Raw genomic sequence first — 57,671 nt, forward strand, 5'->3', positions numbered from 1 at the left:
TCGCCAGTTGATGGCGCAGGCGGCCTGGGCGCGCGAACTCGATCCGGATCGCCTGAGCTTCATGCACGCCGTGCGCGTGATCAAGCGCAAGATGCCGCAAGCTGCGGCCGTTTCCCCCTGAGCGTTTGCCTGCCTGGCGCGAGGCCCTGCTGGCCGAGATCGCGCGCGGGCGCTGCGTGAGCAGTCGTGGGCGCCTGAACCCGCGCGGCGTCAAGCGCAAGATGAGCAACTTCAATGTTCGGCATCGCGGCGCAGCGCTCCATTTGCGGCATCAGCCAGTGCCGGTGCTTCGTATCTGAACAGTATTTGGCCTAGCCGGCTCTCCTGGCCCTTTGCACATCGCAGTGGGGCTGTATGCGGTGAACGACCGCGCTGCGCTGTCGCTGATCGAATCGAAGACCGGCGACCTCTACGAGACCTTTACTAGCAACGTCCCCAGCGAAACGCTTGCGGACAATGAGGTGGTTGTCGGCCTGTGGCGCCTGCCAATGTCCACAGTGGTGGCATTGCTCGATTCGGATTGCTTCGAACCGGTTCGCACGCTTGCCGTAGGCAACGCCCGTGGTGCCGTCTGGCGCATCACTTCAATTGATCTCCTACAGGCAATCCACGACGCGAAAACGGCGGTGCTTGCATAAGCCATCCCTTCCAACCCTCTCGGGGCATGTCCCCGAAGGGGCATGCTCCGTATCGGAGCCATCCATGTACGTTATTCACATCGGCCAGCGTGCCGAGCATCGCACGACGCTCGCCGGCGTGCTGCAGTACCTGAACGACGATCGCGACGGCAAGGCCGTGCCGCGCGTCGAAGACATCGCAGTGCGCCACGTGGAACGCGGCGCGATCCCTGTCGAACGACTTACCGGCGGCAATTTTGCCGTGCGGCCGGTCGGTACCCGTCGAGCGATCCTTTCCATGATCCTCGATGAGGTCGATCGCTTCATCGTTCGTGTGGGGGGCAAGACCCTGCGTCCGCACGAGATGAGCCGGGCCGCGTGGGGCGCCGTGGTGGCCGCCGGCCGCCTGGCGTATTTTCCTGCTGAAGCCATCGACATGTCCCAGGACGATACAGGACCGTTGTTCCAGACAGCGGATCTATTCGAAGAGCAGGGGTCTTTCGACATTGCCGACTACATTTGCGGGGAGTTCATCCGCCGGTTCGGCTATGGCACCAATGGGCCGTTGTATCACCCGACTGCGCCTCCCAACTGCCGTCACGAAGTCCATGTGGCCTACGCGCTGATGCGTGGCGAGAAGGTGCGCGAATGCATCATTAATACCTATCGCGAAAATCCTCACCATGCCCGCTCTGAGTTCTGGATGCGCCCGTTGATCGAAGTGCCGGCGCTGCGCGGGGCCTTGTCGCCCAGCGTGCTGCAGGCGCTCTGCCAGACAATGCGTGGCGAGAAGCTGGAGATCACGACGTACAACGTCGGAAAGCTGATCGCCGCGCTACGGGATGTGCCGAGCGACGGGCACTATGTGCACGTCGATGATGCGCTGTTTGCGGCCGGCATCCTGCTGCCGCGGACCATGCCAACGCCCAAGCCTCTGGAGGGAGAGAACGCCCAGCCAGCAACGAAGCTGGCGGCGCGAATCCGCACCCTGGTTTGCCAGCGGCAATATCAGGCATCGGTGGATAGGGCCGCAGAAGAGCGCGAAGCCTTCAGTATCAGCCAGCGCGAGTTTGACCGGCGGACACGGGCGGCTGCAATCGGACGTGACACGTATGGCTACGAGTGGCCCAATCGGGTAGCTCTGGCCGTCATGGAGCGCAACGTCGCGGCTGTACTGCAGATCTTCGATGGTCCCAAAGACTGGAACACCGAATCCAAGCGCGCACTGCGCGAGGAGTACGGCGTCGACGTCTTGCAATGCACGGCTGCCGAACGGCGCCGGCGGTTGTTCGAGTTGTGCGGATTCTCTGACGCCGAGCAGGCGGAGTGGGAGGCCCAGGAAGCCACCGCCAAGGCGCGCAAGCGTGCAGATAGCGCGGTGGCCGAAGCGAAGTCGCGCGCCGAGGGCACGACCTACCGAATCGAAACCGGTCAGGCCATGAACGGACGCGAGTATGTCGACTTCTGCATCAATGCAGGCTTCTCGAAGCTCGTCGACGAGAGGCGGGGCAGCGTGAGGCGCTACTGGATTCACGATCCCGTGAAGCGCATCTCGCGGCCGCTGCGCGCCAAGGACGGTACGTTGGACTATGCGCGTGCACGCCTGACGCAAAGCTTCCCTGAGGCGATTGCTTGATTCGCTCCCCCCTCGGCCATCACGGCTGGGGGGGAGTTTTATCAAATCAGCTATTCAAATGTCGAGCTTTCGACGGCTGCACCATAGCGCTTTCACGATACCTTACCGACAGAGCTCTGTTTGCACTGAAAGACGTTCAGTCCAAACCGAGTTTTACCCGCGTCTTCGACGCATCGACCCAAACGCCGGCATGCCGGCCATCTCTTGAAACCGCCCGCAGGGACCGCTCCCTGATGGGACGGCTCCGTGGGCATCACCACGATTCCGATGTACCTCACCTTGCTGTAGCCACGCGGCGCGTTGTCATTCATCGCCGCCGGCGGTTGATGGCGAGCGTCTCTCTGGCGACCGTGCTTCCAGCCCGGCCGTCGTCTTTTCTCCCTGTTCTATCCCTTTATTCCATTTGCGAACGAAAGCGCTCGCTCTCGTTCGCGTTATTCCATTCCAAGGAGCAATCCCATGTCCCATCTCGTTCAAACCATGGCTTACGTCGGCGCAACCCCCTGGCACGGCCTGGGCAACAGGCTGGCCGAGCATCAGCCGCTCGAAGTCTGGGCCGAAGCCGCAGGCATGAACTGGCGCATCGAGGAGACCGACGTGATGTTCCGCGTTGGCACGCATGACCTCGATCCGATCAAGTCGTTCCCTGAGCAGAAGGTGCTGTACCGCTCGGATAGCAAGAAGCCGCTATCGACCGTCTCGAAGAAGTACCAGGTCGTCCAGCCGGCCGAGATCCTAGAATTTTATCGGGACCTTGTTCAGATGGGCGGCTACCAGCTGGAAACGGCTGGGGTACTGAAAGAGGGCCGCAAGCTCTGGGCGCTCGCGCGCACGGGACAGTCGACCACACTCAAGGGCGGTGACGAGGTCCGCGGCTACCTGCTGCTGGCCACGGCCTGCGACGGCACGCTGGCCACCACGGCACAGTTCACCTCGGTACGCGTGGTGTGCAACAACACGCTGCAGATCGCGCTGGGCCGCAACCGCGGCGCCGTCAAGGTCCCGCACCGTAGCCAGTTCGATCCGCGCGCGGTGAAGGAAGAGCTCGGCATTGCCATCTCGTCGTGGGATGGCTTCATGGCCAACATGCACCAACTGGCGGACCGCAAGGTAAGCCAGGCCGAGACCGAGCGGTTCTTCCAACGTCTCTTCACCTACTCGACTGCCAAGCCCTCGGACAATCCCAAGATGAACGAGCGCGGCCTCAAGGCAGTGCTCAATCTTTTCGAAGGTAACGGCCGTGGTGCAACGCTTGAATCGGCCGCAGGCACCGCCTGGGGACTCGTGAACAGCGTGACGGAGTATGTCGATCACCAGCAGCGTGCACGCAATCCGGGTAACCGTCTGGATTCGGCGTGGTTCGGCGCCGGCGCAATTCTCAAGCAGCGCGCTTGGGATGCGGCTCTCGAACTTGCAACTGACGCGGCCTGAGACCACCGGTCTGGAGCCTCCTTTCCACTAAACCTGCCTCAAGCGATCCGCTCCAATGCCGTTGTCTGGTACTGGAGTGGTCGTTTCAGGTCTGAAGCCCCGGCTAAACCCCGGGGCTTTTTTCTTTTGCTCGTTGCAATGGTCTCTATCGATTTCTATTCTCGTTACCCGCGATGGCTATTTCGCGGAGTGGACGCAGATGCCGCGAAGCTCCGCGGCAAGTCTGCATGCCGGAGTACGACCGGGACTAGTGCGCAGCGAGTCCTGGAGCGACTCATGCAACAACAGCCCACTGACGTGGCGCGTTTTAGCAAGGAGCAGTTCACCGCCTTGTTTATGAAGTGGCAGAGCGAAACCCGCGACCAGCACACGAGCCTCAGCTACGACAGCTGGATGGATATCCGATTTTTGCAAGGTCCGTCCGCTACCGCCGCATTTAGGCATGGCTCACTTGTTTTCGACCTGATACATGGACTTCTGTATGAGGCTCGAGGCAAGGAACGCGAACAGAGGATATTCCGTGTTCAGTTGGCTGAAGGCTTTCCCTACGTCTCCTTCAGGGATCCTGCGAATGCCATAGACTTTCCCTGGGTCACGTTTCCCGGGGTCTTCACGCAAGCAGAGCTGATGAGCCTGCGGCGCGTCTACTAGCAAAAAGGCCCGGCAAATTGCCGGGCCTTTTGTCTTTGAAAGAGTGGCCTCACACCGTAGCTTTCGTAGTTTTTAAGAGGAACATGTTCCTCTCTCCGCTTCAAGCCACTGTGCTCGCTTCTTCATCTTGCTCAACGTGGATCGTGTCGGACCCCTCCGTATGGGGGGGGATGTAGCCCACCGCTTGCACACGCGAGATGGAGCTACCTTCGAGCGAGACGTTCTCCCCGAGCCGAATCGTCCCGGCGTAGAAGATCTTTCCTTTGACCCGTCCGTTGATCACGAGCGAAGTCCGTCCGACCACATCGCCTTCAACGGTGCCATCAATCACAACATGGTCGCCGTCGACGTTGCCGTGCACGACGCCACCACGACCGATGTGTAGCAGCCCGTGACTGGCACTCACGTTGCCTGTGACAAGGGCCAGGCAGGTGAAGCCGTGATCGGCGGTGATGTCGCCGTGAATGCTCATCCCGGCGCGCAGGACACTAAAGATTGGAGAAGTAGTCATCGTCTCTAGAACATCTTGATGTCGTGGGTCGGCGCAGCTTGCTGAGCAGTGGAACGTGTAGCTTGCGCGGGCGCGGCTGCGGCGGACTTCGCTGGGGCAGCTGCCAAGGGAGCCGACGTGATCGGTCTTGCCGACGTAACGGCCGACGCGGGCGCCTTGGCCGGTTCCTGCTTCGGCAGCGAAATCTTTGCGCTGTCAGCAGACACGGCAGAGGCGGCGGGCACCGTGGCGAGGGCAGTCGGTGTCACCTCAGGCCTTTCGGTCCGCGCTGGCCATTCGTGGCCCACCGCAACGGGAGCAGCCGGTTCGGATGCGGCCGGCAGGGCATTAGCTGCCGCGACCGTCGGGACTGCTTCGTTGGTTTGCGCGTGCGCTTCGCGCTTGCCGAGTGAGCTGCCAATGAGGAACATCGCTGCGGCACCCACTACAAAGACTACGGACCACAGTACGCGAGGGTTCCGGTTCCACTTCTCTCCAAAGGCGTGAGAGATAGGCTCAGCTGGGGCAGCGACAGGGCCTCCGAGGCTGAGTGGTGCGCCTCCCGTCAGCACGCTGGGCGGAGAAATGTCGATGGTCAGGGCAGGTTGGGCGTAGTGAGCATGCAGTTGCTCGATTTCACGCATGTCCATGGGTTTAGCTCCGCGGGGAATTGAGAAGAGTGCCGTCCTGGTTGAACCGGTCAGTGTCCGGGATGCAGATCTGGTGAATGGCATTGATCCGCTTGCCGGCAATCTGCGTTGTAGTCTCGCGCTGGCTACCGGTGATAGAGCCGCAGTTAAGGCTATAGAGCGTGTCGGCGAAGATCTTGTCGTACTGCATCAGCAGGCGCAGTAGGCGCCCGGCGAACGAATGGCTTACCTGGACTTCCTTTTCCTCGTAGAAGAGGGGAATTTCGATCTTCTCGGTATCAGCGATCCACTCCAGTGCGCTGGAGAACCAGGTCTCTGCCTCGCGGAAGGCTTCGTCGAGCGCCTTGACCTTGCCGCCTCGTGCGACGACGAACTTCGAGGAACAAAAGTAAAAATGTGCGTCCAGAAAGTCGCGTGCGAACTTCGAGCAGTAGGCGTGGTGGGTTGCAGATGCCGTTGCCGGTGTTAGTCGACTTAGGCGTTCCTCGCTGTTCAGGCGCTCGATGGGCCTGAGCCCGGTACCGGGCTTCTTGGGTGGGTCCTGTTCGGCCATTTGTCCATGTTTTGGAATGCTCTCTCACTCGGAATTGTCGGACAAGAACGGACACGCAGTGACTTCGAAAGATATGCAAAATTGCCGAGCATTCGTCAGTTTTGAAAGAAAGTCCTGTGCCACAATGCTTTCACACCTAGCGTCACTGACGCATCGATCCTGACTCCCTAGCGAGTCCATCTGTTGAATCAAGTCGTGCTTCCGTGCACGCGCCGACTGGTTGGCTACCAGTGTGGATACTTCTTGTGCTAAGTGTTTTCGCCAAACACTTCCCCTCATCAGCTCGTAATACGCGTTCTCGCTGTGCCTCTTCATGAGCGCACGCTGAACACCGTTCGAGCCTGGGACCATGTGGAGCTCTCTCAAAGGCCCCTCCTAGGCAGAACGGCAGACGTCGAGCCGATCCGTGAACCTGCGGCCGAACCTGTGGGTTCGCGAAAAGGGTTGTTGTGCAGCGTGACCATGCTGCACGAGGGCGACTTTACGTCCTCAACATAGAGTAGCGCGCAATCGTGCGCCGCTCCCTCGATGCCACGCCCCCGGAAGGGGCGTGGCGTTGCAGGTTCCTGCCTAACAAAGCTCGCTGCCGGCGCAAACCGGGGCGGGCTTTTTTTGTTTCTGGTGAGAGACCTCGATTCCAGGAGCAACTCATGCACCACCAGAACGCCGAGATTTCCGCCGCGATTGCGGCAACGCTGGATCTGCGCCGTCCGCAGTACAAGGACATGCCGCAGGCCTGGCGTACTTTGTGCGAGGCGGCTCACGTCGCCAGTCTTCCGGAAGCCGCGCGAGTGGCCTTCCTCAATTCAGTAACGACCCAGCGCGGGGCAGACATAGCCTTGCGCCTTCGGGAGCATGCTGCGTCCATCCGGGCCAACGTCGTTCGTTTCCTTGATAGGAGAAAGAGCGAATGCATGCACCCATCACATACAGCGAGCCCGGCGGACGCCGAAGCCTGCTAGAAGAGCGGCCCATGCGGCCGCCTGTCATAGGTAAGATCCGCCCGGGCATTAAGGTCCTGACCAACGCCGCGCGAGGCAATCCTAAGGCCGTTGCGCTCCACGACGCGCTGCTCGCGCAGGGAAAGTCGTTCGAGCATATCGGGACGGAAATCCATCGCGTGACCGGCATCAAGAACGCGCTCTATCCCAAGAACGTGCCGTGGTTCACCTGTCGAGGCTCGGATTTTGCAAATCCAGCAGTGGCTGACCACATCGTTCAACGCTACGGCGAGGATCGCCGTGATGGCAATGGACACCGGCTGTGGCGTTTTCCAGTGATCTTCGCGTTCGACGATTGGCTGAGCAATATGCCCCACCAACTGGTCGCATGGACGCAGAGCGGTCGGCAATACTTTTCCGAGTATGGTCCCGACGGCAAGCGCTACTGCAAGATGTATGCACCGCCTGAGCGCAACGCGCGGGCCGACCGCGCCAAGCGGACGTGGGGCGGGCGTACAGTAATCCTGCGCCAGGATGACGATATTCCGGACGGCCTCTGCGATCCCCAGTACTGCCCGCAGTACCAGAACGGCGGTTGTAACCTTTCGGCGAGCTTCTACTTCGCCGTGCCCAACATCTCGGGCCTTGGTCTCATCGAGATGCCTACGACGTCGATCTATGTCCTGCAGAAGGCACACGCCGCGATGCAGACCATTGCGTTGACCCGCGGCAGGCTTGTGGGCGTCAAGTTCTGGATGTCAAAGCAGGAGATGGAGATCAGCCGCATCGACGACGGTGGCAAGGCAGTGCGCCAGATGCAGTGGCTGATCACGCTCGATGCAGACATCGATATCGCTGCGCTGCTCGATGGTTCGGACCGTCGCCCGCCGGCATTGGAGATGGCAGAACAGGCTGTCTCCATGCTGGAAGGCGAAAGGGACATGTCGCCGCCAGAGCACGGCCAGTCCGATGACTCTACCGTTGAAGCTGAGCAGCCCGGACCATCGGCAACTGGCGGTGGTCAGGCCGATGCCTCGGCGCCCGCGTCCAGTACAGAGGCGGGTAACCAGGACCTGGAGAGAGAATATCTCGATCTTGTGCAGCGTCTTGGGCTCAACAGCGAGGATGGCAGCCGCCAGCTGAAGGCTTTCGCAACGGCGGCCTTCGGGCGCGGTTGGTCCAAGCGCGATCAGGATGTGCGACGGTTCTTGGATGAACTGCGCACCGCCCTCGGTAACCCTATGGCTTTCCGTGAGCAAGTGGCAGCCATTGCCGCCGACGTCGCCACGTAACATCGCCAGCCTTGTGCCGGCAGTTGAGGGAAGCCCACGGGCTTCCCTTTCTTCTTTCTTGCCGCATGCCGGCACATTCCCTTGGAGGTTCCACAATGCTCAACGATGGCGGAAGCCTGCTTGCTGCGCATTTCTCTGATTTGCACTATTCCCCCGGCCATTTGGCCGAATCGGATCGATGCTTTGGTTTTGCGGTAGAGGACGCGATCGCAAGTCGCTGCCATGTTGCCGTGGTGTCGGGCGATTCGACGGATCACCGGCTCGATGCCCACACGCCGGCGCTCTCCGCGCTGGCACGACGGATCCACCAGTTGTCGGCCCGCATGCCGGTGTTGATGTTGCAGGGAACGTTCAGTCACGAACCGCCCGGCACGCTGGATCTGTTTCGACTGATTGGAGCAAGTTGCCCCGTGTACGTCGCAGAGCGGATTCACCAGGTCGCGCTGATTGGCGAGTCGTTCTTTCCTAGCGATGGCGCGATTTTCAGCCAGCCGGAAATGGACAGTCTGCTGACGCAGCACGGTCCGCCGGACGTCGTATTCACCTGCGTGCCCACGGTCAACAAGGCCGTGTTGGCGGCTGCGGCCGGCGTGGCAAGCGCTGCGACGGCGATTGGCGATCACCTGGCTGACTATCTGGCCGCTGCAGGCGCCGTGAATCGTCAATGGCGGGCACGGGGAGTCCGTACGATCGGTGTCTCGCACGGCACAGTCAACGGTTGCCAGACGGAGCACGGCGTGCCGATGGCCGGACTCGACCACGAGTTCTCTATTGGTGCACTGTTCAATGCCGACTGCGACGCGTTCATGCTCGGCCACATTCATCGCGCCCAGCAATGGGAGCGTGAGGGCAGGGTGGTTGCCTATCCGGGGTCCATCGGAAGGTTCCACTACGGCGAGATCGGCGCGAAGGGCTATCTGCAATGGCGGGTTTCACCGGGCGAGGCTACAGCTTCTCAGGTGAGAACGCCGGCGAGTGAGACTGTCTGCATCGACTTTGACGGGCCGCCTGACATGGCAAAGCTTGCCGAGATAGCCGCCGACGCTGCCAACAAGTGCGTGCGGGTGCGCTGGACGGTCAACGAGGAGCATCGCCAACTTGTGGATCGCGAGGCCATTCAGGCGCTCTTCGGTGCCAGTGCTGAGGTCAAGCTGGAAGCACGTGTCCTGCCGGCTGTTCGCAGTCGCGCCGAAGGCATCAGCCGGGCGGCAACTTTGTCCGAGAAGCTGGGGCGGTGGTGTGAACTGACCGGCGTCGACGCTAATCCGTTGCTGGACAGTCTGTCGATGCTCGAAAACCTCGAAGCACAAGCGATTGCCGATCAAGTGCTAGCTGGCCTTGCTGAGATCCCCATCCCTGCTACGCAGGAGGTGCACGCTGTAGAAGCTGCTGCGCTGCCCTTCGTTGCGAAACTGGGGGAGTTGGAACTGGATGAAACTGTTCCCGTACCTGAGTCGATACCTGCCGTGCCGGCAACGAAATTGGCAGCACCCATCGCGTCTACGGCCACGCCAATGAACTGGCTGACAGACGACCTTTTTTCGTAGCGATACGCCAATCCCTAGAACATGCAGAGCCATGTTCCGACAGCCTTCGTGGCTGTCGAAAACTGGTTTTACCCGCGTCCCTGACGCATCGACCCCGCAGTATCCATTTCTTTTCTATCTACCCAGACGGGTGCTTCCCGTCCGGGGCGCACTCTGTCCTACGCCTGGAGTGCCACATGATTCTCTACCACGCCGGTCCTGACTGGCTCTTTGTTGAAGAGACCTTTATCAACCGCTCGGAGATGGCAAAGCGCCTTTGCGAGCAACATGATTTTACGCAGTGCATGATGTATGAGCCGTTCGGCCCCGGCCGCGGCGCCGTGATCGCCAAGCGCGACCACATGCTGGTGATGGCCTTGGGCGAGGCGGGTGGAAACACCTTCTTTGCCGTTGCGCCGTCCAAAGAGCTGCAGGACTTGATCTGGTCATTCTCGAACGGTCTGGCCTCTCAGTGGAGCGAACTGGAATTGCGAGCCCTCACCGGCCAGCAGGACTGGGACGCCGTGATGAAGCTTGCTGGCGTGCAGTTTTCCGCCGCACGCCGCTCAGTTGAGCGGGCGATTGCCGGTAAGCCGGAGCACGATGCACCTTCGCTGCCTGATATTCCGCAATGGGACGAAAGCGTCATGGAAGTGCCGTCCGACTATCTCCATTCCTTCAACGGCTCGGAGGTTTCCGAATGCGCCCACTGAAGCTGACGCTGTCGGGATTCCACGGAATCCGCGACGGCATGCATAGGGATAGCGTCACCGTCGACCTGTCGGCGGTGCCAGGCGGTCTGATCGCCCTTGTCGGTCCCAACGGGGCGGGCAAGACAACGATCATGGACAACCTGCATCCGTTTCCGATCATGCCGAGCCACGCGAGCAAGATGTCGGCCGACGCATTCTCGTACTGGGACCATCTCTGTGCCCCGCGCGCGGAGAAGGATCTGGAATGGGAGCACGGCGGCAGGACATACCGCTCCGCGTTCGCGTTCCGTAACCCTGGTAAGAGCCGCAAGGCCGAGTACTACTTGTTTGAGAAGAGCGCCGATGGCGACTGGAAGCCGATTCAACTGGCTGACGGCACGCTGTCGGATGGCAAGGCGGACACCTACAACCGGTGTCTCGAAGCCGTTCTTGGGTCGCCCGAAGCGTTCTTTACCAGTGTGTTTTCTGCCCAGAACCGGCGGCCACTCGCCAGCTATCAGCCAGGCGAGATCAAGAAGCTGCTCGCCGAGCTGCTCGGGATCGATCACTTGCGAGACCTATCTGCGAAAGCAGGCGAGGTTTCCAAGCTGCTCACCCGCTCGCTGGACACCCTGCAGCGCGACATGCTGACCCTCACGGGGAAGCGTGAGCGGGCGGCCGTGGTGGCTCGCGATATCTGGCAGATGGGCGAAAGCCTAGATGCCGAGCGCCATGCACGTGACGAGGAGACAGCGAAGGGCGCCAAGCTGCTGCAGGAGCGCGCGACGCTTGCTGCAAAGCAAGTTGCTAATGCCGGTACCGAAGCGCGGTTGCGGGAACTGAGCCAGCGCAAGGGTGATTTGGACCAGCGTGCGGCCTCGCTGACCAACGATGAACAGGCGGCCGCCGGACGTGCTGCTGCACGTCGGCGCGATCTAGATCGGCAAGCGGCAGGCCATCGTGCGGTATTGGCGGAGGCCTCGGCCATTGAGGCGGCTGCTGGCGAAAGGGATGCAGCGCAACTGGCCACTGGCCAGCGGCAGGCAGAAATCGCCAGTCAGCGCGTAGTCGTGGAGAAGCTCGATGCTCTGCAGGTCCAGCACGCGGCGCTTAGTTCCGAGCTCACGGGCCTGGAGCAGCAAGGTGTTGCGGGCGCGAAGCTTGTTGAGTCGTTGAAGCTGCAAGCTGACGTCATCGAGACCGTTCCCTGCCGTGATGATCCGATGCACGCCACCTGTCCATTGCTGGCGCAAGCTCGCAATGCCAAGACAAACCTTGGAGAACAGGTTGTATCGGTGAAAGCACTGCGTGAAAGCTATCGCAAGAAGCTTGATCAGGTGCAATCGATGCAAACTGGGGTTGCGGAGTGTGCTACGGCGCGCGCTGAACTTGCTGCACTGCAGGCACGGCTTGATAGCGATCAGCAACGGCTGCAGCGACTCACGGCGTTGGCCGCCAAGAAGCCCTTGCTAGACGCTGCGCGCGAAGGACTGGCGCAGACTGAACGCGATCTGGCGGCATTGAGCGAGGAGGATGCATCACGCACTGAGCGCCACAAGCGCGATATCGCGGACGTGCAATCCCAACTCGAAGCGGTGCGTCGGGAACTGGCGACGCTGGCCACGGAGGACGTGACCGGCATGCTGGCCCAGATGGATCGCCAGATTGCAGTCAGCCGGGAGGCTGTCGCTGCGATTGCAGGCCGGATCGAGGCGTTGATTCGGCAGGAGAGCATGTTGGTGGCCGAGCGGGAGCGTCTGGATGTTGAGCTTGCCGGCTTGCCGGCAATCGAGGCGAAGGCGCAGGCGCTGTCCGACCAGATTGCGCAATGGAAGCTGCTTGCGAAAGGCCTGGGCAACGATGGCGTGATCGCGTTGTCCATCGACGACGCGGGCCCGGCCATTACCCAGATCGTCAATGACTTGCTCCTGGCCTGCTATGGACCGCGATTCACCATCGCGATTCAGACGCAGACAGCGCTGGCCAGCGGCGAGATGCGCGAGGGCTTTTCCATCAACGTGATCGATGCCGATAACGACACCACGAAGGAGTTCGGTGTGATGTCGGGTGGGCAAAAGGTCTGGATCAACGAGTGCCTGACGCGCGGAATCGCCCTCTATCGGGCGCAGGATGCGCAGCAGCCTTTCCAGACGCTGTTCACCGATGAGGCGGACGGTCCGTTGGATCCGGAGCGCAAGCGCGCCTTCATGAAGATGAAGCGCGAGGTGCTGCGGGTCGGCGGTTATCAGCGGGAGTACTTCATCTCGCAGACACCCGACCTGGTCGACGACGCCGACGGCGTCATCGATGTCGTTGCGCTGGCGTTGCAGTAGCGCCCGGCGCCATTCACTAACCATATGCCCGTTTCCCGAAAGGGAGCGGGCATTTTTCTTGGATCTAGGTATATGCCCTTAACAGTTGTCCTACAAGTATGCGATACAGCAGTCCCGCGTGGAACCACGGCCGATCGTGCTGCGCGCATCCTTCGGCTCCTTGCAGATGAAGTTGTTAGCCAGATTCCTCAGTTGGAAGACGGCACCAGCGTGCGCGTATCGAAGCAGAACGGGCTGGTCCTTGGCGTTGCAACTTACACCGTTGACTGATGTCCTGAGGATTGTCTACCTCTGACGGAGGGATACGGTCCTCGCAGATTCTTCCGATAGTTGAGGCACGTGTTGCCTCCCAGCTCCTACTCTTCCGTATGCCAAAGGTATTCGTCACGGCCGAAGAGGCCGAAAAGCTGCTGCCGCGTCGGCGGCGAATTCACACCTTCATCCGCATCTTCGGATGGCAGGGCGACAATGTTGAACGTGATGCGCTGCTCGAGGTGTTCAAGGCTGCGAAAAACGTTGAGGTTTCGCAGGAAGCCGCCTGCTTCGATCACTACCTCGCGGTGAAGATCGACGGCATGGTGACGTACATCGAAACCAATCTGAAGGCGCTGGCCAAATTCGGCCTGTTGCCGCCGGCACGCAAAGCTGCCTAACTTCGTTCACCGGGTCTTGGACCCGTCTATTCATTGAGCCCGCCCACCTCCAAAGGTGTTGGCGGGCTTTCCTTTTTTGGGAACCTCATCATGACAATCTCATGTGCATCGTTCACGCCGGCGCAGGATGCGTGTATTGCTCGCGCTGTTGAGCAGGGTAAAAACGAAATTAAGGTGTGCGTCGCGGCCGGGCAGGTCCCGCCCACGACAGCGACGTTTGCTGAGCTGGAGCCTCACCTGCATACGCGGTGTCTCGGTGGTCTTTGCAACAAAGATGGAGAATTCTTGCAACTGTTTCCGCGCAACTCGGAATCGAGCACCGCAACGTTCAACCAGGCAGCGGAAGTTGTGCGACGTGCGCTTGGCGAATGGATGTCCAGCAGTATCGAACGTAACGCGCTACTCGTAACCGAATTGGTGGAACTAGCTATGAACGCTGCTTGCGCGGCTGTCCAGGACAAATTGGGCATCGAGCATGGTGATGCAGCGGGTCAGTTCTTCTCTGGCCAACAGGGAGAACTTGTGCAGTCAGCGCTTGCACGCTACGTGCTCTTCGAGATCGCGTTGATGTCGGAAGTAAGCCGATAGGCGGCGCCGGCGCGCCGGCCATCGTGGCTGTAACCCAGCTTTCTTTTAACCCCTACGGGCCCGCCCGTAGGGGCGGCCCCGTTCTATTGGGCCATCATGGAAACTATTTCTTTGTTCCCGCAGGGCGCGTTCGAACCCATTGAGCGCAAGATCGACAAGGCTATCGCGACCATCTCATCTTTGCTCCAACAGCGACATCCCATTGTCGTGGCGTTTAGCGGTGGGAAGGACAGCAGCGTTGTGGCTGCGCTGGTACTGCACGCAGCCATGCTTCATCGTGCTTCGGGAGGCAAACCGATCATCGTTGCGACGACGGGCGATACGCTTGTCGAATCACCTGAGGTTGCTCAGCACTACCGTGCCGAATTGCGCCGCATGCTTCAGTTTGGAAAGCGCCACGGTTTCAAGGTGATCGCGAAGGTTGTCCAACCATCAATGGCCTCGACCTTTCAGTTAAAGGTGTTATCCGGCCGCGGACTTCCGAGTTTCCCCGGCACCCATGGTGATTGTTCGACTGATTTGAAAATTACTCCGCAACGGTCCTTTCGGCGGAAGCTGTTCAGGCAGTTAGCAGAAAAGGGCCTGCCGGTACCCGTGACGTGCTTGGGCACCAGGTATGTCGAAAGCGCGAGACGGGCTGGAGCTATGCGCTCGCGCGGCGAGTCCGATCAAGTGGCCATGACGATTAAGGACGGGGATTTGGTGTTGAGCCCGATTTCGCGGTGGTCCGATGATGACGTCTGGGAAGCTGTCGGGCTATACGGCGGTGGAGCTTTGCCCGGGTTCTCGGATTTTGAGGATATGCGCCGCATCTATGCGCATTCGGTCGGTACAGGCTGCGCTGTTGTGGCAGACGCGATTCTTGAGGGCGTTGCACGAAAGCAGGGTAAGTGTGGCGCGCGCCTGGGTTGCCATGTTTGTCAAATGGCTGAAGACAAGAGCCTCGCCAACATGATCGAGTTCGACGAACGCTATGCGTATGCACGTGGTTTGCAACGCCTGAATCGTTTTATTCGGTGTGGCGAAACAATAAAGTCCGATAAATTTGACTAAGAAAGTCGTAGATGGAAAGCTTCCTATCGACCGTAGAGCCTTCCTCCGTAAGGTTCTACGACTTTCTTGTCAGCCGGCCAGTCACTTTCGTCGACGATCCGTTTTCTAGTTTCACTGCAAGTCTGCACCGCCTTCGGCACCAATAGGCCGGCCATATGACTCCGGTGCTGGCCTGATCTGGAAGGAACCCACAACGCCCACGCCCCTTGGCTTCAGCCTCGGGGCGTTGTCATATGCGCACCTCGCAATGAGAATTCTTAAGTATGGCGACTGATCGGCCTCAACGAGGCAAACCGCACGCTGCGGTGTCTCACAAGCTGGGCGAGAAGGGTTCGCTTGCAGTCGGACTCAGAGTCTGCGGCCATCGAAAAGTGTGCGGAATGTTAGCGACAGCTTCCGAACCGACGCGACGCCAATCATATCGGTGTGATCGATGCGACGGTCGCTTCTCCTGGGCCACATCCTGACTACGCTGCCCCGATCATCTGCGCCGCTGCCGAGTGTGGCCGAGAGGCTGCGTTTGTTATCTACGTGGAGCCGACGCTTGAATGTCACGGGGTAGACAGGCCCGAGCGGCAGAAAATGGCCGGACCCGGCCGTCGGTCCACCTTCGCAGGCTGGCTAGGCTCGATCGGCGGCTCGCGACCCATCACCGACCTCCGCCCAAGCGTCCTTGATTGACTGTTCATGCTCAGTGAGCGGTCCATAGAGGATCTGTGCGACGGTGAATATTTGGAGAAGCAGTGGGCTTCTTTGTCCACGGCCTCCGAGTATGGGCATTGGTTTATCGGCTATCGAGGGACGCCTGGCTCGTCATGCTTGTCAAATGCCGGGTTGGCGGCATCTTTAGAATGCATGGATGCTGCGTGATCGGCCTTCTGTTGCTTGACCGTCTGCTCGCTGGGCGGGTACTCGCCGTTCTTCTTGGTGTATGTGCCGTCGTGCTTGGATTTTGCAAGCTCCTTCTTGACCTCTGCACGGCTGCGACTCTGTGAGGAATCGCTGCCGCCTTGCGCAAAGGCGGGCAGCGCAATGCTGGCCGATAGAACGATGGCAAATGCGAGACCTTTCATTTGACTGACTCCTGCCCCGGCTGATGCCGAATATACGCCTTTAAGGGATTGAACCGGCAATCTGATCTGAGATGGCGGTCGATTCCTTTATAGCGATCCAAGGCTTCTGACTCGTTGAATGTTGATTACAAGTTGGTAATGTTGACAACGAGCGGTTGTCGAATCTACTGGAGCCAAAGGTTCAACGTGACAGCTTGAACGGCATAGCAGTCAATGTGTCATGTAGTCGCCATATTGCTGCTTCATCCTCTCGTCTCCAATCAGGGAGGAAGTCACAATGAGAAGAATTGCGGCAGTTGTGCCGGCTGTGATGTCGATCGCCCTCGCAGCATGCGGCGGTGATGGTTCGAACAACGGAGGGTCCCCCGTTACGCCCACGTCGCCACCCCAGGCGGCGGCTCCGACCAAAAACGTGGTCTTTTTCCTGGGCGACGGCATGGGTCTGACCACGCTCACCGCTGCGCGCATCTACAAGGTTGGCGAGGATGGCGATCTGACGATCGACACGATGCCGGAGAGCGGATTTGTCCGCACGTACTCGAACGATGCGCAGGTGACCGACAGCGCGCCGTCGATGGCAGCGTACATGACCGGCGTGAAAATGAACAACGAGGTCATCTCGATGACCCCGGAAACTCGCGCCACCGATGGCAGCGGCAAGGCCTACGTGTCGGGTGCCGACACCACCTGCCCGTCCAGCGGCAATGGCGCTGCCGTGCCGACGCTGCTGGAACAGATGAAGGCTGCCGGCTACGGCACAGGCGTGGTCACGACCACACGCATCACGCACGCCACGCCGGCAGCCACGTACGCGCACATCTGCCATCGCGACGGCGAGAATGCCATCGCCGCGCAACTGGTGCCGTCGAACGCAGGCTTCAATGGCGCATTGGGCGACGGTGTCGACGTGATCTTCGGCGGTGGCCGCCAGCATTTCCTGGCAACCACTGCGGGTGGCAAGCGTACCGATGGCCGCGACCTGGTCAGCGAGCTGAAGACCGCTGGCTACACCTATGCCGCCAGCAAGACCGACTTCGACAAGATCACGGCCAGCAATTCGAAGGTGGTCGGCCTCTTCAATTCCAGTCACATGGAATACGACCTCGACCGCGATCCGGCCAAGGAGCCGAGCCTGGCCGAGATGACCGGCAAGGCCATCGACGTGCTGGCCGCAAAAAAGAAGGGCTTCTTCCTGATGGTGGAAGGCGGCCGTATCGACCACGCGTTGCATGAAACCACGGCCCGCAAGGCGCTGCAGGATACGGCCGCATTCGACGACGCGCTCAAGGCCGCCATCGACAAGCTCAATGTGATCGACCCGGGCTTGAAGAACACGCTGATCGTCGTTACCGCCGACCACGACCATACGCTGGTGCTGAATGGTTACGCCAAGCGTACGGGCAAGACCAGCGATAGCAATCCGGGCGTGCTCGGTCTGGTGAAGGACTACGTCACCGGTTCCCTGAAACTCGATAGCGGCGGCAATCCGTTCTCGATCATCGGCTTCGGCAACGGCGAGAACCGTCCTGCCACGCGCACGGCGCTGACCGACGTGATGGTCTACGAAAAGACCTATCACCAGGAGGCCGTGATCCCGATGCCTGTGGGCGGCGAAACGCACGGCGGTACTGACGTGTTCATTGGTGCGATGGGCAATGGCGCCACCAACTTCTCGGGTGTGATGGACAACACCGAAGTCTTTGGCCTGATCAAGAAGTCGATCGGACTCTGAGCCCCAGCAACCAGAACGGAATACCGACCATGAAAATCACGACCCGTATCGGTCTGCTGGCCGCCGCTGCCGCCAGCGCATGCCTGTCCCTGCCGGCGCACGCCGCGGGCGAGGCCAAGAACGTTATCTTCTTCCTGGGCGACGGCATGGGCCCCGCCACGGTCACCGCATCGCGCATCTACAAGTACGGTGAATCGGGCCGGCTGACGATGGAATCGCTGCGCCGCACCGCCCGCATCAAGACGTTCTCGAACGACGCGCAGACTACCGACAGCGCACCGTCGATGGCGGCCTACATGACCGGCGTGAAGATGAACAACGAGGTCATCTCGATGTCGGCCAACACGGTGGCCACCGCCCCGAGCGCCGACGTCAACGGCAACCGCACGATCAATAACTGCGCCCCGACTAACGGCACGTCCGTACCAACGCTGTTGGAGTTGGCCAAGGCCAAGGGCAAGGCCACCGGCGCGATCACCACGACGGAACTGACGCACGCCACGCCCGCCGCCACGTACTCCCATATCTGCCACCGCGATGCGCAATACCATATCGCGGCCCAGGCTGTGCCGGGTGGCGTGGGCTTCAACACCGCGCTTGGCGATGGTGTGGATGTGCTGATGGGCGGCGGCCGCAACCACTGGACGCCGTACGACGCCACCACCAATACGCGTGGCCGTTTCGATGGCCGCAATCTGTTGACGGAAATGGCGGCAAAGGGCTACACCGTTGCGGCGACCCGTGACGAGATGGCGCAGGCCAACGGGACCAAGCTGATCGGCCTGTTTAGTTCGACAAGCCATCTCGAGTACGAAATCGACCGTGTGGCGGGCCGGGGTCAGGGTGCCACGCAGCCTAGCCTGTCAGATATGACGGCCAAGGCCATCGAACTGCTGTCGAAGAATAGCAACGGCTACTTCCTGATGGTGGAAGGCGGACGTATCGACCACGCGCTGCACGGCACCAATGCCAAGCGTGCGCTGGAAGACACCATTGCCTTCGATGACGCCATCAAGCGTGCGCTGTCGCTGGTGGACCTGTCGAACACGATCATTGTGGTCACGGCTGACCATGACCACACGATGACCATCAACGGCTACTCTCACCGTGGCAACCCGATCCTGGCCACTGCCACGGATTACAAGACGAAGCAGACCGCCAAGGCGGCCGACGGCATGCCGTACACGACGCTGGTGTTCGGCAACGGCGGTACGCCGCGCAAGGCTACACGCGACGACCCGTCGCTGGTGGACACGACCGCCGACGGTTACCTGCAGGAAGTGGGTGTGAACCTGGGTACCCCGGGTTCGGAAACGCACGGTGGCGGCGACGTCATGTTGTTCTCGACCGGGCCTGGCAGTGCGCCACTGAAAGGCACGCTCGATAACACCAAGGTATTTGGTGTTGTGAAGTCGGCGGCCGGTCTGTAAGCCGGGTCTTGTCGCCCAGAATGCGCGCGCATTGGTTACCGGTGCGCGCGCATCGTCGTTGCAATGTCTCTATCGTTCCCGTCATACCCATGAAGCATTTCATTCAGACCTTCCTGTTGGCGTCGCTCGCGGCGGGCGCCACGTCCATCGCTGGTGCTGCCGGTGCCGCCAGCACGGCCGACACGGCGCCGCTGGCCCTGCGCGTACAGCATGAGTTGTCGGTGCTCGGCAACGACGGTGTCAAGCGTGATATCGCCTTCAACGAGCAGGTCTACCGAAGTGGCGATGCTGTCTGGATCGAGCGCGAGATTCCCGCGGCTGTCCAGCATAAGCATCATGCCGGCGAGAAAGTGGAGAACGGCCACAAGCACCTTGACACCGCCACGGCGGCCCGCTGGATCGCGCGCCAGCCCGACGGAAAGCTGCTGGTACGGCTCGTCAGCGACGAGAAGCGCCGCACGTTCGAAGTCGGCCAGGGGGACTACGGCAATGTCGGATTTGATGGATCGTGGCCTGCGGCGCGCCATCTGCTCGATCCGGCCTTGCTCAAGACCATGAAGGCCGAAGGCCCGGTGCGCGATGGCGTGCAGGTCTATAGCGCACGCCGCGGCAACGACCGGCTGACGGTGCAATGGGACGTGGCGAACCAGTATCCGCGTGTGGTGCAGTCACGCAGCATGGACGGCACCCAGAGCAAGATGACGCGGGTCAGCCGCGTGACACTGCCCGCCTCGGCGCCATGGGAGCGCGCCCGCAAGTATTCGCAGGGCGAGTATTCCGACCTGCTGGACTGATACTCCGGGGCAGTCGACGGTACGACCCTTCGTGACTGGGGCCAGGGCTTTGGCATCCCGCTCTACGCCCGGAACCGCAAAAGCGTCGCGGTCTCGTAAGCGAAGAGCTTCGATCCCTTGTGAGCGGCATATAGCAAGGGATCTTTTTTTGGGATCACCGATTTCCTGTGATGACTATCTGGGGCCGGCGCTACGCACGAGTGCGGCCGCCCAAGTACCTCGCAAAATCGACCGCGAGGCTTCATGCATAGTCTCTGCTAACGAAATCCTCAAGCATCAACACCTCCGTGGGGATGCTCAGGTACGTGTAGGTTACCCTCGCCTTGTCATAAAGGCGCTTGTCATTGGTGACGAACTGCTCGCAGCCGCTGGCATAAATGCTGTGGGCCACGTCATGCTCGAGAGAGCGTGACTGTCTGATTTGCTCAGGCAAATATGACGTCTCTTCCAAGAAGCCCATGGTGAGTTCGATTGCGCGCTGGAGCACGGGGAAATGGTAGGAAATCGTGGGCCAGTAGATGTCGTTGACGCCATGGGCCCTGCATATCAGCGGCAGATCACTTCGAAGAAGCAGTTCTAACCGGAGGTTCTCTCGGTCCTCCGGACTGGCCAGGAACTCGCTTGGTTGGTTGGACATCTGGTTTGCCAGATCTCCGCCAACGTTGGTCTTCTTTACGAAATCCCGCGTATACCAATCGTTCTTCTCGACAACCGGCTCTTTGCGATAGTGCCGCATGACCCGAAGAAAGCACTCGAGAGGCTGTTCTTCTTTCGTAACCATCGGGCCTAACGTCGTCGGAGACAATTGCACGTTCCGGCTAATTCGAGAAACATCGTCTATTTTGCAGAAAGCGGCCGCTAACCGATCGAGCGGGGGAGTATCCGAAGGTCTTGCGAGCCACGAGGCAATCTCTTCCATGTGCGTCGGGCTGTAAGGAAATTTATGTCGATCGGACAGCGCGCCCATTTTGGCGTGCAGAGCCGGGTTCGTGCCCTCGTGAAGGTGCGCAAAGAGGCTGTAATCCAGGTAAATTCTCATGCAATGGAGTTTGCGTACTGTTAGGCGGGCACATACGTTTGGGAAATGCTGGCCGAACCTGAAGTTGGCGCATTCGCGCTGCACGTGGCTTGGGAGCAGTGGGAGTCTTACTTCTTCGACATTTGAAGGATTCTGAGCACGATGAGTGCGAAGGCAGTCGCGACGATGGCCGTCACCGCATGGCCCATGCCGGCGGCCACGCCGATCGCGGCAGCAATCCAGATGCTCGCGGCAGTTGTGAGCCCCCTGACGTGTGTCTCATTGTCCGGCTTCAGGATCGCCCCTGCACAAAGGAATCCGATGCCTGACGTGAGACCCTGAAGCACGCGGCTCATGTCGGCAAGCTGCACGCCCGCCTGGAGGGGAACCACGACAAAAACGCATGCCCCCAGCGCGACGAGCATGTGAGTGCGCACGCCTGCGGATTTTCCCGAGCTCTCCCGCTCGTACCCCAGCAAGCCCCCCAAAACGATAGAGACGGTCATTCGAACGACGGCACGTACTGCCTCGGCAGCATTAGCGAGATCGGAGAATTCCGAGCTCAATGTGCGGATGATGTCGTTCATTGCGGAGCGTCTCTGGGTGTGTCCTGAAAATGGCCAAGACAGTCTATGTCCCAGAAGATGACTGTCAGATTGCCGAGCTATGACACAACCAGATTCGCTGGCCTGGGGGGCAAGATTAACAACGTATTACATTTCGGCAATAAAGCCTGACAACGGAAGGGCAACCTTAGAATGCCGGCCATTAGTGCTCGTTTTCGCGCCAGTGTGTCCACTCGAAGTGCGCGACATTCTCCTCCAGCCCCCGAACCGCATGACCGATTCTTCTATCTCCCCGTCCCACCCCGCTGGTCTCTCGAGGGCGCTGGACAATTTCCTGACACGCCACCGCATTGGCGTTTGGCGGGTTGTCGTAACGTTTGTCCTGGCAAGCCTGCTCTTTGGCCATTCCCGGTGGGACGGTACCTGGGTGTCGCCGCTGCTGCTGACGCTGGGGATGTTGGGGGTGAGCCTGGCCACGGTCGGGCGGCTCTGGTGCGCGTTGTACATTTCCGGGCGCAAGAACAATACCTTGGTGACCTCGGGCCCTTATTCACTGTGTCGCCATCCGCTCTATGTCTGCAACTTGCTAGGCATTCTCGGACTAGGGGCGATGACCGAGTCGCTGGCGGTTACCGCAGTCCTGGCGCTCGCATTTGCGCTCATGTACCCGGCAGTGATTCGGACTGAAGACCGCTTTCTGGCTTCCGCCTTCCCGGAATTCGCCGAATACGCACGCCGTACACCAGCGTTCTTTCCCCGTCTGTCGCTGTATAGGGGGGAGTCGACATGGACGGTCCATGTGTCTTCCTTTCAACGCAATATTGCGGACTCGGTCTGGTTTCTCGGCCTGTCGGTGGTCGTGGAGTCGTTTGATCTGTTCCATGACGCCGGCGTCCTCCGGGCGGTCGTGACGCTTGCCTGATGCGGGCAACTCCGCATACACGTACAGCCATGCACTACGCTCACGTCTCCGATTCTGTCGTCGAGAGCATGCTCGTGATGCTGGTCGGCCTGATCGTCCTGTATGTGGGGTTCGCTGTCTATTTGCGGTGGAAGCATGGGCCCGCCCCCAAGCGTAAGACTGATGAGGGGCGAAAGCGGCACCCCAAAACGAGCAGGCGAAAGCGATAATCGTAATCTGCTCTTAATGCTGGTGATCGAGGATTCATGTAAACTTCGGCGACGGCCCAGCCGTTAGTACTTCAACCCCAAGCCCCCCGCACAGTCTCCCAAGGAATGCGACGTTTCGTTCTGATCTTCGTGCTGCTCATTTTGCCGTTCCAGTTTTCCTGGGCGGCAGCGGCACGCTATTGTCAGCACGAGAAAGCCACGGCCACTTGGCACCTTGGGCACCACGAGCATCGTCATCAGCAGCCGGAAGGTAAAACGGATGCCGAGAAAAAGCCATTCGTGGATACAGACTGCGGGGTGTGCCATCTGGTCTCCCTCCCGTTTGTGTATGGACAGACGCAGGACGTCTTGATAGCTAATCGGGTCGAAGTGACCGATACGCAGCATGCGTCCGAGTTCTCGTCTCTGAATGCCAGGGCTCCCGACCGTCCTCAGTGGCAGCGTCTCGCTTGATCGGCGAGACGACGACTCTTTTTCTCCTATCGTTTCTCGCCGAATTCTCCTGGTCAAATACCTTGGTGCAATTCGATGCGAAGACTATTTCTGCCGCTCGGGCTGGCGGTAGCATTTCTCAGCCCAAACTTTGCCGTAGCGCAATCTGACACCGGCACGTCCATGGTGCCCGTCTTCCCAAGGGAAGCGGCGGGACCGTTGACCCTCGAGGCCGCGTTGTCGCTGGCGGCAGGAAGCAATTTCAACCTGTCCGCCGCCGCCAAGGAACTCGATTCCACAGAAGGTGGGATCATGCAGGCCCGGGTTATTCCGAACCCGGAACTCCAGACGCTGGTCGAGGACACGCGGAAATCCACCCGTACATCCACCGCCCAGATGAATATCCCGATCGAACTGGGCGGCAAGCGCTCGGCTCGTATCAATGCCGCGGAAAGGACGCGCGAACTGGCGCAGGCAACGCTGGCTGGCGTTCGCGGCGACATTCGGGCGCAGGTAATCGAGAGCTTTTTTTCCGTCTTGATCGCACAGGAACGCGTCAAGCTGGCAACTGGCTCCGCGGATATCGCTGCGCGGGGCGCGCAAGCCGCTTCACGCCGCGTCGCGGCCGGCAAGATCTCCCCGGTTGACGAAACTAAGGCACGTGTCGAACAGGCCAACGCCGAACTTGAATTGGCCGAAGCAACGGCGAGCCTGCAGTCCGCCCGTCAGGCGTTGACGGCGTTGTGGGGCAATGCATCGCCGCAGTTTGCCGAAGCACAGGGCAATCTGGACGCGCTGCCATCCAGGCCGGCGCCTGAACTCCTTCAGAAGGAGCTGGAAAACTCACCGCTGGTGGCCGCAAGCCGCGCTGAACTTGACCGCCGCCAGGCATTGGTGGGCGTTGAGCGCAGCCGCCAGTATCCGGATCTGACAGTCAGTCTGGGTGCCAAGCGCGATACGGAAGCCAACCGCAACATGGCGGTGATCGGTGTGGCGATCCCGTTGCCGATTTTTGACCGGAATCAGGGCAACTTGTATTCGGCCATCCGCCAGGCGGACAAGGCGCAGGATGAATATCTGGCCAATCGCATCAGCCTGACCCGAAATCTCCTGATGGCATCGAACCAGCTGTCGGTATCGCGCGCCTCGGCACAAACGCTGAAGCAGACCGTCTTGCCAGGCGCCGAGCAAGCCTTCAACGCGGCGACCATTGGCTTCGAGGCCGGCAAGTTCAATTATCTGGACGTCCTGGATGCCCAGCGCACGCTGTTCCAGGCACGCATCCGCTATCTCGGCGTGCTTGGACAAACCTATCAGGCGGCGACCACGATCGATCGCATTCTGGGACGTTAAGACGGGATTCATAAAACATGGCTATTTCGAACAAACAAAAGGCTGCCATTGCGGCCATCGTACTGGTGGGCTGTGTCGCGACTGGTGGCGTTCTGCTGAGCGGACGCTCTGCGCCGGAAGAGCAGGGTGGGCACTCGGAATCCAAGGGGCATGGCGACACCGAGCACCATGGCAAGCAGGCGGCGCAAGTCGACCACAAGGATGACAAGTCACACGGCGACGGCGAGCATCACGAGGTCAAGAAGGGCCCCAATGGTGGCGCGCTCTTTTCGCGTGATGGCTATGACGTGGAAATTGGCACGGCCGAATCCAAGGGCGAGGCCCGTATTCGGCTCTGGGTTAGCAAGTCTGGAAAGGCGGTGGCAAATGGCGTGGCAGCGACAGGTCAGCTCGTGCGGGCTACGGGCGAGTCTCAAGCGCTCAAGTTCATGTTGTCTGGCGACGCGCTGGAAAGCCAACAGCCAGTTGCCGAGCCCCATGTCTTTGATGTGACCGCAAATGTGACCTTGCCCGGTTCGTCTTCGCCACTCGCCGTGCGGCTCTCGAAAGAGGAAGGCAAGATTGAGTTGACAGCGGACCAACTGGCCAAGACAGGGGTGGTGGTTCAAACCGCGGCCTCGGCAAAGGTCCAGGCTGGCGTCCAGTTCCCCGGCGAAATCCGTTTCAACGAAGACAAGACAGCCCACGTGGTGCCGCGACTGGCTGGCGTCGTAGAGAGCGTTCCGGCCAATATTGGGCAACAGGTTAAGAAGGGACAGGTTCTCGCGGTCATCGCGAGCACCGGGCTTTCTGACCAGCGCAGCGAACTACTCGCGGCACAGAAGCGTCTGGATCTGGCGCGTGTCACTTATGACCGCGAGAAGAAGCTCTGGGAACAGAAGATCTCTGCGGAGCAAGATTATCTGAGCGCCCGCAACGCGCTGCAGGAAGCGCAGATTAGTGTCCAGAACGCGCAGCAGAAACTGACCGCCATTGGCGCCAGCAGCAGCTCGACGGCACTCAATCGCTACGAGCTGCGCGCACCATTCGACGGCATGATCGTCGAAAAGCATATCTCGCTTGGGGAAGCGGTGGCGGACAATGCCAACGTGTTCACGCTGTCGGATCTGTCGTCTGTCTGGGCCGAGTTCGTGGTGTCCGCCAAGGATGTCGAGCGGGTGCGTATCGGCGAAAAGGCGTCCATCAATTCGGCATCGTCCGACGTAAAGGCCGATGGCACCGTTTCATACGTGGGTTCACTGCTGGGCGAGCAGACGCGGACGGCGAAGGCTCGCGTAACATTGACCAATCCACAGATGGCGTGGCGACCGGGTCTCTTCGTCACGGTCGACGTATTCGGAGCGGATGTCGAGGTGCCCGTTGCGGTGAAGACCGAGGCCGTCCAGGACGTCAATGGCGAGAGCGTAGTCTTTGTCGCGGTGCAAGGTGGATTCGTGCCGCAGCCGGTGAAGGTCGGCCGGACGAACGGTAAGGTCGTCGAGATTGTCGAGGGCCTGAAGCCGGGTGCCCGTTACGCCGCCGCCAACAGTTTTGTTCTGAAGGCAGAACTTGGTAAATCCAGCGCCGAACACGGCCATTGATACGGGGGAAACAGCAATGTTTGAACGTATCATTAGCTTCGCCATCCAGCAGCGATGGCTGGTCCTGCTCGCCGTGCTCGGAATGGCCGGGTTAGGGATTTTCAGCTACAACCGACTACCGATCGACGCGGTCCCTGACATTACCAACGTCCAGGTTCAGGTCAATACATCCGCACCGGGATATTCGCCGCTGGAAACCGAACAGCGTGTCACGTATCCGATCGAGGTCGTGATGGCCGGCCTGCCGGGACTCGAACAGACGCGTTCGCTGTCCCGCTATGGCCTGTCGCAGGTAACGGTCATCTTCAAGGATGGCACGGACATCTATTTCGCGCGCCAACTCGTCAACCAGCGCATCCAGGAAGCCAAGGACAATCTGCCTGAAGGCGTCGTGCCGGCGATGGGGCCTATTTCGACCGGCCTGGGGGAGATCTACCTATGGACCGTGGAAGCCGAGGAGGGTGCTCGCAAAGCTGACGGGACTGCCTATACGCCGACAGATCTGCGCGAAATCCAGGATTGGGTGGTTCGGCCGCAACTGCGCAATGTGCCTGGTGTCACCGAGATCAATACCATCGGTGGGTTCAACAAGCAGTACCTTGTCGCGCCAAGTCTTGAACGGCTTGCCTCGTACGGGCTGACCCTGACCGACGTCGTCAATGCGCTGAACAAGAACAACGACAATGTGGGTGCGGGCTATATCGAACGCCGGGGTGAGCAGTACCTGGTTCGTGCACCGGGTCAGGTCGCGTCCGAAGATGACATCCGCAACATTATTGTCGGCACGGCGCAGGGGCAGCCGATCCGCATTCGCGACATCGGGGATGTGGAGATCGGCAAGGAACTGCGTACCGGTGCGGCAACCGAGAATGGCAAGGAAGTCGTGCTGGGCACGGTATTCATGCTCATCGGCGAAAACAGCCGGGCTGTATCAAAAGCGGTCGATGAAAAGGTCGCTTCCATTAACCGTACGATGCCGGAAGGTGTGAAGATCGTAACGGTATACGACCGGACACGTCTGGTCGACAAGGCCATTGCGACCGTCAAGAAGAACCTTCTTGAAGGCGCGGTGCTCGTCATCGTAATTCTGTTCCTTTTCCTGGGTAACATCCGCGCGGCGCTGATTACCGCGACGATCATTCCGCTGGCGATGTTGTTCACCTTCACGGGGATGGTGAACTACAAGATCAGTGCGAACCTGATGAGCTTGGGCGCGCTCGACTTCGGCATCATCATCGATGGCGCGGTGGTGATTGTCGAAAACTGTGTGAGGCGACTGGCGCATGCGCAGGAACACCATGGCCGGCCATTGACGCGCTCCGAGCGGTTCCATGAGGTGTTTGCCGCAGCGAAGGAGGCGCGTCGCCCACTGATCTTCGGTCAGCTCATCATTATGATCGTCTACCTGCCGATCTTTGCGCTGACGGGGGTGGAAGGCAAGATGTTCCACCCGATGGCGTTCACGGTCGTCCAGGCGCTGCTGGGCGCGATGATTCTGTCCGTGACGTTCGTTCCGGCTGCGGTCGCCTTGTTCATCGGCGAACGGGTGGCCGAGAAAGAAAATCGTCTCATGCTCTGGGCGAAGCGTCGCTACGAGCCGCTGCTGGAAAAGTCGCTCGCGAACACGGCCGTTGTATTGACGTTTGCCGCGGTGTCAATTGTTCTGTGCGTGGCCATTGCGGCCCGCCTGGGCAGCGAGTTCATCCCCAATCTGAACGAAGGCGACATTGCCATCCAGGCGCTGCGCATTCCTGGCACGAGCCTGTCGCAGTCCGTGGAGATGCAGAAGACGATCGAGACGACCCTCAAGGCAAAATTCCCCGAAATCGAGCGCGTGTTTGCGCGGACAGGTACGGCGGAGATTGCATCCGATCCGATGCCGCCGAATATTTCGGATGGCTACATCATGCTCAAGCCTGAGAAGGATTGGCCAGAGCCGAAGAAAACACATGCCGAACTGCTGTCCGCCATCCAGGAGGAAGCCGGCAAGATCCCCGGGAACAACTACGAGTTCTCCCAACCGATCCAGCTGCGGTTCAACGAGCTGATCTCCGGGGTCCGCTCGGACGTCGCAGTCAAGATCTTCGGCGATGACAACAACGTGCTCAGCGAGACGGCGAAGAAGGTATCGGCCGTGCTGCAGGGCATCCCCGGCGCGCAGGAGGTGAAGGTAGAACAGACCACCGGCTTGCCGATGCTGACGGTCAAGATCGATCGGGAAAAGGCGGCGCGATACGGGCTTAACATGAGCGACGTGCAAGACGCGGTGGCAACGGGCGTCGGAGGCCGTGATTCCGGAACCTTCTTCCAGGGCGATCGTCGTTTCGATATCGTGGTCCGCCTGCCCGAAGCTGTGCGCGGCGAGGTCGAGGCTCTGCGCCGATTGCCGATTCCGTTGCCAAAAGGAGTGGACGCGAGAACGACGTTTATCCCATTGAGCGAGGTGGCGACGCTGGAAATGGCGCCCGGCCCGAACCAGATCTCGCGCGAGAACGGCAAGCGCCGCATCGTGATCAGTGCCAACGTTCGTGGACGTGATATTGGTTCATTCGTGCCCGAGGCGGAAGCGGCTATCCAAAGCCAGGTCAAGATCCCGGCTGGCTACTGGATGACATGGGGTGGCACCTTTGAGCAACTGCAGTCCGCCACCACCCGCCTGCAGGTGGTAGTGCCGGTGGCGCTGTTGCTGGTCTTCGTACTGTTGTTTGCGATGTTCAACAACATCAAGGATGGCTTGCTAGTCTTCACGGGCATTCCCTTTGCGCTGACTGGCGGGATTCTTGCCCTGTGGATACGCGGCATTCCGATGTCCATTACTGCAGCGGTGGGCTTCATCGCGCTGTGCGGGGTGGCGGTGCTCAATGGTCTGGTGATGCTGTCGTTTATCCGATCGCTGCGCGAAGAAGGGCATTCCCTCGACAGCGCGGTCCGAGTTGGCGCCCTGACGCGACTGCGTCCGGTGCTGATGACGGCCCTGGTGGCATCCCTGGGTTTCGTGCCGATGGCCATCGCCACCGGTACGGGCGCTGAGGTGCAACGTCCCCTCGCAACGGTGGTAATCGGTGGCATCTTGTCGTCCACGGCGCTGACCCTACTGGTGTTGCCGGTGCTCTATCGACTTGCTCACCGCAAGGATGAGGACGCGGAAGATACTCGCGAGCCAGTCACTCAGACGCATCAACCGGATCAAGGCCGCCAGCCTGCATGACGTAAATCCTTGGGCGGTCATCGTACCGCCCAATTTTTATAGGAGTTTCTATGGGCGCAGGTCACTCACACGACCATCCCGGTGGCAACGAGCGATCGCTCAAGATCGCCCTTGCGCTGACCGGTACGTTCCTGATTGCCGAAGTGGTCGGTGGTGTCATGACGAAGAGCCTGGCGTTGATCTCCGACGCCGCGCACATGCTCACGGACACCGTCGCACTGGCCATCGCACTGGCTGCTATTGCGATCGCCAAGCGACCCGCGGACAAGAAGCGGACATTTGGCTACTACCGTTTTGAGATTCTTGCCGCGGCCTTTAACGCATTGCTGCTGTTCGGTGTGGCTATCTACATCCTGTACGAAGCCTACCTGCGGCTGAAATCGCCACCTCAGATTGAGTCAACCGGCATGTTCGTCGTGGCTGTGCTGGGCCTGATCATCAATCTCATCAGCATGCGCATGCTGTCCTCCGGGCAAAGCAGCAGCCTGAACGTGAAGGGTGCTTATCTGGAAGTCTGGAGCGATCTGCTCGGGTCGGTTGGCGTCATCGCCGGTGCGATCATCATCCGCTTCACGGGCTGGGCGTGGGTCGACTCCGCCATTGCGGTGCTGATCGGCCTCTGGGTACTGCCTCGCACGTGGATCCTGCTGAAGTCGAGCCTGAATGTGCTGCTCGAAGGCGTACCCGATGACGTGGATCTGGCAGAGGTTGAGAAGCAAATTCTGGCGACGCCCGGGGTAAAAAGCTTCCATGACCTCCACATCTGGGCACTTACCAGCGGCAAGGCGAGCTTGACGGTTCATGTCGTGAATGACACGGCCGTCAACCCGGAAATGGAAGTGCTACCGGAATTGAAGCAGATGCTGGCTGACAAATTCGATATCACGCACGTGACCATTCAGTTCGAACTGGCACCATGCGAACAAGCGGATGCAGCTCAGCATTTCAATGCATCGCCAGCACTGGTCGGATCGAAGTCGCTTGCTGCAGGAGGAAACTAAGGTGCGGGTACTTGTTGTAGAAGACGAACCGCGTACTGCGGAGTATTTGCAGAAGGGATTGTCGGAGTCGGGTTTCGTGGTCGACATCGCGAACAATGGTGGCGATGGGCTCCACATGGCGGAAGAGACCGACTACGACGTCATCATCCTGGACGTCATGCTGCCAGGTATGGACGGGTGGACGGTCATCAAGTCCATTCGATCCAAGTCCGAGACACCCGTACTGTTTCTGACGGCGCTGGATGATGTGGCGGATCGTGTCAGAGGCTTCGAGTTGGGGGCAGACGATTACCTGGTCAAGCCCTTCGCCTTTGCCGAGCTCCTTGCCCGTATCCGGCGTTGCTTGCGCCAAAGCACCTCGAAGGAGTCCGAGCGATTGCGCATTGCCGATCTGGACATCGACGTGCTTGGAAGGCGGGTATTCCGGGGAACTACCCGCATTGAATTGACGAATCAGGAGTTCTCGCTGTTGCACCTGCTCATGCGCCGGAGAGGGGAGGTGCTGTCGCGAACCACGATCGCGTCCCAGGTCTGGGACGTCAACTTCGACACGGATACCAATGTCGTTGACGTCGCGATCCGGCGCCTGAGATCCAAGGTGGATGATCCCTTCGATCAAAAGCTGATCCATACCGTACGGGGAATGGGCTATGTCCTCGACCCAGAGCGCGGCCGGTGACGGAATGAGGCCCGGGACTTCGATAACCCCGCTGTCACTGACGAGGCGGCTTGGGCTCTTCTTTGCATTGGTACTGTCTATCGCGCTGGCCAGCATGGGCGCCTTTGCTTACTACTCGCTCGCCGCGCAACTCGAGGCCAGAGACGATGAGGTTGTAAAGGGAAAACTCGAACAGGTCGAGCATTTCTTGCGCGAGGTGGACGGGGTGCAGGGCGTCCCGGCGGCGCAGCATCGCTTCGATGATCTGGTGCGAGGTTACTCGGACCTCATCGTTCGCGTCACGGCGCTGGATGGCCGGCTTTTGTTTCGCACGGGCAACGATGCATTGCTGGAAGGCACTGACCAAGCGGCGGTCACGGGAAAGTCATCGCTCATGTTCCAGTCCGCCGATGCGGTGTTGGGGCGAGACGGTACGCGGGCGACGGTGTTCGTGGCGAAGTCTGGCGAGGACAGGAAGCAGGTGACTGCGCGATTCCGGACGACGCTCGTGCTTGGTACCACCGTCGGTGTGATATTGACGGCCCTGGTGGGGGCGGCCATTACGCGCCGTGAGCTGGAGCCGGCGCACGTACTTATCAAGCAGATCAACCGGATCAGTGTGGAACGGCTGAGCTACCGGGTGGACATGCCACCCAAGCCCACCGAAGTGCGTGATATCGCCTCTGCGTTCAATGCGATGCTGCAACGCCTCGAGGATGGTTATCAGAAGCTGTCGCGGTTCTCCGCCGATCTTGCCCATGATTTGCGCACGCCGCTTAACAACCTCATTGGACATGCCGAGGTCGCCTTGTCACGAGACCGCACCGGGCCCGAGTATGTCGCCTTGGTGGAGGAAAGCCTGGTCGAATACCAGCGACTTGCGAGGATGATCGATGCGATGTTGTTCCTCGCGCGAGCTGACAGTGCCAATGTGGCGCTCGAGTTGACGGAACTCCAGTTGAATGCAGAACTTCGCAAGTTGTCCGCCTACTTTTCGGTGCTTGCAGAGGAGCGAAGCGTCGTAATCAGGGTAAGCGGGGATGCCACCCTGGTCGCTGATGCCATTCTGTTCCAGCGTGCGATCAACAATGTTCTGTCAAATGCGGTCCGTCATGCGTGGCCGAATTCGATGATAGATCTGGTGGTGCGCCGCGAAGCGGCACATTGTTGCATCGACATCACGAACGTTGGAGACCCAATCCCGGAGCGGGAACTTTCCCTCATCTTTGATCGGTTCTTCCGTGGGGATAGGGCGAGATCCAACTCGTCACAGTCCACGGGGCTGGGCCTGGCCATCGTCCTGTCGATCATGGAGCTCCATGGCGGCGACGCGTCAGCCGTGAGCGGCTTGGATGGGAAGACACGCTTTACATTGCGCTTCCCGCTCAACGGTGCTGAAGCCTCAGCGCGGGTTTCGGTGGGTAGGCCGAGTCAGGACCGACCAGTCGTTGGGTAGAGTGGTGCAATGAGCCCGATTGCCTATTTGTAATCGCCGGGCAAGGCTGCAGCATGCGTACAATTTATACACTCGTTTTCATAGATCAACGAAGTCTCTAGAAAGGAGATGACTATGAAAACGAAGAAACACGCCTTGCTGTTTGCGGCGTTGCTGTTGGGTGGGATGTCGGCTTCGTATGCTTTGGAAATGACCGGGTTGAAACCGGGCGTGCCTGCGTCGACGGCGACGGCGCAGGCGATGGCGAAGCGTCACGCGACCTTGTATGGCGATCCAGCCGGCCAATCTCAGGCCAGTCGCATTATCGACGTGAAGCCAGGGATGCGGTATGTCAACGTGGACTCTGGCGAGACGGTGGCATTTCGGGCCGGCGAGAAGATCGTCGCATGGACCTTCGCCCAGATGGTCAGGGATTCGAGTGTGGATCTTGGCTTGTTGATGCCGGATCTGCCAGGTAGCGCTGGCGTGCGCGTCTATATTGATAGAAGCGACCTCTTCACAGGCGGCTGAACGTTGCTGAACCGATGAACTGCAGGCCCCGCGCAATGCGGGGCTTTTTTCATCATCATTGGCGTTGGCTCTGCCGCTTAGCAATACACGAGGCGACGGGAAGTTGTGGCACGCGCAACCGTATCGTAAACGGCACTAGATTGACGCCGATGGACGGAAAAAAAGCTTGCCCTCCAGGGAGGGCAAGCTTCGGAAGCTTTCGCCATCGGGATAAAGCGAAAGAGCACCAAGAGCCAGGCAACTGACGGGTGCCTGGCTCCCCCACAGAGGTCGGTCTGAGTGTCAGGGATGGCTATGCGTCAAATTCCGCGTGCGCCATCGGTGAACACATCACGCGGCCCGATACGAGAGCCGTCAGTAAATACGTCACGTTGGCCGAGGCGTGCTCCGTCGGTGAACACGTCGCGCTTGTCGATGCGTGCACCGCCAGAGTAAATGTCGTTGACTGCCGCACGTCCGCCATCGGTGTACGGATCGCGAGGGCGGTGGATCTGGCCGTCTGGCGTTGCGGCGACGGCGGATCCGGCGGCGGCAATCGTGAGGGCAGCAGCAATCAGGGCAGTGTGAATCGTCTTCATGGAATCTCTCCAAGTCAATGTTTGTGAGTCTTTAATCGCTCACCGTGTTCACAGTCTAGCTACCGGACCTGCTCCACTGAATTACCCGCGTATTACGATCCTGTCATAAAAAAATGCCTCCCGGTTGGGAGGCAAAAACTCTCTTGAATTAACAAGAAAGTGTCGATTCTTTTGGGGACGATCAGAACTTGTGGCGTACGCCTACGATGACGCCGGTCTGATCCTTGCCGGGAACAACGTTGGTCGGGCTGCCAGTCGTCGAGTTGAAGCCGTTCATGCCCAGCTGCGAATTGCCGCGGTTCAGTGCGTAACCGACGTTCATATACACGTCGGTACGCTTCGAGAACGCGTAGTCTGCCGAAGCAACGAACAGGAGCGGGTCTGCGCTCGAGTTGCGGCTGTCCGTGTAGTAGGCCGCGCCGGTCAGCGTCAGTGCGGGCGTCAGGCCATAGCGCAGGCCGGCCCAGTACAGGTTCGAACCGTTCGTCGGCAGCGTACCAACGTTGCCGTTGTACCAACGATAGCCAATGAACGCCTTGGCCGGGCCAAATGCGTAACTGGCGCCAATCAGCGCGCGGCGGTCCTTGCGGTCGGCCGTTGCGACGGAGGTACCCTGGAATTCATCGTACACCGCGCCAACTGCGAGGGCGCCGGTTTCGTACATGAGCGACACGCCCATGTTGCGATCGACCTTGTAGTTCCCTGGCACTTCGCCGCCGCCGGTGCGACTGAAGCTGTAAAGACCACTGACTGTCAGGCCGCTGAACGTGCCGCGGTACTTGACCGCGTTGTCAGCACGGCCCGCCAGGACGTCATCCATCTTGAAGAGCGAGTAACGCGGCGCGAAGCCCATCGGGTCGAGCTGCAGCGTGGTGTCATACAACGGCGTAGTTTGGCGACCCAGCGTCAGCGCACCATACTTGCTGCTCAGGCCCACGAAGGCACCACGATCGAAAAGACGCGAGCTGTTGTTTTGCGCGCCGGTGTCGAAGGAAATGCCGCTTTCCAGCTCGAAGATGGCCTTCAGGCCCCCGCCGAGATCTTCGACGCCACGCATGCCCCAGCGCGACGTCGACATGTTGCCGGAGGTCATGCGAACCTGGCTCGAGCCACCCGGCGAAGCTGAGGGGACGTTGCTCAGATATTCGATACCAGCGTCGGCCACACCATACAGCGTGACGCTTGACTGAGCGAATGCGGTTGTAGCGAACAGACCGAGTGATGCGACGGCAATGCGACTAATCTTCATGGATTCTCCTCATTAAGACCCGAAATTAATTTCGTGGGGGCGAGTATAGAAATCGGCAGATGACGGTCAGATTGCGACGCAATTACGTGGGGTCACTTCGTCGCGTGGGGGCGACAGGGATGGAATGTGACGGGGATGTTTGGATTGACAACGCTTTTCAGGAAATGCGTCAACGTAGGTCCGCAAGAACATTGCGGGTTGGTAATGGGAAACTCACGAAAAGAGGCCGCTTCTCTCGAGACACGATTGACAGTCCCTGCAATACGCTGCGGGCTTCGAATCAGGTGGAGAGTGAAGATGGACACGCCATACGTTGCAAAGTGGGCCCGTAGCGAAGACAGCGTTCACGAGCAGGCACTGCGACTTCGCACGCGACGGTTCGAGCTGCTGTCTGCAAATATTGCAAATGCGGATACGCCGAACTACAAGGCGCGCGATATCGACTTCAGCGCCGAGTTGGAGAGAGTGATGGGCAGTGGTCAGAATTTTGCAGGCATGACCATGACTTCGCCGCGGCATATCGAAGCAAGCAAGCCCGCGCTGGAGGAGGATCTGATGTATCGCGTGCCACTTCAGTCGAGCATGGACGGAAACACCGTGGAGATGGACGTCGAACGCGTGGCGTTCGCAGAGAACGCGCTGCGGATGCGGTTCTCCATTCAGAAGACTGCCGACGAGTACAAGGACATGCTCAAGCTCTACCAGGACATGCGGCCCTAGCGGGAAAACCGCCACTACTTACAAGGCGGCTTGGGCGTGGCGACAGCACTGGAGGCGTCTTTGGAAGACGGCTCCGGTGTGCTCGCAGAAGATTCTTGCTTCGACGGGTGTTTGGCTGTGCGATGACGCGGGTTGGCCGCCCAGGAAAGCTGTAGGTCGCGAGAGGCGTATCCGGGGTCCGAATGATCAGCTCCGACAGGAAGCCACTGCGCCGGCTCCGGCCTGAGCCCGCCACCGGCTGCTGGAGCTGGCAAAGCGTAGGCCAGCAATACTGAGCATGCGACGGCGCTAATCATCGGTAGGTTCCTGGGCGGCTCACGCGAGGATCGTCTCTCCCGCACGATAGTACGCTCAGATTGCGGGCACATTACCAATGCATTACGGCGGGGCATTTGGGCGCTGACTCATTGAGCTTTGTTGTTGCAATGCGGGGCACACTAGTTGCTAATACTGTGCAACGGCGTGAATGCCGATTCAGACTGACTGGAGCCTGCGACAATGACCGAAAAGCTGCGCCTGGACATTCCTGTCTTGCTTCCCGGCCTCCCCGATTCCTCCGATCCCTGTGTTGAACGGTTGCTGTCCGAACTGAGAGGGAAAGAGGGCGTCGAGGCGGCGCATATAAAAACTGCAAACGTTGATAGCGATTCGCAGATATGTGTCCACTACGATCCCGCGGCGATTTCCCTTGCCCGCATCCGGGAGCTGGTGACAAGCACGGGCGCGGCGATTTCGTCACGGTTTGGCCATGTGCTTTGGCAAGTGAAGGGCGTTGGGCACGAACGACGAGCGCGAACCGTAGCTAGCCAACTACGGGCCTTGCCCGGTGTCATCGAGGCCGAAGTCAGCGCCTCCGGCATAGCGCGCGTCGAATTCGACAACGATCGGATCTCCGCGGCAGGGATCGAGCAGGCCCTGGCGCAACGCGGGCTCGCGCCGGTTGAGATCGGTGCCCGGAAGAGCGGTCATGCCGACCATGAACACCGCGAGGGCGTCAAGGATCATGCGCAGGGGGAAGGCAAGGGGCATGAGGCCCACGCGCACGGCAGCGTGTTTGGGCCGAATACTGAGCTAATCTTCTCCCTGATTTGTGGGGCCTTGCTTGGGCTCGGATTTGCCGTGGGTAAGCTGTTCGGCAGCCTGCCAGCATGGATTCCGGTTGCCTTCTTTGTCGGCGCGTATTTTTTTGGTGGTTTCTATACCGTTCGGGAAGCGATAGAGAACCTCCGGCTAAAGAAGTTCGAAATCGACACACTGATGCTGGTAGCCGCCGCAGGGGCGGCGGCGTTAGGCGCCTGGGCGGAAGGCGCGCTACTTCTCTTTTTGTTCAGTCTCGGCCACGGGCTCGAACACTACGCCATGGGGCGCGCCAAGCGGGCGATCGAAGCGTTGGCGGCGCTCGCACCGGCTACAGCAAGTGTGCGGCGTGAAGGCGAGGTACGAGAGGTCCCCGTCGAGGAATTGCAGGTGGGGGATGTGGTGGTGGTTCGGCCGAACGAACGCCTCCCCGCCGATGGCTTTCTGGTAAAGGGGGCTTCCGCAGTCAATCAAGCGCCGGTTACTGGCGAAAGCATCCCGGTCGACAAGCAGCCCGTGGATGACGCCGCCGCAGCCAGAAGGAAGCCCGATGCCGTAGGGGCCGTGTCCCGCGTGTTCGCCGGAACCATCAATGGCGCCGGCGCCATTGAAGTGGAAGTGACGCGCCTTTCCACGGACAGCGCCCTGGCGAAAGTCGTCAAGATGGTCAACGAGGCCGAAGCGCAAAAGTCACCGAGCCAGCGGTTCACCGAGAAGTTCGAACGGATCTTTGTTCCTGCAGTGCTTGTGCTGGCGGTATTGCTGCTGTTTGCAGGGCTAGTGATCAATGAGCCGTTCAGTGCGACCTTCTACCGCGCCATGGCGGTGCTGGTTGCCGCCAGCCCATGCGCGCTCGCCATCGCGACACCGAGCGCGGTGCTGTCGGGGGTAGCGCGCGCCGCGCGAGGGGGTGTGCTGATCAAGGGCGGGGCGCCGCTCGAAAACCTGGGTTCACTGAAAGCCATTGCATTCGATAAGACGGGGACGCTGACGGAGGGGCGCCCCCGTATTACCGATGTGATGGTCGCCGAAGGAGTAGCTGAAGCGGAATTGTTGAGCGTAGCGGTCGCCGTGGAGTCGCTCAGCGACCACCCGTTGGCTGCGGCCATTGCCCGCGATGGCCGCAAGCGCCTGGAAGGCAGTTCCATCCCGGAAGCGTCTCATCTCCAAAGCTTGACCGGACGCGGGGTCACGGCGACGTTGGGCGGTAAGACCGTCTGGATTGGCAAGCCTGACATGTTCGGCGCCGACGGGATTGCACCGCTTAGCGAATCGATGGCGAGCGCAGTGCAGACGCTGCGCAGCACTGGCCGCACGACAATGATCGTCAGGCAGGGAGATCGGGACCTCGGCGCCATTGGGCTGATGGACACGCCGCGCGCCTCGGCGCGCGCTGCCCTCGAGGCACTGCGCAGGCTGGGTATCACACGCATGATCATGATCTCCGGCGATCACCAGCGCGCAGCCGAAGCCGTTGCCAAGGACGTAGGTATCGATGAAGCCTGGGGCGATCTGATGCCTGAGGACAAGGTCAAAGCCATCCAGACGTTGCGCGCGGAAGCCAAAGTGGCCATGGTCGGCGACGGCGTCAACGACGCGCCGGCAATGGCCAACGCCACGGTGGGCATCGCAATGGGTGCGGCAGGTTCAGATGTGGCATTGGAAACGGCGGATGTTGCGCTGATGGCCGACGACCTCCAACACCTGCCTTTTGTGGTCGGTTTAAGCCGACATACGCGGGCCATCATCCTTCAGAACGTGTATATCAGCCTCGGCGTCGTGGCGTTCCTTCTGCCAGCCACGATCCTCGGCCTCGGTATCGGGCCCGCCGTGGCCATGCATGAGGGGTCGACGCTGATCGTGGTGTTCAATGCGCTTCGACTGCTAACCTATCGCGACAAATCCCCATGACGGGCCCCGGCCGCAATGATGACGATGCCAGATGCGGCGGCAGCTATGGCCGCCGACTCATTTGGCGGCATTGCCGCAACTTCCACAGAACTTTGCGTCGCGTGGGAGTAAGGTGCCGCATCGACTGCACGGCGCCGGAGCCAGTGAACTGCCGCATTGCTGGCAGAAGCGCGCGCCCTGGGCGCTCACCGTGCCGCAGTTGGGGCAGTGGACGCCGGCGGGGCTTTGTGGTGGCGAAGGATTCCCATAGCCGTAGCTGCCGCCACCACCATGATGACCTCCTCGACGACCGTGCTCACTTCCGCCGCCGTGATGACCGCCGCCGTGACGGCCCATGAGCCTTTCCAAGAAACCCATCATTCCTCCTAAGTGGATGGATCGTCGCTGCGGCCCCGTGGTGTCGGGTGCTGCGACGACTTGCGCTGCTACGCGTCAGCCAATGCCTGTAGTAAATAGTCTGTAGTGACTACAGGGTCAATGGTCGGTGGATGCGAAGAACGGAATAAGTTGAATACGAGGCTCTTTCTTTCGAAAACGTCATGATCCCGATAGTTGCTCGCCATGTCGTGAGAGCGCATGGAAGGCGGGCTGTCTATCGGCTTGGCGCAAGGGTTTCCGTGAGGATGGCATCCCGCTGAGGAGCCTCGGGGAGGCCAGGAGCTTTGCCTTCCGGGCATCCGGGTGCGTGAAAGATTGCTGCAGGCGGGGTGCCACCCCGTGTCGCTGCGGCCACCTGCCCCGGCTCGGCGGTGGGGGTGCCGGGGCCGATCGGCGCCGTATAGCTTGCCACCAGATACACGGGCCGCCGCTTGACTTCATTGAACAGACGCCCAACATATTCCCCGAGCACGCCTAGGAAAACCAGTTGCAGGCCGCCCAGCAGAAGCAGGACGGTCATCATGGATGGGTAGCCGTGTACGGGGTCGCCGTAGAGCAGCGTCTTGCCAACGATGAAGGCGGCCATGCCAAAGGCGGGAACGGCAACAAGCAGGCCGATCGAGGTCGCAAACTTGAGCGGCACGGTGGAAAAGGCAGTGATGCCATCCACGGCAAAACGCAACAGCTTGCGGTAGTTGAACTTGGTCTTCCCGGATGCCCGCGCGTCACGCCGATACAAGACGGCGGTCTGCCGGAATCCTATCCAGGCATACAGCCCCTTCATGAAGCGGTGCTGCTCCCGGAGTTGTCCGAGTGCGGCAACGGCACGACGGCTCATGACGCGGAAGTCGCCGGTGTCGGCCGGAATCTCCGTATCGCTGAGCTTGCCCATCAGGCGGTAAAACCAGTGCGCGGTGAACTTCTTGAGGAACGATTCGCCATCCCGGGAAGTGCGCGTGGCGTACACCACGTCGAACCCCTCGCGCCATTTCTCGATCAACGACGGAATCAGTTCGGGCGGATCCTGCAGATCGGCGTCGATGATCACAACGGCGTCGCCGCTTGCCACGTCGAGGCCCGCCGTTAGCGCGGCTTCCTTGCCGAAGTTGCGACTCAGCTCGACAATGCCGACGCGCGCTTCGGCCGCCTTGAGATTGTGTGCAACCGCCAGTGATCGATCGCGGCTGCCATCGTCCACGTAGATAATCTCGTATTCCGATGCCAATTCATCCATCACGCGGAGAAGCCGAAAGTGAAACTGTGGCAGGACAGCTTCTTCATTGAAGAGCGGTACGACGACCGAGATCTTCTCTGGCAGCAGGCTGGCGGCATTCATCGCATCGCTCCATTCATGAACGTCCAATTTGCATGGAGTACGTAGTTGATCAACATGACGAAAATTGTCGAGAGGATTTGAGCAACCAGGTAGTGAAGCCCCAATGCCAGTCCAACCCACATCAGAAGTGAGTTAAGAAAGAACGCCAGCGCGGAAACGAGAATGAACCGTCCGAAAGTGGCGCGTTGTGGTCGGACTGGTGTGAACACCCATCGGCTGCTGATGCAGTAGTGCGTCAGAAGGCCTGCAACACTGCCGGCGGCAGACGCCGGTAGCGCTGCAACCCCGAAACCGACCAGCGTGATCAGTGTTGCGTAGTGTGTAGCGGTTGCCGTCGCCCCCGCGCCCAGAAACCGTACAAATCGTGATGGGATGTTCATGGTTTTTGCACCAGAACGTTGACGCCATGTCGTCCGATCACAATTGTGTTGCCGCCGAGCAGCGGTCTCAGTCGATAAAACGTCTCGTGCCGCATGACCGCGAGCTTGTGACCAGGGGTCAGCCATCGCTGCGCAAAAGCTTCTTCATTAGCAATCCACTTGTCGGGCTCGACCGAGAAGCCGAGATCCAGCTCGGATCTGGCGCCGACAATGATCGGTTCTCGTTCGGCGTAAAACGCCAGACCTCGGTCAATCTGGCCCACGTTGAACAGTTCTGTGTTGACGCGGGACGCCGCCTTGGCTTCCAAGCCAAGTGGTTTGATGGAGAGGGATCCAAACGCCCGAGACGCCATCAAGCCAGCCTGAAGGCTGGCCAGCGTCGCCAGCGAAGCGACGGCAACCGCGCAGAGCCTGTGGCCGCGCAGGGCGATCCCAAAGGCCAGGAAGCCACCGATGACCAGGATGCCCATCGTGATGGCGCCCCAGGTATGCAATGAGGCCGGATTGCTGATATTGAGCTTCAGTACCGCATTCGACATTGTCGGATGCCATAGCAGCACGGCGATGGCAACGCCGAGCACAGGCATGGCAAGAAAGCTTGCCGCCAGTGTGGGGCGGGCTGCAGTCATGGATCTGTACGCGAGCAAGACGGCCACCGGTGGGAAGGCAGGCAGGATATAGAGCGGCAGCTTCGAGCGCGAAATCGAAAAGAAGGCAATGACAACGACTACCCACAGCGACAGAAACAGTCGTGCGTCGAAGCCAGGCGTTGCCTGTGCGCTGCGAGAGCGGAGTGCGATAGCACGGGGAATCAAGCCCATGAACGGCAGGACGCCTGCCGCACCAACGGCCAGGAAGAACCAGAATGGCTTGTCCCGCTCGTGAACCGAGGACGAGAACCTCGCGAAGTGTTCGTGGATGAAGAAGTAATTCAGAAATTCGGGGTTGCGCTGGGACACCACGACAAACCAAGGCATGGTGATGGCCACCGCAAGCAGGCTCCAGCGCCAGAATCTCGCGCTAAAAAAAGCGGAAAATTGTCGAGTGACCGCTCCGTATAGCAGCAGCGTGATTCCTGGCAGTACCAGGGCAATCAGGCCTTTGGCAAGAAATGCCAGGCCGACCAACAACCAGATCAGGGGGTATAAGCGAGGTTCCCGATTCTGGTAGGCCACGGCGAAAACGAGAGCGGCACTGCCGAGCAGTGCGCCGACGCCAATGTCTGTTGTTGTCAGATTCGAGCCGAGAATCCAGAGGGGAGCGCCGATGAGCACCAGCGCTGAGGCGAGGCCTATGCGCGTGTCATAGAGCGATCGCGCCGCCCACCATGCGACGAGTGCGCCCAGCAGTCCCACAAGCGCACTCCAGATCCTTGCTGTCCACTCGGACGGCCCGAAGAGCGTATAGGCGCTGGCGGTCGCCCAATACTGCAGGGGCGGCTTGTCGAAGAACTTGATGCCGTTCAACCGCGGCGTGACCCAATCGCCGGAGACGAACATCTCGCGCGGAACCTCGGCGTAACGACCCTCGTCGGGTTCATAGAGGGGACGCACGGATAGCGTGGACATCCAGAGGACCACCGCGAGCGCGATGGTCAAAGCCATGAAAATCTGTCGCTTCAAGAGACTGCCCGTCCAGGTGTGCGGTGGCAACTGCTACCGCGCTTGGTCAAATGCTCTCAGGGCGCAACGACATAGATGCCGGATGTGGTTCGTCGCCGTCGTGATGTTGAATCATGGAGCAGTTCACGCGGCGCCGCTTGACGCTCCAGAACCGAGGATGCGATTCACGCGGGAGTCCGAAGAATGGCGACTTGGCCAGCAGAGAGCGAACAGCGGGATTCTAGGGCGCTCACCTGTCGGGGGGATTACGAGATGATGACGGCGCAGTCCGCCGTGGAGTGCGTTGCGGCAGAAGATGTTGCCTGTTAAAGCGCAGCGTCAGCTCATGGTAACCCAAGTGCTTCGGAGAACGGGCGTCGGGTTCGATGCCTTTGCGCGTAACCATTCGGCCATGTCTGCGCAATGTTCTGCGTAGTAAAATTGCGCCCCCGCAGTTGTCAGCGGGGCTTCATCATCCTTAGTGCTCACGCCTAGAAGGGCGCTTTCCCTCAGATGTTCTTGGGCGCAGCCGCGTTCGAAGGTGCTTGTCTTCCGCGCTGCGCATAGATCCGGGGTGTTCGTTGTGAACCCCAAAAAGTCGCAAGGACTTCGCTGCTATGCGGTCGAGACTGACGGCACTTCTGATGGCAATCTCGACCTATCAGGCGTGGGATTTCTACTACCTTGCAACGCGAGCACCGGACGCTCATGTCGTCGCCGACGCAGTCGCGTGGGTAGTGGGCGGCCTCGCGATCCTTTGGTTCGTGATTCGAAAACGGCGTCGTCGTGTCCACCACAAGCGGCCCGTTTCTGAAGCGCTACCTGGCGCACCCAAGGTACGATGGCAAGCGATGGTCGAACGAGACGAGGTGGCAATTCAGGCGACGCGGCAGTTGTTGCAGTCAATGCAGATGCAGTTCGATCGCTGGAAATTTACGCCACCGGAAACGGAAGTGGCGATGCTTCTCATAAAAGGGTTGACCCTTGAAGAGTGTGCTCAGTCGCTAGCGTGGCATGATGTGACGGTGCGGACAATTGCCGCGAGCGTATTCGCCAAGGCACACCTCAGCAATCGCCATCAATTTGCCGCCTACTTTCTCGGTGATCTGTTGGTTGAGCCGATCGAACCTGCACCTCGATCAAAAGCCGGTGAGTGTAGACACGACGCCGGCATGTAAGTTGTCGCGCTTGACCTTCAAGCAAAGACCAGAACGGTAAAAACCCGATTATTGGTGTCTGTGCCGCAGTACGGTGCTGTGGCTGTATCTCTATTTCGATGAACAAACTTCTTCAAGCTATACACGAAAGCTTGCCGCAGTGGCTGGCAGATTGGTTCGACATTCTTGTTCCCGCTATCGAGGTCGTGCTGATTGCGGCTGGCGCATGGTTAGCAGTGCGCATCGCGCGTCGGTTGCTTAGAAAGCTGACCAACACATATTCTCTGCCAGGAAAAGTTGCGGCGCTGTCTTTGCGTGTGGTGGCGACCATCGTGTACGTAGCTGCCACGCTCTGGGCTCTCGAGCGAATGGGCGTGTCTGGAACTGTCCTGTGGACCGCATTCACGGGATTTGCCACTGTCGGGGCGGTCGCGTTTTTCGCCGCGTGGAGTGTACTCTCGAACCTGTTCTGCGCGCTCCTGATCTACGTCACCGGTGCGTTCCGCATCGGGGACGTTGTGGAGCTTCTTGAGAACGGGGAAAAGCCGGGAATAAAGGGCCGTGTGCTCGACGTAAATCTCGTCTATACCACCTTACTGGAAACAACAGTCGACGGACAAGAGGTGGTGCTGCAGCTGCCGAACAGTCTGGTGTTTCAACGTGTGCTACGAAGGTGGAAGTAGCCTCACGGGTGGCGCGGTCCGGTGAGAACGCAGACCGGTGCTAGAGGGGAATCCCGCTTTCGCGTTTTTGAGGCTACGTAAACTACTCAAGACCTTAAGCTGGCGTCCGCGATGTCGGCGGGCGCCGCAAAACTGCTTGATTTCAGTGGCAGTGGCGAATGCCGGTCTTGTGGTCTATATGGCAGCCTTGGCTGTCAGTCCCACCACTATGCGCCCACACGCCGCCCGACGCACAGGCCAGAACGGCCGTGAGAATGATGGTGATCCGTTTCAAGAAAGGTCTCCCTGGAGTGTTGGTTAGCGGTCTCAGTCTGCCGCACGTTCCACACTATCATCACTGCGATTGCCAGCCCTCCCCGCCGCGGTAGGGCTGTTGCGGCTGTGTCACAACTGTCTGCGCTCGCTACGGCCAACGCACCTCAGCAACGTAACGAAAATGCTGACGGCCGCTGGCGCCCAAGTTTGTAGGTGAATCGACGCATAACGTCCCCGCAATCCCGATGGCCTCGCCGACTCACGCCCTCTGACTTTCGATTTGCACCGAGCATGATAGGAGTCCTTGCGACCTGAACAGGGAAGGGAGAGTGGACCGAATCGGGCGCTTCGACGCAGGCGCCACGGTGGGCAATAGCTCCCTTGGACTACATCGGTGGTGAGGGTAAACCCCAGCGTTGCGAAGGCCATCCACGTTGGCGGGCGAGCGTCAATCTATGAGTTTTCCAGATCAATCCGCTCCCAAAGAATCGTTTGTTGTCCCTGAGACCGGCTTCGATAATTTGCATCAAAGCCCGCGACAAACTGCGCGCGGGCGACAAATCCAGATGCAAAGGAGACAAGGCAATGAATGCCCCCATCGAAGCCAAAGAATTTCCGCTCGTCCAGCTCGCAAACGTTCTGGAGCCGATTGAGAGAGCCACTGGGCTCGGAAATGCGTTCTATACCGACGACCAGTACTACAAGCAAGAGCGTGACACGTTGCTGGGTAAAGACTGGGTATGCATCGGTTTTGCGGATGACGTGAAGGCGAAGTCTTTTGCCAAGCCGGTCGATTTCATGGGTCTACCGCTGCTGATGATGCGCAATCGCGAAGGCGTCCTCCAGGTTTTCCACAACGTCTGCAGCCATCGTGGCATGAAACTGGTACACGAAGCCGGTGAAATCCAGGGAGTGATTCGCTGTGGATACCATTCCTGGACGTATGATCTGAACGGCGTGCTCAAGGGCACGCCACATGTTGGCGGTGTCAATCAGCACAAGGACCCCCGCTTTGCGTGCGAGAAGCACGGTCTGAAGGCATTGCGCAGCCATGTCTGGATGGGCATGGTCTTCGTCAATCTCTCGGGGACGGCGCCTGCCTTCGAGGAAGCCATTAAGCCGCTGACGGACCGCTGGCAACAATTTCTCGGTGCGGATGGGCTATCCATGATCCGTATGCCGCACGATAGTGGCTCGTGGTCGCTTGAGGTCAATTGCAACTGGAAGCTTGCGGTCGAGAACTACTGCGAGGCCTACCATCTTCCCTGGGTCCACCCATCGCTGAATACCTATTCGCGTTTGGAAGACCACTACAACATCGCGTTTTCGGAGCGCTTTGCCGGCCAGGGAAGTCATGCATACAACCTCGCCGACGTCGAGGGCATCTCACTGCCGACGTTCCCATCGTGGCCGGTGGACCGGATGCGCACCGCCGAGTACGTTGCACTCTTCCCCAACGTCCTGCTTGGCATTCAGGCCGATCATGCCTTCGCAATGGTGCTGCAACCCTTGGCCGCGAACCGCACGGTAGAGCACCTACGGCTCTTTTTCGTGGGCGATGAGGCCGCGCAAGACCCGAACTATGCGGCGAGCCGACATGCCGTCCTGGCAGCCTGGCGCGTCGTGTTCAGCGAAGACATCGGCGCTGTGGAGGGGATGCAGGCCGGACGCCAGTCGCCCGGCTTCACAGGGGGCGCCTTCTCGCCAGAGATGGACGCGCCCACCCACTATTTCCATCGTTGGATGGCCACCCGGCTCCTTGAAAACGCGCAAGCGTGATAGGAGAGAGAAATGGCACCCACCATGGCTCGACATTGGCTCAACTACATCAACGGAGAGTGGGTCGACAGTGGCCGCCGGCTCGATGTCGCCTCCCCCGCGACAGGCGAGAATTTCGCTACCGTGGCGCTGGCGAGTGTCGAGGATGCTGAACTGGCTCTCGACGCGGCCGCGCGGTGTGTTCAACGCGGGGACCTGACACATCAGCGGCCCGAGGAAAGGGTGAGATGGCTTCTGCATATCGCGGAGGAGATCCGCGCCGTAGCCGACGAAGGCGCGCAGATCCTCTGCCAGGAAAACGGTAAGCGACTGAGCGACGCGCGCGACGAGTTTATCGAGGCTGCACGCTACTTCGAGTACTACGCGGGTATGGCCGACAAGATCGAGGGAATTTCCGTCCCACTCGGTGATAGCTATGTGGATTTCACGCGCTATGAGCCGATGGGCGTCTCGGTGCAGATCGTGCCGTGGAATTTCCCGGTCTCCATCTGCGCGCGTTCGCTCGCGCCCGCATTGGCGGCGGGCAACGCCGTCATCGTGAAGTCCCCGGAACTGTCGCCGCTCGGTCTCTGCGTTCTTTTCCAGGCGATTCAACGAGTTGGGTTGCCCCGTGGCGCCGTCCAGTTACTGTGCGGTCTCGGTCGAGAAGTCGGTGCCCATCTGGCTAGTAGTGCGAAGACGAATCACATTGTCTTTACCGGTTCCGTACCGACGGGGCGCGCCATTCTTGCTGCCGCTGCGCAATGGGCGACGCCCAGCGTGATGGAGTTGGGCGGAAAGTCCGCGGCAATTGCTTTCCCAGACTGTGACCGTGAGGATCTGCTTGCCAGCGTAAAGAGCGGCATCTTCTTCAACGCTGGTCAGGTGTGCTCGGCCATGTCGCGGCTTCTCGTACACCGCGATATTTACGACGAGGTGCTGCTTGCCGTCGCAGCGCTTGCCAACCAACTCGTCACGGGGCCTGGAGAAGACGACCCCGATCACACCCCGCTGATCAGCCTCGATCAGCTCGATAAGGTGGCTTCTATGTGTCGGGAGGCCGTTGCGGAGGGGGCCACGGTGGTGGCAGGCGGCGACCGAGTGGTGGAGCGGTGCGGGCATTTCATGCAGCCGACGATTCTTGGCCACGTACAGCCACACATGAAGATCGCTTGCGAAGAGGTGTTCGGTCCCGTGTTGTGTGTGATGCCATTCGAAACCGAGGATGAAGCGGTACAGATTGCCAATGGCACGCCGTTTGGCCTGGTGGGGGGCGTATTCACGCGCGACATTAGCCGCGCACTGCGCTTTACGCGACGTCTGCGCGCCGGCCAGGTCTTCGTGAACGAATGGTATGCGGGCGGCATCGAAACCCCGTTCGGTGGCGTTGGGCTTTCTGGATTTGGTCGGGAGAAGGGCCAGGAGGCCATCTATAGCTACGTGCGTACGAAGAACGTCGCGATTCGCGTGGCCGACCACTAGGAGGCACCCGAAATGAAGAAGTGGCTCTGCATCGTTTGCGGTGTGATCTACGACGAGGCTGAAGGCTGGCCTCAGGATGGCATTCCCCCCGGAACCCGATGGGAGGATGTCCCTGAGGATTGGAAGTGCCCCGAGTGTGGGGTCGGCAAGGCTGACTTTGAGATGCTGGAGATTGCGGGGGAGGAGGTGCCGTCAGCCTCGCCAGCGATTGCTGTGTCGGCCGTCGCCGCAGCGAACCCTGTCACGCAGTGCTCACCCCATCCAGTCGTCATCGTGGGTTCCGGCCATGCTGGTTACGGGCTGGCCCAGGCGATTCGTCAGCGTGACCCGCATGCCGAAATCATCGTCCTGACGCGTGAGTCTGGTCATCTCTATTCAAAGCCAGCCCTATCAATCGCGACCTCGTTGGGGCGCAGTGTCGAGAGCCTGATTGCCGAATCGCCTTTCGAGATCGAGAGAAGGCTCAGGATCCGTGTCTATCCCTACTGTGACGTGCATGCGATCAACAGTGCCGCGCACACCCTGACGACTAGCATGGGGGAGATGCCCTACGCAAAGCTCGTTCTGGCTCTGGGGGCAAGCCCCGTACGCCTTGGTGTTAGGGGGCGTGGCGATGCGCTGCTAAGCGTCAACAACCTTGACGACTATCGGGCATTGCGTCGTCAGTTGGAAGGCGCCACACGTGTGGCGATCATCGGCGATGGGCTCATTGGGTGTGAGTTTGCCAACGACCTCGCCACCAGTGGCTACCAGGTGAGTGTCGTCGGCATCGGGAGATGGCCGCTGGAACGTCTCCTGCCGCATGCGGCTGGAGTCCACCTGCAACGTGCCCTGACAAGCCTTGGAGTGGATTGGCATCTGGAAAATCAGCTGGAGGAAATCGGCGGAGTACCCGGTGCATGGCAACTCAAGCTCGCCGATGGCAGAGAACTGGAGGCGAACGTGGTGATCTCGGCGGTGGGCCTGACGCCAAACGTCGCGCTGGCTGCCGACAGCGGTTGCGCCGTCGGACGCGGCATTCGTACGGACGACACCCTGCAGACAAGCCTTCCGGATGTGTATGCACTTGGTGACTGCCTGGAAATTGGCGGCCGACTGGCCCCGTACTTGGCACCAATCAACCACGGCATTACCGCCCTTGCTCGAACACTGACCGGGAGCCCGACGCCAGTCAGCTACCCGCCCATGCCCGTCCATGTGAAAACGCCGGTGGCGCCGCTGTGCTTCCTGCCGTCTCCCGCATCCGGCTTAGGCGAGTGGCGGGTCGATGAGACCGCGGATGGGGGGGTGAGTTGTGGCCACTTTGACGACAGCGGGCGGATGTGCGGCTTCGCGCTCGTCGGTTCCGCGGCACAGTCGTTGCGCGGACAGTGGCTGGAAGCATGCAAGCCGCCGATTGGCGATTATGTGTCCTGATATCTACTACGCAAGATGAACCTGCCAAATGATGACAAAAGCTGCGGCTGGTATGCCGCGCTACCAAGCCCGGAACTGGCCATGGGATTGGCTGGCCGTCAATCGGCGGACTATGCCGTGATCGGCGCCGGCTTTGCCGGTCTTGCCGCTGCGCGTCGGCTCGCTGTTCACAAGCCGCAGGCTCGCATTCTCCTGGTCGACGCACAACGCGTGGGCGAGGGCGCGTCGGGTCGCAATTCGGGGTTCGTGATAGATCTTCCGCACAAGTTCGCCCTGGAGAACCCGGACCCGGCGTTCAAGCAGCGGTTGCTGCGGTTGAACCGCGCCGCGATTGCCCAACTGCAATCACTCATCGACAACCACGGCATCGCGTGTCAATGGTCGCATGCAGGGAAATATCAGGGTGCGGTCGGTGAGCGAGGACTGGCCTACCTGGCGCATTTCGAAAAGCTCCTGGCGGATCTAGGAGAGCCCCACCATTCGGTCGATGGCAGCAAGCTGGCTGGGATCTTGGGCACCAGTCATTACAGCCGCGCCGTATTCACGCCGGGATGCTACCTGATGCAGCCAGCGGCGCTGGTCCGAGGGCTTGCGCGATGCCTGCCCGAGAATGTTGAGCTGCTCGAGAACGCTCCCATTTTGCGGGTGGACCGTGACGGCACTGGCGGCTACGTACTGCACGGCGCGAACGGGGCCATTCATACGCGAAGCCTGCTGCTCGGGACGAGCATTTTTACGCGCGAGTTCGGGTACCTGCAAAACCGGCTGTTGCCGGTGATGACCTTCGCGAGCTGGACCGCGCCACTGAACTCCGAGCAATGCAAGCGCTACAAGGGAACCTTCGACTGGGGATTAACGCCGGCCGATCATGCGGGCACGACGGTGCGCATGACGCAGGATCGACGTTTGATCATTCGAAATACCTACCGGCACGTATCGAAATATGGCCGCAGCGTCGACAGCGCTATGCGCGAGCGAATCCGCGCGGGTCACCGTCAGGCATTCCTTGCACGCTTTCCGGAGTTGGCGGATCTGGAATTCACCCATACATGGGGAGGCGTCTACGCCATCTCGCGCAACTTTACGAACTTCTTCGGCCAGTTGCCGGATGGGGCCTTCGCGTCGGCATGCGACAACGGCGTTGGCGCTGCATGGGGCACCATCTCAGGTACCTTGTTGGCGGACTATGCCGTGGGCGCCCAGTCTTCCCTGCTTGACGACATTCAGGCGGTCACCGGTATGCCATCCCTGAATCCACCGGAACCGTTCCTCGGCATTGGCGTTCGCTCCCGCATCATGCTCGCCGCGTGGCAAAGTCGGAGCGAGCTGTGAGAACCCAAGCGAATCCGACTGCGGAAGTAAGGTTGGTCGACCAGGCTGACCTCGGCTTCGTTGTCCGAGGCGGGCCGCCTGGTGCGGCCTACGTCGCACGAGCGTTTCCCGATGACGGACTGTCTCCTCTCGGTATCGGTTTCGCGAGGTGGGAAGGTGCGCGGGTCAGCTGGACCACATTGTACGAGGAAGTGATCTTCACCATCGAAGGCAGCCTAAGTGTGGAAGTCGGCGGTTGTCAGCATCACGTCAAGCCCGGACAGGTTTTGTGGATACCCAAGTACACGGAGCTGATCTATTCGGGCTTTGCGCTTTTTGGGTATGTCGTGTACCCGGGAAACTGGAAGCAGACGTGCAACGAGGACTTGGAGGAACCTACAATGCACTTGAGGTAAGGTAACGTGGTTGCATCACGGAAGGCATCTTCGCTGTCCAGGACCTTCAGTGGCGCGACCAATGCGGGACTACTATTAAAAAAGCCCCCGGAGACACCCGTTCCCATGAAAATCCAGCCATTGCCGCCGTTCAAGGCGCTGATTGCCTTTGAAGCCACGGCTCGCTTGGGCAGCTTCACGCGTGCCGCAGACGAACTCAATGTCACGCAGGGCGCCATCAGCCGACAAATCGGTTTGCTCGAAGACATGCTTGGCGCACACCTTCTCGACCGAACCACGCGCTCGGTCCGCCTGACTCCCACGGGCGAACAGTACTTTCAATCCAGTCGAGAAGCCTTGCTTGCCCTTGCGGAGGCCACGCAGGTGGTCAAACGATGGCAGGGCGACCAGCAGGTGACGGTTGCCACCAGCACAGCGCTCGCCTCCTTGTGGTTGCTGCCGCGCATCCCCGAGTTTAATGACGCTCATCATGGCATCGACCTGCGCATAGTTGCCTTTGATCACGTCAAGGACTACGGCAAACTGGAGTGTGACCTCGCCGTCTACTATTGCAAGAGCCCACCGGCCTCTATCAAGAGCACGCCGATCTGCAGCGAAGAAATCTTCCCGATCTGCAGTCCCGCGTATCTGGCACGTTGTCCGGAACTCCGCCGGGCGGAAGACCTTGCTGCCTGTACCTGGCTGTGGCTAGACGATTCCGAACGAGACTGGGTCAGTTGGCCAGAGTGGTTTCGCCGCCTGGATCTCGCGCCCGCCACGCCTCGCAATCGGATCAATCTCAACAGCTATGCCATGGTGATCCAAGCCGCGTTGAGCGGCCAAGGTGTCGCGCTCGGATGGGGAAATCTCATCGATCCCTATTTAAAGGCGGGCACCCTAATACGTCCTGTTCCTGAAACGCTTAAAACAGATGGGCAATTCCTGATCCTCGAACCGTCGGGGCCGCACGAGAGACGAAAAAGCGTGGGAAGTTTTCGGGACTGGCTGCTGTCGCTGCAATGACTGGGGCCTTGCGAGCATCGCGGGGGCCCTGTATTACGTCGCGCCCAGAGCAGTCTATTCGGACTAATGCTTGGCTATTCATGTATCCTTTTTTATTACATTAAATAATCAATCGATGCACAAAAGATCGTTTGTTTAACCCGGCGGACTTACACAAACTCTCCTTGCGGCTTGATCGAAATCAAGGTGTTCCTGCTGCGAATAGAACAGGCCTTAGGCCATACAGATCCAAGGAGACAACGTTGTCCAATGCAATCGGTTCCCTATCTTCCGCCCCCGTGCTACACCCCGGGAAACTGTCAAACAAGCATCGCAAATTCCTGACGAAGCTGACGGCCGTCATCTCCGGAGGCATGCTGATCGATGGCTTCGTCCTGGGCTGCATCGGGATCGTGATGCCCGCCATCACCAACGACCTGCACCTGTCCGTCGTCTGGCAGGGATTGATTGGCGCATCGGCGCTCATTGGCATCTTCATTGGTGGTCCGCTCGGCGGGTGGCTGGCCGACAAAGTCGGACGACGGCCGATGTTCACGATCGATCTGGCGATTTTCCTGGTAGGTTCCATCGCGCAATTCTTCGTGACGGACGCGCTGCAACTCTTTGCGGTCCGGGTATTGATGGGTATTGCTATCGGTGCGGACTATTCGATCGGTTGGCCCCTGCTTGCGGAATTCTCGCCAGCGCGCCTGCGCGGCAAGTTGCTCGCAGTCCTTGAACTGGCGTGGTACGTGGGATTCCTCGTCTCCTACGCGGTGGGCTACGGCTTGACGGTTGCTCACGCGGCGAGTTGGAACGTGATTCTTGGACTAAGCACGATTCCGACCGTCATCGTTTTCTTGATGCGGCTGGGTACGCCGGAGTCGCCGCGTTGGCTGATGAGCATGGGGCGAACGGCCGAAGCTAGGGCCCTGGCGGCGGAGTATATGGAGCAGGACGAACAAGCGGATTTGCAATCGCAGCCCATCACCGATCAGCAGGGGTTCGGTCGACTGTTCTCGGCCGACTATATCAAGGCCACCATTTTTGTCTCGATCTTCTGGGTATGTAACGTCACCCCATACTTTGCGATCGGTGCATTCGCACCCATTGTGCTGGAACGACTGGGGCTTCAGGAGGGATTGACTGGCGGGTTGGTGCTCAACGGAGTGGCGGTACTCGGGACCGCTATCGCGGTGATGTCGATCGAGCGCGTCGGTCGGCGCAAACTGGCTATTCCGCCGTTCTTCGTTTCGGCCATCGCGCTGCTCTGCGTGGCGCTGTTTTCTCACGGTTCCCCCACGCTCATTCTGGTGTGCTTCTTCACGTTCTCCCTGGTGAACGCGATTTCGACCACGCTGACGGGGGTCTATCCCGGTGAGGTGTTCCCCACGGAAATCCGAGGAGTAGGCGTCGGCTTTGCCACCGCCTTTTCTCGTGTAGGGGCCGCGGCCGGCACCTTTTTGCTGCCGCTGGTCATTGATGGCTTCGGCGTTGGCATGGCATTACTCATTGCCGCGGGTATCTGCCTCTTCGGCGGCATCGTGTCTTACTTCCTGGCACCGGAGACCAAGGGGAAACTACTCAGCGAGGTCTCTGCACCGCAGGGGCGCACCGTGCCGCAACCTGGGTCATGATTGTCGACGAGGCAACGGGCGCTCTGGCGCATCGATGAAGCTCTCCCGCACGCCGCGTGTGGTGCGGCGCTCGCAGCAAGTTGGCATGAGTCGGCGTGCGGCGCGCTCCGGATGACCGGATGCCGACGCGAGGCCTGCGCATGGCATCCGTCATGGGGTGCGTGCTTCCTCGTGCCGACGTCGTCCTGTCCATACCACGCATAACCGAAATCATGATGGCCGTCGCTGACGCAGTCGGGATCATTGGTGTGATCTGCTATCAGATCGCCTATGCAGGCCTGCAATTGAATCGATTGCAACGGGACAGCAAACTGTACTTGGCCCTCAATCTGATCGGTCCCTGCTGCTTGCTGTATTCCCTTGTCTTTCATTTCAACCTCGCCGCGGCGATCAGCCAGTGGTTATGGTTGATGTGGAGCGTGGTGGGTGTGGTCGTCACCGTCCGCACCCGACGACGGCAGCCTGCGCACAGCGGCGAAATGTGTCCGGGACAGGGTAGGCGGTCCGCATTGGGTTCGGACGTGCCGCGGTAGGCGACGGCGGCACCGCGGGCGCCACGCGCGGCGATCGCCCGGCAGGGAAGCCAGACGGCCATCGGCTTACGACAGCAACCGCCGGCGGCTCGCGCCGGCGCGCCCGCGGCCTGCAAGACCTGACTTGTCATTTCCTAATGCCGCCAACGGTGCGGCCTGCAACGCAATCCATTTGGAACTACCCATGAAGAAACAATTCTTTGTGATGGGCATGGCGTGCGCCGTCATGGCGCCCGCCTGGGCTGTCGGCTCAGTGACCCTGTATGGCATCTTGGATGAAGGGGTCAACTACACGAGCAATGTCGGCGGACACAGCCAGGTCGCGCTGGAAAGCGGCTTCCCTCACGGCAGCAGGTGGGGCATAAAGGGCACCGAACCATTGGGCGGTGGACTCCAAACGGTGTTTCAGCTCGAAAACGGCTTCATGGTGGACAACGGCCGCGCAGCCCAGGGGGGCTTGCTGTTCGGCCGGCAGGCCTATGTTGGGATTGTTAGTGATCGATTCGGGACTGTGACGGCGGGTCGGCAGTATGACTTGACGGTGGATTTCCTCTCGCAAACCTCCGCAGCCGGGAGTTGGGGCGGATACATGTTTGGACACCCCTACGACAACGACAACATGGTGTATTCATTTCGGGTGAACAACACGCTGAAATACACCAGTCCGCTGCTGGGTGGGGTCAAGTTCGGCGGCGCCTACAGTTTCAGCAACGACGCAAACTTTGCGAGAAATCGGCAGTTCAGCTTTGGTACGCAATACACGCAGGGTGGCCTGCTGCTGGCGGCTGCCTACCTTCAGGCCAACCAGCCCTCCGCGACGCCCAACGGTGCGATCAACAACGGGGGAGACCAGAATCTGCTCGGCAGTCGGCTGGAGATCTTTGGCGCTGGCGCGACTTATAGCATCGGGGCGTCGACCTTCGGTCTCGTCTACTCGAACACGAACGTGTCCGCGCCCAAAAGCTCGGGGTACGTCGGGCCGATTGTCTCTCCGGCGGGGGCGGCGTCATCCCTGAAATTTCAGAACTTCGAGGTGAACGCCAAATACCAGTTCGCGCCATCTTACTGGCTTGGAGCAATGTACACGTTTACGCGCGCGAGTCTGGCGGCCGGTTCTGGCCGCCAGGATCCGGTCTATCACTCATTTGGGTTCATGGCCGACTATGCATTTTCCAAACGGACCGATATTTATATGCAGGGTGTCTATCAGCGCGTCGCAGGAGACCGCACGGGCACCGTCCTCGATGCAGCCTATGTGACCGGAGCCGCCAACGTGTCCTCTAACCGGAATCAGTTGCTGCTCCGCGCGGCAATCCGCCATTTTTTCTAGGGGTGGCCTTTCCTCGCCAATCACGGGTTACCTCGTCCGAGGAAAGTCCGGCGGTAGGCCTCGGCCTGTTAGGCATGAAAGAGCGAGGCAATCACTGTACGAACCCGGATCGAGCGAGATTTTCCGGGAGGCGTGTGCTTGGCCGCCGCGGATTTTTCCTGAAAGTATGCGAGCCGAGGGCTGCTATCGCTCCATCTAGGCGACGCCTCGCAGGAAGCTGGCAGCGCCACCGTACCTTACGCGGCGAACAGCTGATCTCGAAGGCTGTTTGCCGCTTCCATGACGGCTCGCGGCGTCGACCCGCCGTGTCATCGGAGGGGTGAGTTGTCTTACACATATATCTCCGAGGTGCCAATCGGTGAGCAGCCGCGGGAGTATCGAGGCTGAGCATTCGTTGGCCGCCATCGCTAGCGTCACTTCGATCTTCGGCAGCTACTGTTCAAAAAAGGCGCAAGCCTCGTTTGACTGCACGAGGCAATCGTGTGAGAGTCGAGCATCCGATGGTCCCCGACCCCGGCCGACCGGAAGCGCAAGTAGTGCTGGAAATGTGAGTTCGCGAGTCTACGCTCGTCCCAACCCCTGATCTGCAATGTCCATTCGTACCGCATCACCGGCATTACTGGCGGCTCTGCTTTTCGGCGCAAGCACGCCGCTGGCCAAGGCGCTGACCGGATCGGTTGCCCCGCTCCTGCTGGCCGGACTACTGTATCTTGGTAGCGGCATCGGCCTGGCGCTCGTGCTCGCAATCCGAAGAGTCTGGGCGAAGCCTGATCCGGGAAACGATCATAGCGGTATTCCGCGGGCAGAGGTGCCGTGGCTGATTGGCGCAATCGTTGCGGGCGGCGTAGCGGGGCCAGCGTTGCTGATGAATGGCCTCGTCTCGACCAATGCCGCTTCGGCATCACTGCTGCTGAACGTGGAGGGTGTGTTCACGGCGGTCATCGCCTGGGTGGTGTTGAAGGAGAACGCCGACCGGCAGATTGTTCTGGGGATGATCACGATCGTGGCCGGCGGCTTGCTGCTGTCCTGGCAGCCGGGCAGCCTGCAGATGTCGACTGGCGCGCTGCTTATCGTCGGCGCTTGCCTGTGCTGGGCGATTGACAACAACCTCACCCGCAAGGTGTCCAGCAACGACGCACTGCTCGTCGCCTGCCTGAAGGGGCTTGTCGCGGGACTCTGCAACACGTCGCTCGCCCTGATGCATGGGGCGGAGTTCCCACCAGTCGGTACCGCGGCGGGCGCGCTGATCATCGGATTCGCCGGATACGGTGTGAGTCTCGCCTTGTTTGTGGTGGCGCTGCGGCTATTGGGAACGGCTCGAAGCGGTGCATACTTCTCGGTCGCCCCATTGTTTGGGGTCCTGATCTCGTTTGTGATTTGGCCTGAGGTGCCAGGCTTGGCGTTCTGGTTTGCCGCGGCGCTGATGGCCTTGGGCGTGTGGTTGCATCTGCGAGAGCGGCACGAACACGTGCATACCCATGAGCCATTGGCGCATAGCCACTCGCATCGGCATGACGAGCATCATCAGCATGAGCACGGCTTCTCATGGGATGGCAAGGAACCCCACAGGCACTGGCACGAACACGAGGTAATGGCGCACAAACACCCGCATTATCCAGACATGCACCATCGCCACTTGCACTAATACATCGCGAAGGCCTATGACAGATAGGCCACAATGCGGGTAAATGGCGCGTCGTGCATGGTTGAGCGAAGGTAGTTGACTGGGCTTGCCGACCATGGCCCGCTCGCACCTCGTATGCGAGACCCCAAGTTAGCGCAATAAGCGCCTTTCCAGAGGCTCGCCGGGGGCTGCTTCCTTGCGCAACACGGCAGGGTCAGCGGGGACGATTGCGAAACTAATGCAACAACCTACATTTTGCGCGGGGTTGCTGCACTCAAAAAACCACCCACGGAAAACCCGGCGCTACGCGAGGCATGCCAATCGGCGTCAGAACGGACAGAAACGGTGTCCTTCTCGCCATGCGAACCAATCGCACGGGTAGATGCAATCGCCATCTCGTTCGTGGAAGATCGCGATCATCTCTCGCCGGATGCAGGCTAACAGGTCATCCCGATATGGCCGAGGCACCTCGGCGAGCACGACAAAGCGGCCGCGATCGTCTTTCGTCACCGATCGCCGCGCTGCAATCGCCCATGGGTTAGCGGGGCCATTTGCGACCGGGTTGTGCATCGTTCACTGGTTCAGGGTTGTCGACAGAGCCAAGCGCGCAGGGCAAGCAGGCTGCCGACCAGCGGTGCGATAGAGAGGGCGGGGACGCCGCGGAGGCGGCCGTCCCAGCGCCGCCACGCCTGTAGCGAAGCCTGCGCGGCGCCACGCAGTGGGAGGAAATAAACGCCAGGGGCTTCACGCGCCGCGCGCGATAGCTCGCGTGCCACGGGTGACCACCGAAAATTAGAGCGCATGACGGAT

Annotated in this window: 50 protein-coding genes; 38 read left to right on the plus strand and 12 right to left on the minus strand. The window is 60.1% G+C overall.

Going from position 1 to position 57,671, the window contains the following annotated elements; genetic code table 11:
- Positions 1-359 precede the first annotated feature (359 nt).
- The 4 genes from D9X30_RS07670 (at position 360) to D9X30_RS07685 (ending at position 4,335) form a co-directional block, all read left to right on the plus strand.
- Complete coding sequence (locus D9X30_RS07670; protein WP_228771103.1) at positions 360-638, plus strand: hypothetical protein; 279 nt, start codon at positions 360-362, stop codon at positions 636-638.
- Positions 639-702: 64 nt separating this feature from the next.
- Complete coding sequence (locus tag D9X30_RS07675; RefSeq protein ID WP_150982300.1) at positions 703-2,253, plus strand: flotillin family protein; 1,551 nt, start codon at positions 703-705, stop codon at positions 2,251-2,253.
- Between the two features lie 459 nt (positions 2,254-2,712).
- Positions 2,713-3,684: a DUF932 domain-containing protein gene (locus D9X30_RS07680; RefSeq protein ID WP_150982299.1), complete on the plus strand. Its 972-nt coding sequence runs from the start codon at positions 2,713-2,715 to the stop codon at positions 3,682-3,684.
- 276 nt (positions 3,685-3,960) lie between these two features.
- Positions 3,961-4,335, plus strand: a complete 375-nt coding sequence (locus tag D9X30_RS07685; protein WP_223506403.1) for a hypothetical protein — start codon at positions 3,961-3,963, stop codon at positions 4,333-4,335.
- Positions 4,336-4,435: 100 nt separating this feature from the next.
- Here D9X30_RS07685 and D9X30_RS07690 read toward each other — a convergent pair whose 3' ends face one another.
- Together D9X30_RS07690 and D9X30_RS07695 are read right to left on the minus strand one after the other, a co-directional pair.
- Positions 4,436-4,846 (minus strand): bactofilin family protein, encoded by a 411-nt coding sequence (locus tag D9X30_RS07690; protein ID WP_150982297.1) that lies wholly within the window; start codon positions 4,844-4,846, stop codon positions 4,436-4,438.
- Between the two features lie 633 nt (positions 4,847-5,479).
- Positions 5,480-6,028: a hypothetical protein gene (locus tag D9X30_RS07695; RefSeq protein ID WP_150982296.1), complete on the minus strand. Its 549-nt coding sequence runs from the start codon at positions 6,026-6,028 to the stop codon at positions 5,480-5,482.
- Positions 6,029-6,678: 650 nt separating this feature from the next.
- Between D9X30_RS07695 and D9X30_RS07700 the strand changes: the two genes are divergently transcribed.
- The 8 genes from D9X30_RS07700 to D9X30_RS07735 all read left to right on the plus strand — a co-directional run bounded on the left by D9X30_RS07700 (position 6,679) and on the right by D9X30_RS07735 (position 15,106).
- A complete protein-coding gene (locus tag D9X30_RS07700; RefSeq protein WP_150982295.1) occupies positions 6,679-6,990 on the plus strand; it encodes a DUF7696 family protein in 312 nt (103 codons plus the stop codon).
- Entirely contained in the window at positions 6,939-8,261 is a 1,323-nt protein-coding gene (locus tag D9X30_RS07705) for a recombination directionality factor (RefSeq protein ID WP_170292646.1), read from the plus strand. Before D9X30_RS07700 ends, D9X30_RS07705 begins: the two co-directional genes overlap by 52 nt.
- Before the next feature lie 95 nt (positions 8,262-8,356).
- Positions 8,357-9,808: a metallophosphoesterase family protein gene (locus tag D9X30_RS07710; RefSeq protein ID WP_150982293.1), complete on the plus strand. Its 1,452-nt coding sequence runs from the start codon at positions 8,357-8,359 to the stop codon at positions 9,806-9,808.
- A gap of 176 nt (positions 9,809-9,984) precedes the next feature.
- On the plus strand, positions 9,985-10,500 hold the full coding sequence (locus tag D9X30_RS07715) for a hypothetical protein (protein WP_150982292.1): 516 nt from the start codon (positions 9,985-9,987) through the stop codon (positions 10,498-10,500).
- Positions 10,488-12,812, plus strand: a complete 2,325-nt coding sequence (locus D9X30_RS07720) for a sbcc family protein (RefSeq protein ID WP_150982291.1) — start codon at positions 10,488-10,490, stop codon at positions 12,810-12,812. Before D9X30_RS07715 ends, D9X30_RS07720 begins: the two co-directional genes overlap by 13 nt.
- A 368-nt stretch (positions 12,813-13,180) precedes the next feature.
- Positions 13,181-13,465: a hypothetical protein gene (locus D9X30_RS07725; RefSeq protein WP_150982333.1), complete on the plus strand. Its 285-nt coding sequence runs from the start codon at positions 13,181-13,183 to the stop codon at positions 13,463-13,465.
- A 33-nt stretch (positions 13,466-13,498) separates the two neighbouring features.
- Entirely contained in the window at positions 13,499-14,053 is a 555-nt protein-coding gene (locus tag D9X30_RS07730; RefSeq protein WP_150982290.1) for a hypothetical protein, read from the plus strand.
- A gap of 96 nt (positions 14,054-14,149) precedes the next feature.
- The gene (locus tag D9X30_RS07735; RefSeq protein ID WP_223506408.1) at positions 14,150-15,106 is read left to right on the plus strand and encodes an adenine nucleotide alpha hydrolase family protein; all 957 of its coding nucleotides are present in this window, start codon (positions 14,150-14,152) and stop codon (positions 15,104-15,106) included.
- Positions 15,107-15,897: 791 nt separating this feature from the next.
- Here the strand turns inward: D9X30_RS07735 and D9X30_RS07740 are convergent.
- Complete coding sequence (locus D9X30_RS07740) at positions 15,898-16,179, minus strand: DUF4148 domain-containing protein (protein ID WP_150982289.1); 282 nt, start codon at positions 16,177-16,179, stop codon at positions 15,898-15,900.
- A 277-nt stretch (positions 16,180-16,456) separates the two neighbouring features.
- Here D9X30_RS07740 and D9X30_RS07745 point away from each other — a divergent pair, with 277 nt between their 5' ends.
- From D9X30_RS07745 to D9X30_RS07755, 3 genes are all read left to right on the plus strand, one after another.
- Positions 16,457-17,911: an alkaline phosphatase gene (locus tag D9X30_RS07745; protein WP_150982288.1), complete on the plus strand. Its 1,455-nt coding sequence runs from the start codon at positions 16,457-16,459 to the stop codon at positions 17,909-17,911.
- Between the two features lie 29 nt (positions 17,912-17,940).
- Positions 17,941-19,341, plus strand: a complete 1,401-nt coding sequence (locus D9X30_RS07750) for an alkaline phosphatase (protein WP_150982287.1) — start codon at positions 17,941-17,943, stop codon at positions 19,339-19,341.
- 89 nt (positions 19,342-19,430) lie between these two features.
- Complete coding sequence (locus D9X30_RS07755) at positions 19,431-20,135, plus strand: hypothetical protein (RefSeq protein WP_150982286.1); 705 nt, start codon at positions 19,431-19,433, stop codon at positions 20,133-20,135.
- Positions 20,136-20,376: 241 nt separating this feature from the next.
- Here the strand turns inward: D9X30_RS07755 and D9X30_RS07760 are convergent, their stop codons facing one another.
- Entirely contained in the window at positions 20,377-21,174 is a 798-nt protein-coding gene (locus D9X30_RS07760) for a hypothetical protein (protein ID WP_223506409.1), read from the minus strand.
- A gap of 107 nt (positions 21,175-21,281) precedes the next feature.
- On the minus strand, positions 21,282-21,740 hold the full coding sequence (locus tag D9X30_RS07765) for an MgtC/SapB family protein (RefSeq protein WP_004635330.1): 459 nt from the start codon (positions 21,738-21,740) through the stop codon (positions 21,282-21,284).
- A gap of 250 nt (positions 21,741-21,990) precedes the next feature.
- Here D9X30_RS07765 and czcN point away from each other — a divergent pair, with 250 nt between their 5' ends.
- The 9 genes from czcN (at position 21,991) to czcE (ending at position 33,048) form a co-directional block, all read left to right on the plus strand.
- Positions 21,991-22,641: a heavy metal efflux RND transporter CzcN gene (gene czcN / locus D9X30_RS07770; RefSeq protein WP_011229344.1), complete on the plus strand. Its 651-nt coding sequence runs from the start codon at positions 21,991-21,993 to the stop codon at positions 22,639-22,641.
- A gap of 314 nt (positions 22,642-22,955) precedes the next feature.
- The gene (gene czcI / locus D9X30_RS07775) at positions 22,956-23,303 is read left to right on the plus strand and encodes a CDF family cobalt-zinc-cadmium transporter CzcI (RefSeq protein ID WP_137924345.1); all 348 of its coding nucleotides are present in this window, start codon (positions 22,956-22,958) and stop codon (positions 23,301-23,303) included.
- Positions 23,304-23,378: 75 nt separating this feature from the next.
- Positions 23,379-24,635, plus strand: coding sequence for a heavy metal efflux RND transporter CzcC (gene czcC, locus D9X30_RS07780; protein WP_024570390.1), 1,257 nt, complete (start codon positions 23,379-23,381; stop codon positions 24,633-24,635).
- A gap of 17 nt (positions 24,636-24,652) precedes the next feature.
- Positions 24,653-26,215 carry a heavy metal efflux RND transporter CzcB gene (czcB, locus tag D9X30_RS07785; protein WP_153950016.1) on the plus strand — a complete coding sequence of 521 codons (1,563 nt, stop codon included), beginning with the start codon at positions 24,653-24,655 and terminating at the stop codon, positions 26,213-26,215.
- A gap of 16 nt (positions 26,216-26,231) precedes the next feature.
- The gene (czcA, locus tag D9X30_RS07790; RefSeq protein WP_153950015.1) at positions 26,232-29,423 is read left to right on the plus strand and encodes a heavy metal efflux RND transporter CzcA; all 3,192 of its coding nucleotides are present in this window, start codon (positions 26,232-26,234) and stop codon (positions 29,421-29,423) included.
- Between the two features lie 50 nt (positions 29,424-29,473).
- A complete protein-coding gene (locus D9X30_RS07795; RefSeq protein WP_004635344.1) occupies positions 29,474-30,424 on the plus strand; it encodes a cation diffusion facilitator family transporter in 951 nt (316 codons plus the stop codon).
- Between the two features lies 1 nt (position 30,425).
- A complete protein-coding gene (gene czcR / locus D9X30_RS07800) occupies positions 30,426-31,103 on the plus strand; it encodes a heavy metal homeostasis two-component system response regulator CzcR (protein ID WP_008646724.1) in 678 nt (225 codons plus the stop codon).
- Between the two features lie 4 nt (positions 31,104-31,107).
- Entirely contained in the window at positions 31,108-32,538 is a 1,431-nt protein-coding gene (gene czcS, locus D9X30_RS07805) for a sensor histidine kinase CzcS (protein WP_011229349.1), read from the plus strand.
- Positions 32,539-32,646: 108 nt separating this feature from the next.
- Positions 32,647-33,048 (plus strand): copper-binding periplasmic protein CzcE, encoded by a 402-nt coding sequence (gene czcE, locus D9X30_RS07810; RefSeq protein WP_153950014.1) that lies wholly within the window; start codon positions 32,647-32,649, stop codon positions 33,046-33,048.
- 299 nt (positions 33,049-33,347) lie between these two features.
- Here the strand turns inward: czcE and D9X30_RS07815 are convergent, their stop codons facing one another.
- The gene (locus D9X30_RS07815; RefSeq protein ID WP_153950013.1) at positions 33,348-33,626 is read right to left on the minus strand and encodes a hypothetical protein; all 279 of its coding nucleotides are present in this window, start codon (positions 33,624-33,626) and stop codon (positions 33,348-33,350) included.
- A gap of 181 nt (positions 33,627-33,807) precedes the next feature.
- Positions 33,808-34,875: a porin gene (locus D9X30_RS07820; RefSeq protein WP_153950012.1), complete on the minus strand. Its 1,068-nt coding sequence runs from the start codon at positions 34,873-34,875 to the stop codon at positions 33,808-33,810.
- A 297-nt stretch (positions 34,876-35,172) separates the two neighbouring features.
- Between D9X30_RS07820 and flgB the strand changes: the two genes are divergently transcribed.
- Entirely contained in the window at positions 35,173-35,595 is a 423-nt protein-coding gene (flgB, locus tag D9X30_RS07825) for a flagellar basal body rod protein FlgB (RefSeq protein ID WP_153950011.1), read from the plus strand.
- Positions 35,596-36,093: 498 nt separating this feature from the next.
- Complete coding sequence (locus D9X30_RS07830) at positions 36,094-38,583, plus strand: heavy metal translocating P-type ATPase (RefSeq protein WP_153950010.1); 2,490 nt, start codon at positions 36,094-36,096, stop codon at positions 38,581-38,583.
- A gap of 57 nt (positions 38,584-38,640) precedes the next feature.
- Here D9X30_RS07830 and D9X30_RS07835 read toward each other — a convergent pair whose 3' ends face one another.
- The 4 genes from D9X30_RS07835 to D9X30_RS07850 all read right to left on the minus strand — a co-directional run bounded on the left by D9X30_RS07835 (position 38,641) and on the right by D9X30_RS07850 (position 42,281).
- Positions 38,641-38,943 carry a zinc ribbon domain-containing protein gene (locus D9X30_RS07835; protein WP_153950009.1) on the minus strand — a complete coding sequence of 101 codons (303 nt, stop codon included), beginning with the start codon at positions 38,941-38,943 and terminating at the stop codon, positions 38,641-38,643.
- A 232-nt stretch (positions 38,944-39,175) separates the two neighbouring features.
- Positions 39,176-40,297: a glycosyltransferase family 2 protein gene (locus D9X30_RS07840; protein WP_153950008.1), complete on the minus strand. Its 1,122-nt coding sequence runs from the start codon at positions 40,295-40,297 to the stop codon at positions 39,176-39,178.
- Complete coding sequence (locus D9X30_RS07845) at positions 40,294-40,677, minus strand: GtrA family protein (protein ID WP_153950007.1); 384 nt, start codon at positions 40,675-40,677, stop codon at positions 40,294-40,296. The genes D9X30_RS07840 and D9X30_RS07845 overlap by 4 nt, the downstream gene beginning before the upstream one ends.
- Positions 40,674-42,281 (minus strand): glycosyltransferase family 39 protein, encoded by a 1,608-nt coding sequence (locus D9X30_RS07850; protein WP_153950006.1) that lies wholly within the window; start codon positions 42,279-42,281, stop codon positions 40,674-40,676. Before D9X30_RS07850 ends, D9X30_RS07845 begins: the two co-directional genes overlap by 4 nt.
- Before the next feature lie 641 nt (positions 42,282-42,922).
- Between D9X30_RS07850 and D9X30_RS07855 the strand changes: the two genes are divergently transcribed.
- Positions 42,923-43,456: a helix-turn-helix transcriptional regulator gene (locus tag D9X30_RS07855; RefSeq protein ID WP_150981917.1), complete on the plus strand. Its 534-nt coding sequence runs from the start codon at positions 42,923-42,925 to the stop codon at positions 43,454-43,456.
- A gap of 98 nt (positions 43,457-43,554) precedes the next feature.
- Positions 43,555-44,118: a mechanosensitive ion channel family protein gene (locus tag D9X30_RS07860; RefSeq protein WP_150981918.1), complete on the plus strand. Its 564-nt coding sequence runs from the start codon at positions 43,555-43,557 to the stop codon at positions 44,116-44,118.
- A gap of 142 nt (positions 44,119-44,260) precedes the next feature.
- Here the strand turns inward: D9X30_RS07860 and D9X30_RS07865 are convergent, their stop codons facing one another.
- Complete coding sequence (locus D9X30_RS07865; RefSeq protein ID WP_227461464.1) at positions 44,261-44,338, minus strand: YHYH domain-containing protein; 78 nt, start codon at positions 44,336-44,338, stop codon at positions 44,261-44,263.
- A gap of 620 nt (positions 44,339-44,958) precedes the next feature.
- Between D9X30_RS07865 and D9X30_RS07870 the strand changes: the two genes are divergently transcribed.
- From D9X30_RS07870 to D9X30_RS07915, 10 genes are all read left to right on the plus strand, one after another.
- Positions 44,959-46,152: an aromatic ring-hydroxylating oxygenase subunit alpha gene (locus D9X30_RS07870; RefSeq protein ID WP_150981919.1), complete on the plus strand. Its 1,194-nt coding sequence runs from the start codon at positions 44,959-44,961 to the stop codon at positions 46,150-46,152.
- A 12-nt stretch (positions 46,153-46,164) separates the two neighbouring features.
- On the plus strand, positions 46,165-47,613 hold the full coding sequence (locus D9X30_RS07875) for an aldehyde dehydrogenase family protein (protein ID WP_150981920.1): 1,449 nt from the start codon (positions 46,165-46,167) through the stop codon (positions 47,611-47,613).
- Between the two features lie 12 nt (positions 47,614-47,625).
- Complete coding sequence (locus D9X30_RS07880) at positions 47,626-49,029, plus strand: FAD-dependent oxidoreductase (protein WP_150981921.1); 1,404 nt, start codon at positions 47,626-47,628, stop codon at positions 49,027-49,029.
- A gap of 15 nt (positions 49,030-49,044) precedes the next feature.
- On the plus strand, positions 49,045-50,361 hold the full coding sequence (locus D9X30_RS07885) for an NAD(P)/FAD-dependent oxidoreductase (RefSeq protein ID WP_150981922.1): 1,317 nt from the start codon (positions 49,045-49,047) through the stop codon (positions 50,359-50,361).
- A complete protein-coding gene (locus D9X30_RS07890) occupies positions 50,358-50,756 on the plus strand; it encodes a EutQ-related cupin domain-containing protein (RefSeq protein WP_150981923.1) in 399 nt (132 codons plus the stop codon). Before D9X30_RS07885 ends, D9X30_RS07890 begins: the two co-directional genes overlap by 4 nt.
- Before the next feature lie 105 nt (positions 50,757-50,861).
- On the plus strand, positions 50,862-51,758 hold the full coding sequence (locus D9X30_RS07895; RefSeq protein ID WP_150981924.1) for a LysR substrate-binding domain-containing protein: 897 nt from the start codon (positions 50,862-50,864) through the stop codon (positions 51,756-51,758).
- 353 nt (positions 51,759-52,111) lie between these two features.
- Positions 52,112-53,374, plus strand: coding sequence for an MFS transporter (locus D9X30_RS07900; protein ID WP_150981979.1), 1,263 nt, complete (start codon positions 52,112-52,114; stop codon positions 53,372-53,374).
- Between the two features lie 140 nt (positions 53,375-53,514).
- The gene (locus tag D9X30_RS07905; protein ID WP_150981925.1) at positions 53,515-53,907 is read left to right on the plus strand and encodes a CBU_0592 family membrane protein; all 393 of its coding nucleotides are present in this window, start codon (positions 53,515-53,517) and stop codon (positions 53,905-53,907) included.
- A 184-nt stretch (positions 53,908-54,091) separates the two neighbouring features.
- Entirely contained in the window at positions 54,092-55,237 is a 1,146-nt protein-coding gene (locus D9X30_RS07910) for a porin (RefSeq protein ID WP_150981926.1), read from the plus strand.
- A gap of 589 nt (positions 55,238-55,826) precedes the next feature.
- Positions 55,827-56,882 (plus strand): DMT family transporter, encoded by a 1,056-nt coding sequence (locus D9X30_RS07915; RefSeq protein ID WP_150981927.1) that lies wholly within the window; start codon positions 55,827-55,829, stop codon positions 56,880-56,882.
- Positions 56,883-57,671: the final 789 nt, after the last annotated feature.

The organism is Cupriavidus sp. U2 (genome assembly GCF_009663685.2).
Lineage (GTDB): Bacteria > Pseudomonadota > Gammaproteobacteria > Burkholderiales > Burkholderiaceae > Cupriavidus > Cupriavidus necator_C.

Bases quoted from the DNA above. Each gene is read 5' to 3' on its own strand.
- D9X30_RS07675 (WP_150982300.1), top strand. From the start codon at position 703: ATGTACGTTATTCACATCGGCCAGCGTGCCGAGCATCGCACGACGCTC.
- D9X30_RS07680 (WP_150982299.1), top strand. From the start codon at position 2,713: ATGTCCCATCTCGTTCAAACCATGGCTTACGTCGGCGCAACCCCCTGG.
- D9X30_RS07685 (WP_223506403.1), top strand. From the start codon at position 3,961: ATGCAACAACAGCCCACTGACGTGGCGCGTTTTAGCAAGGAGCAGTTC.
- D9X30_RS07690 (WP_150982297.1), bottom strand. From the start codon at position 4,846: ATGACTACTTCTCCAATCTTTAGTGTCCTGCGCGCCGGGATGAGCATT.
- D9X30_RS07695 (WP_150982296.1), bottom strand. From the start codon at position 6,028: ATGGCCGAACAGGACCCACCCAAGAAGCCCGGTACCGGGCTCAGGCCC.
- D9X30_RS07700 (WP_150982295.1), top strand. From the start codon at position 6,679: ATGCACCACCAGAACGCCGAGATTTCCGCCGCGATTGCGGCAACGCTG.
- D9X30_RS07705 (WP_170292646.1), top strand. From the start codon at position 6,939: ATGCATGCACCCATCACATACAGCGAGCCCGGCGGACGCCGAAGCCTG.
- D9X30_RS07710 (WP_150982293.1), top strand. From the start codon at position 8,357: ATGCTCAACGATGGCGGAAGCCTGCTTGCTGCGCATTTCTCTGATTTG.
- D9X30_RS07715 (WP_150982292.1), top strand. From the start codon at position 9,985: ATGATTCTCTACCACGCCGGTCCTGACTGGCTCTTTGTTGAAGAGACC.
- D9X30_RS07720 (WP_150982291.1), top strand. From the start codon at position 10,488: ATGCGCCCACTGAAGCTGACGCTGTCGGGATTCCACGGAATCCGCGAC.
- D9X30_RS07725 (WP_150982333.1), top strand. From the start codon at position 13,181: ATGCCAAAGGTATTCGTCACGGCCGAAGAGGCCGAAAAGCTGCTGCCG.
- D9X30_RS07735 (WP_223506408.1), top strand. From the start codon at position 14,150: ATGGAAACTATTTCTTTGTTCCCGCAGGGCGCGTTCGAACCCATTGAG.
- D9X30_RS07740 (WP_150982289.1), bottom strand. From the start codon at position 16,179: ATGAAAGGTCTCGCATTTGCCATCGTTCTATCGGCCAGCATTGCGCTG.
- D9X30_RS07745 (WP_150982288.1), top strand. From the start codon at position 16,457: ATGAGAAGAATTGCGGCAGTTGTGCCGGCTGTGATGTCGATCGCCCTC.
- D9X30_RS07750 (WP_150982287.1), top strand. From the start codon at position 17,941: ATGAAAATCACGACCCGTATCGGTCTGCTGGCCGCCGCTGCCGCCAGC.
- D9X30_RS07755 (WP_150982286.1), top strand. From the start codon at position 19,431: ATGAAGCATTTCATTCAGACCTTCCTGTTGGCGTCGCTCGCGGCGGGC.
- D9X30_RS07760 (WP_223506409.1), bottom strand. From the start codon at position 21,174: ATGAGAATTTACCTGGATTACAGCCTCTTTGCGCACCTTCACGAGGGC.
- D9X30_RS07765 (WP_004635330.1), bottom strand. From the start codon at position 21,740: ATGAACGACATCATCCGCACATTGAGCTCGGAATTCTCCGATCTCGCT.
- czcN (WP_011229344.1), top strand. From the start codon at position 21,991: ATGACCGATTCTTCTATCTCCCCGTCCCACCCCGCTGGTCTCTCGAGG.
- czcI (WP_137924345.1), top strand. From the start codon at position 22,956: ATGCGACGTTTCGTTCTGATCTTCGTGCTGCTCATTTTGCCGTTCCAG.
- czcC (WP_024570390.1), top strand. From the start codon at position 23,379: ATGCGAAGACTATTTCTGCCGCTCGGGCTGGCGGTAGCATTTCTCAGC.
- czcB (WP_153950016.1), top strand. From the start codon at position 24,653: ATGGCTATTTCGAACAAACAAAAGGCTGCCATTGCGGCCATCGTACTG.
- czcA (WP_153950015.1), top strand. From the start codon at position 26,232: ATGTTTGAACGTATCATTAGCTTCGCCATCCAGCAGCGATGGCTGGTC.
- D9X30_RS07795 (WP_004635344.1), top strand. From the start codon at position 29,474: ATGGGCGCAGGTCACTCACACGACCATCCCGGTGGCAACGAGCGATCG.
- czcS (WP_011229349.1), top strand. From the start codon at position 31,108: ATGAGGCCCGGGACTTCGATAACCCCGCTGTCACTGACGAGGCGGCTT.
- czcE (WP_153950014.1), top strand. From the start codon at position 32,647: ATGACTATGAAAACGAAGAAACACGCCTTGCTGTTTGCGGCGTTGCTG.
- D9X30_RS07815 (WP_153950013.1), bottom strand. From the start codon at position 33,626: ATGAAGACGATTCACACTGCCCTGATTGCTGCTGCCCTCACGATTGCC.
- D9X30_RS07820 (WP_153950012.1), bottom strand. From the start codon at position 34,875: ATGAAGATTAGTCGCATTGCCGTCGCATCACTCGGTCTGTTCGCTACA.
- flgB (WP_153950011.1), top strand. From the start codon at position 35,173: ATGGACACGCCATACGTTGCAAAGTGGGCCCGTAGCGAAGACAGCGTT.
- D9X30_RS07830 (WP_153950010.1), top strand. From the start codon at position 36,094: ATGACCGAAAAGCTGCGCCTGGACATTCCTGTCTTGCTTCCCGGCCTC.
- D9X30_RS07835 (WP_153950009.1), bottom strand. From the start codon at position 38,943: ATGATGGGTTTCTTGGAAAGGCTCATGGGCCGTCACGGCGGCGGTCAT.
- D9X30_RS07840 (WP_153950008.1), bottom strand. From the start codon at position 40,297: ATGAATGCCGCCAGCCTGCTGCCAGAGAAGATCTCGGTCGTCGTACCG.
- D9X30_RS07845 (WP_153950007.1), bottom strand. From the start codon at position 40,677: ATGAACATCCCATCACGATTTGTACGGTTTCTGGGCGCGGGGGCGACG.
- D9X30_RS07850 (WP_153950006.1), bottom strand. From the start codon at position 42,281: ATGGCTTTGACCATCGCGCTCGCGGTGGTCCTCTGGATGTCCACGCTA.
- D9X30_RS07855 (WP_150981917.1), top strand. From the start codon at position 42,923: ATGGCAATCTCGACCTATCAGGCGTGGGATTTCTACTACCTTGCAACG.
- D9X30_RS07860 (WP_150981918.1), top strand. From the start codon at position 43,555: ATGAACAAACTTCTTCAAGCTATACACGAAAGCTTGCCGCAGTGGCTG.
- D9X30_RS07870 (WP_150981919.1), top strand. From the start codon at position 44,959: ATGAATGCCCCCATCGAAGCCAAAGAATTTCCGCTCGTCCAGCTCGCA.
- D9X30_RS07875 (WP_150981920.1), top strand. From the start codon at position 46,165: ATGGCACCCACCATGGCTCGACATTGGCTCAACTACATCAACGGAGAG.
- D9X30_RS07880 (WP_150981921.1), top strand. From the start codon at position 47,626: ATGAAGAAGTGGCTCTGCATCGTTTGCGGTGTGATCTACGACGAGGCT.
- D9X30_RS07885 (WP_150981922.1), top strand. From the start codon at position 49,045: ATGAACCTGCCAAATGATGACAAAAGCTGCGGCTGGTATGCCGCGCTA.
- D9X30_RS07895 (WP_150981924.1), top strand. From the start codon at position 50,862: ATGAAAATCCAGCCATTGCCGCCGTTCAAGGCGCTGATTGCCTTTGAA.
- D9X30_RS07900 (WP_150981979.1), top strand. From the start codon at position 52,112: ATGCTGATCGATGGCTTCGTCCTGGGCTGCATCGGGATCGTGATGCCC.
- D9X30_RS07905 (WP_150981925.1), top strand. From the start codon at position 53,515: ATGGCATCCGTCATGGGGTGCGTGCTTCCTCGTGCCGACGTCGTCCTG.
- D9X30_RS07910 (WP_150981926.1), top strand. From the start codon at position 54,092: ATGAAGAAACAATTCTTTGTGATGGGCATGGCGTGCGCCGTCATGGCG.
- D9X30_RS07915 (WP_150981927.1), top strand. From the start codon at position 55,827: ATGTCCATTCGTACCGCATCACCGGCATTACTGGCGGCTCTGCTTTTC.